The sequence below is a fragment of the uncultured Escherichia sp. genome (genome assembly GCF_948475835.1).
Classification (GTDB): domain Bacteria; phylum Pseudomonadota; class Gammaproteobacteria; order Enterobacterales; family Enterobacteriaceae; genus ECMA0423.
Map to the genome: position 1 here is coordinate 1 of NZ_CAOLGM010000016.1, position 49606 is coordinate 49606.

Annotated in this window: 46 protein-coding genes and 1 other RNA gene; 22 read left to right on the forward strand and 25 right to left on the reverse strand. The window is 52.1% G+C overall.

Annotation, left to right across the window (positions count from 1 at the left end; genetic code table 11):
* From ygfK to ghxQ, 7 genes are all read left to right on the forward strand, one after another.
* The coding region (gene ygfK / locus QZF50_RS05280) for a putative selenate reductase subunit YgfK (protein WP_290388831.1) at nucleotides 1-1633 on the forward strand (1633 nt) is incomplete at its 5' end.
* Nucleotides 1634-1635: 2 nt separating this feature from the next.
* The gene (gene ssnA / locus QZF50_RS05285; protein WP_000906280.1) at nucleotides 1636-2964 is read left to right on the forward strand and encodes a putative aminohydrolase SsnA; all 1329 of its coding nucleotides are present in this window, start codon (nucleotides 1636-1638) and stop codon (nucleotides 2962-2964) included.
* Nucleotides 2965-3014: 50 nt separating this feature from the next.
* On the forward strand, nucleotides 3015-3794 hold the full coding sequence (ygfM, locus tag QZF50_RS05290) for a molybdopterin-dependent oxidoreductase FAD-binding subunit (RefSeq protein ID WP_290376099.1): 780 nt from the start codon (nucleotides 3015-3017) through the stop codon (nucleotides 3792-3794).
* A complete protein-coding gene (locus tag QZF50_RS05295) occupies nucleotides 3791-6661 on the forward strand; it encodes a molybdopterin-dependent oxidoreductase Mo/Fe-S-binding subunit (protein WP_000583628.1) in 2871 nt (956 codons plus the stop codon). The genes ygfM and QZF50_RS05295 overlap by 4 nt, the downstream gene beginning before the upstream one ends.
* A gap of 164 nt (nucleotides 6662-6825) precedes the next feature.
* Entirely contained in the window at nucleotides 6826-8226 is a 1401-nt protein-coding gene (gene xanQ / locus QZF50_RS05300; protein ID WP_061892529.1) for a xanthine/proton symporter XanQ, read from the forward strand.
* A gap of 17 nt (nucleotides 8227-8243) precedes the next feature.
* A complete protein-coding gene (gene guaD, locus QZF50_RS05305; RefSeq protein ID WP_001295158.1) occupies nucleotides 8244-9560 on the forward strand; it encodes a guanine deaminase in 1317 nt (438 codons plus the stop codon).
* Nucleotides 9561-9595: 35 nt separating this feature from the next.
* Complete coding sequence (gene ghxQ / locus QZF50_RS05310; RefSeq protein WP_000012163.1) at nucleotides 9596-10963, forward strand: guanine/hypoxanthine transporter GhxQ; 1368 nt, start codon at nucleotides 9596-9598, stop codon at nucleotides 10961-10963.
* 35 nt (nucleotides 10964-10998) lie between these two features.
* Here the strand turns inward: ghxQ and QZF50_RS05315 are convergent, their stop codons facing one another.
* Both QZF50_RS05315 and ygfT read right to left on the reverse strand, forming a co-directional pair.
* Nucleotides 10999-11487, reverse strand: a complete 489-nt coding sequence (locus tag QZF50_RS05315; RefSeq protein WP_000838428.1) for a 4Fe-4S dicluster domain-containing protein — start codon at nucleotides 11485-11487, stop codon at nucleotides 10999-11001.
* Entirely contained in the window at nucleotides 11487-13406 is a 1920-nt protein-coding gene (gene ygfT, locus QZF50_RS05320) for a formate-dependent uric acid utilization protein YgfT (protein ID WP_290388832.1), read from the reverse strand. The genes QZF50_RS05315 and ygfT overlap by 1 nt, the downstream gene beginning before the upstream one ends.
* Before the next feature lie 435 nt (nucleotides 13407-13841).
* Here ygfT and uacT point away from each other — a divergent pair, with 435 nt between their 5' ends.
* Both uacT and yqfG read left to right on the forward strand, forming a co-directional pair.
* Nucleotides 13842-15290, forward strand: coding sequence for a urate/proton symporter UacT (uacT, locus tag QZF50_RS05325; protein WP_001295374.1), 1449 nt, complete (start codon nucleotides 13842-13844; stop codon nucleotides 15288-15290).
* A gap of 1 nt (nucleotide 15291) precedes the next feature.
* Entirely contained in the window at nucleotides 15292-15417 is a 126-nt protein-coding gene (yqfG, locus tag QZF50_RS05330; RefSeq protein ID WP_001050745.1) for a protein YqfG, read from the forward strand.
* Here yqfG and QZF50_RS05335 read toward each other — a convergent pair.
* Entirely contained in the window at nucleotides 15414-15485 is a 72-nt protein-coding gene (locus tag QZF50_RS05335) for a protein YqfH (RefSeq protein WP_120795390.1), read from the reverse strand. The genes yqfG and QZF50_RS05335 overlap by 4 nt on opposite strands.
* 54 nt (nucleotides 15486-15539) lie before the next feature.
* Between QZF50_RS05335 and idi the strand changes: the two genes are divergently transcribed.
* A complete protein-coding gene (gene idi, locus QZF50_RS05340) occupies nucleotides 15540-16088 on the forward strand; it encodes an isopentenyl-diphosphate Delta-isomerase (RefSeq protein WP_001192803.1) in 549 nt (182 codons plus the stop codon).
* A gap of 42 nt (nucleotides 16089-16130) precedes the next feature.
* On the opposite strand, the gene lysS is transcribed toward idi, so the two are convergent.
* The 5 genes from lysS to xerD all read right to left on the reverse strand — a co-directional run bounded on the left by lysS (nucleotide 16131) and on the right by xerD (nucleotide 22217).
* Nucleotides 16131-17648 (reverse strand): lysine--tRNA ligase, encoded by a 1518-nt coding sequence (gene lysS, locus QZF50_RS05345; protein WP_000003068.1) that lies wholly within the window; start codon nucleotides 17646-17648, stop codon nucleotides 16131-16133.
* Nucleotides 17649-17657: 9 nt separating this feature from the next.
* A protein-coding gene (gene prfB, locus QZF50_RS05350) for a peptide chain release factor 2 (RefSeq protein ID WP_001701073.1) occupies nucleotides 17658-18756 on the reverse strand; the annotation gives its coding sequence in 2 pieces (ribosomal slippage) (nucleotides 17658-18680 and nucleotides 18682-18756; 1098 coding nt in all).
* 90 nt (nucleotides 18757-18846) lie between these two features.
* The gene (recJ, locus tag QZF50_RS05355) at nucleotides 18847-20580 is read right to left on the reverse strand and encodes a single-stranded-DNA-specific exonuclease RecJ (protein ID WP_000813210.1); all 1734 of its coding nucleotides are present in this window, start codon (nucleotides 20578-20580) and stop codon (nucleotides 18847-18849) included.
* Nucleotides 20581-20585: 5 nt separating this feature from the next.
* Nucleotides 20586-21296 carry a bifunctional protein-disulfide isomerase/oxidoreductase DsbC gene (gene dsbC / locus QZF50_RS05360; RefSeq protein WP_000715214.1) on the reverse strand — a complete coding sequence of 237 codons (711 nt, stop codon included), beginning with the start codon at nucleotides 21294-21296 and terminating at the stop codon, nucleotides 20586-20588.
* A gap of 24 nt (nucleotides 21297-21320) precedes the next feature.
* Entirely contained in the window at nucleotides 21321-22217 is an 897-nt protein-coding gene (gene xerD / locus QZF50_RS05365) for a site-specific tyrosine recombinase XerD (protein ID WP_000806638.1), read from the reverse strand.
* Nucleotides 22218-22328: 111 nt separating this feature from the next.
* On the opposite strand from xerD, the gene fldB reads away from it, so the two are divergent.
* Nucleotides 22329-22850 carry a flavodoxin FldB gene (gene fldB, locus QZF50_RS05370; RefSeq protein ID WP_001055874.1) on the forward strand — a complete coding sequence of 174 codons (522 nt, stop codon included), beginning with the start codon at nucleotides 22329-22331 and terminating at the stop codon, nucleotides 22848-22850.
* 39 nt (nucleotides 22851-22889) lie between these two features.
* On the opposite strand, the gene QZF50_RS05375 is transcribed toward fldB, so the two are convergent.
* Entirely contained in the window at nucleotides 22890-23297 is a 408-nt protein-coding gene (locus tag QZF50_RS05375) for a protein YgfX (RefSeq protein ID WP_000244772.1), read from the reverse strand.
* Nucleotides 23278-23544 carry an FAD assembly factor SdhE gene (gene sdhE, locus QZF50_RS05380; RefSeq protein WP_000354046.1) on the reverse strand — a complete coding sequence of 89 codons (267 nt, stop codon included), beginning with the start codon at nucleotides 23542-23544 and terminating at the stop codon, nucleotides 23278-23280. The genes QZF50_RS05375 and sdhE overlap by 20 nt, the downstream gene beginning before the upstream one ends.
* A 242-nt stretch (nucleotides 23545-23786) precedes the next feature.
* Here sdhE and ygfZ point away from each other — a divergent pair, with 242 nt between their 5' ends.
* On the forward strand, nucleotides 23787-24767 hold the full coding sequence (gene ygfZ, locus QZF50_RS05385) for a tRNA-modifying protein YgfZ (RefSeq protein WP_001472148.1): 981 nt from the start codon (nucleotides 23787-23789) through the stop codon (nucleotides 24765-24767).
* Between the two features lie 76 nt (nucleotides 24768-24843).
* On the opposite strand, the gene QZF50_RS05390 is transcribed toward ygfZ, so the two are convergent.
* Complete coding sequence (locus tag QZF50_RS05390) at nucleotides 24844-25503, reverse strand: hemolysin III family protein (RefSeq protein ID WP_000250274.1); 660 nt, start codon at nucleotides 25501-25503, stop codon at nucleotides 24844-24846.
* A 163-nt stretch (nucleotides 25504-25666) separates the two neighbouring features.
* Complete coding sequence (yqfB, locus tag QZF50_RS05395; RefSeq protein WP_001182944.1) at nucleotides 25667-25978, reverse strand: N(4)-acetylcytidine aminohydrolase; 312 nt, start codon at nucleotides 25976-25978, stop codon at nucleotides 25667-25669.
* 44 nt (nucleotides 25979-26022) lie between these two features.
* On the opposite strand from yqfB, the gene bglA reads away from it, so the two are divergent.
* Nucleotides 26023-27456: a 6-phospho-beta-glucosidase BglA gene (gene bglA, locus QZF50_RS05400; protein WP_001307385.1), complete on the forward strand. Its 1434-nt coding sequence runs from the start codon at nucleotides 26023-26025 to the stop codon at nucleotides 27454-27456.
* A gap of 56 nt (nucleotides 27457-27512) precedes the next feature.
* Here the strand turns inward: bglA and QZF50_RS05405 are convergent, their stop codons facing one another.
* From QZF50_RS05405 to gcvT, 4 genes are all read right to left on the reverse strand, one after another.
* Entirely contained in the window at nucleotides 27513-28256 is a 744-nt protein-coding gene (locus QZF50_RS05405; RefSeq protein WP_000951964.1) for an SDR family oxidoreductase, read from the reverse strand.
* A 265-nt stretch (nucleotides 28257-28521) separates the two neighbouring features.
* On the reverse strand, nucleotides 28522-31395 hold the full coding sequence (gcvP, locus tag QZF50_RS05410; RefSeq protein WP_000195055.1) for an aminomethyl-transferring glycine dehydrogenase: 2874 nt from the start codon (nucleotides 31393-31395) through the stop codon (nucleotides 28522-28524).
* Between the two features lie 118 nt (nucleotides 31396-31513).
* Nucleotides 31514-31903 (reverse strand): glycine cleavage system protein GcvH, encoded by a 390-nt coding sequence (gene gcvH, locus QZF50_RS05415; protein ID WP_255401721.1) that lies wholly within the window; start codon nucleotides 31901-31903, stop codon nucleotides 31514-31516.
* Between the two features lie 23 nt (nucleotides 31904-31926).
* Complete coding sequence (gene gcvT, locus QZF50_RS05420; protein ID WP_000068701.1) at nucleotides 31927-33021, reverse strand: glycine cleavage system aminomethyltransferase GcvT; 1095 nt, start codon at nucleotides 33019-33021, stop codon at nucleotides 31927-31929.
* Nucleotides 33022-33310: 289 nt separating this feature from the next.
* Between gcvT and QZF50_RS05425 the strand changes: the two genes are divergently transcribed.
* Complete coding sequence (locus QZF50_RS05425) at nucleotides 33311-33394, forward strand: hypothetical protein (protein ID WP_122056850.1); 84 nt, start codon at nucleotides 33311-33313, stop codon at nucleotides 33392-33394.
* Between the two features lie 73 nt (nucleotides 33395-33467).
* Here the strand turns inward: QZF50_RS05425 and ubiI are convergent, their stop codons facing one another.
* From ubiI to ygfB, 4 genes are read right to left on the reverse strand one after another with little or no spacing between them, the layout of a single operon-like run.
* On the reverse strand, nucleotides 33468-34670 hold the full coding sequence (gene ubiI, locus QZF50_RS05430) for an FAD-dependent 2-octaprenylphenol hydroxylase (RefSeq protein WP_001472150.1): 1203 nt from the start codon (nucleotides 34668-34670) through the stop codon (nucleotides 33468-33470).
* 22 nt (nucleotides 34671-34692) lie between these two features.
* Nucleotides 34693-35871, reverse strand: coding sequence for a 2-octaprenyl-6-methoxyphenyl hydroxylase (ubiH, locus tag QZF50_RS05435; protein ID WP_001472151.1), 1179 nt, complete (start codon nucleotides 35869-35871; stop codon nucleotides 34693-34695).
* Complete coding sequence (pepP, locus tag QZF50_RS05440; protein WP_001472152.1) at nucleotides 35868-37193, reverse strand: Xaa-Pro aminopeptidase; 1326 nt, start codon at nucleotides 37191-37193, stop codon at nucleotides 35868-35870. Before pepP ends, ubiH begins: the two co-directional genes overlap by 4 nt.
* 25 nt (nucleotides 37194-37218) lie before the next feature.
* Complete coding sequence (ygfB, locus tag QZF50_RS05445) at nucleotides 37219-37797, reverse strand: UPF0149 family protein YgfB (RefSeq protein ID WP_001295378.1); 579 nt, start codon at nucleotides 37795-37797, stop codon at nucleotides 37219-37221.
* A 167-nt stretch (nucleotides 37798-37964) separates the two neighbouring features.
* On the opposite strand from ygfB, the gene zapA reads away from it, so the two are divergent.
* The 3 genes from zapA to QZF50_RS05460 all read left to right on the forward strand — a co-directional run bounded on the left by zapA (nucleotide 37965) and on the right by QZF50_RS05460 (nucleotide 39142).
* Nucleotides 37965-38294 (forward strand): cell division protein ZapA, encoded by a 330-nt coding sequence (zapA, locus tag QZF50_RS05450; protein ID WP_001276008.1) that lies wholly within the window; start codon nucleotides 37965-37967, stop codon nucleotides 38292-38294.
* 41 nt (nucleotides 38295-38335) lie between these two features.
* A non-coding RNA gene (ssrS, locus tag QZF50_RS05455) (6S RNA) lies at nucleotides 38336-38519 on the forward strand.
* A gap of 20 nt (nucleotides 38520-38539) precedes the next feature.
* Nucleotides 38540-39142: a 5-formyltetrahydrofolate cyclo-ligase gene (locus QZF50_RS05460; RefSeq protein WP_000192748.1), complete on the forward strand. Its 603-nt coding sequence runs from the start codon at nucleotides 38540-38542 to the stop codon at nucleotides 39140-39142.
* A 100-nt stretch (nucleotides 39143-39242) separates the two neighbouring features.
* Here the strand turns inward: QZF50_RS05460 and QZF50_RS05465 are convergent, their stop codons facing one another.
* The 4 genes from QZF50_RS05465 to QZF50_RS05480 all read right to left on the reverse strand — a co-directional run bounded on the left by QZF50_RS05465 (nucleotide 39243) and on the right by QZF50_RS05480 (nucleotide 41964).
* Nucleotides 39243-39302, reverse strand: coding sequence for a type I toxin-antitoxin system Ibs family toxin (locus QZF50_RS05465; protein ID WP_106121087.1), 60 nt, complete (start codon nucleotides 39300-39302; stop codon nucleotides 39243-39245).
* A 228-nt stretch (nucleotides 39303-39530) separates the two neighbouring features.
* A complete protein-coding gene (gene serA, locus QZF50_RS05470; RefSeq protein ID WP_061892530.1) occupies nucleotides 39531-40763 on the reverse strand; it encodes a phosphoglycerate dehydrogenase in 1233 nt (410 codons plus the stop codon).
* 255 nt (nucleotides 40764-41018) lie between these two features.
* Entirely contained in the window at nucleotides 41019-41678 is a 660-nt protein-coding gene (rpiA, locus tag QZF50_RS05475) for a ribose-5-phosphate isomerase RpiA (protein ID WP_000189743.1), read from the reverse strand.
* A 55-nt stretch (nucleotides 41679-41733) separates the two neighbouring features.
* Nucleotides 41734-41964, reverse strand: a complete 231-nt coding sequence (locus tag QZF50_RS05480; protein ID WP_001307386.1) for a hypothetical protein — start codon at nucleotides 41962-41964, stop codon at nucleotides 41734-41736.
* 141 nt (nucleotides 41965-42105) lie between these two features.
* On the opposite strand from QZF50_RS05480, the gene argP reads away from it, so the two are divergent.
* The 5 genes from argP (at nucleotide 42106) to scpC (ending at nucleotide 48633) form a co-directional block, all read left to right on the forward strand.
* On the forward strand, nucleotides 42106-42999 hold the full coding sequence (argP, locus tag QZF50_RS05485; RefSeq protein WP_000828351.1) for a DNA-binding transcriptional regulator ArgP: 894 nt from the start codon (nucleotides 42106-42108) through the stop codon (nucleotides 42997-42999).
* A 203-nt stretch (nucleotides 43000-43202) separates the two neighbouring features.
* Nucleotides 43203-45347: a methylmalonyl-CoA mutase gene (gene scpA / locus QZF50_RS05490; protein ID WP_000073249.1), complete on the forward strand. Its 2145-nt coding sequence runs from the start codon at nucleotides 43203-43205 to the stop codon at nucleotides 45345-45347.
* Nucleotides 45340-46335, forward strand: a complete 996-nt coding sequence (meaB, locus tag QZF50_RS05495; RefSeq protein WP_001661787.1) for a methylmalonyl Co-A mutase-associated GTPase MeaB — start codon at nucleotides 45340-45342, stop codon at nucleotides 46333-46335. Before scpA ends, meaB begins: the two co-directional genes overlap by 8 nt.
* Nucleotides 46336-46345: 10 nt before the next feature.
* A complete protein-coding gene (gene scpB, locus QZF50_RS05500) occupies nucleotides 46346-47131 on the forward strand; it encodes a methylmalonyl-CoA decarboxylase (RefSeq protein WP_000122080.1) in 786 nt (261 codons plus the stop codon).
* Nucleotides 47132-47154: 23 nt separating this feature from the next.
* On the forward strand, nucleotides 47155-48633 hold the full coding sequence (gene scpC, locus QZF50_RS05505; protein WP_001472155.1) for a propionyl-CoA:succinate CoA transferase: 1479 nt from the start codon (nucleotides 47155-47157) through the stop codon (nucleotides 48631-48633).
* Here the strand turns inward: scpC and QZF50_RS05510 are convergent.
* Nucleotides 48630-49526: a LysR family transcriptional regulator gene (locus QZF50_RS05510; RefSeq protein WP_000350807.1), complete on the reverse strand. Its 897-nt coding sequence runs from the start codon at nucleotides 49524-49526 to the stop codon at nucleotides 48630-48632. The two genes, scpC and QZF50_RS05510, sit on opposite strands and share 4 nt — an antisense overlap.
* Nucleotides 49527-49606 lie beyond the last annotated feature (80 nt).

Here is a 49606-nt window from a genome sequence, read left to right on the forward strand (position 1 = left end):
CTACCAACACAACGCTCTGCCCGCCATTACCGGTCATATTTGCGATCACCAGTGCCAATACAACTGTACCCGCCTGGATTACGACAGTGCGCTGAATATCCGCGAACTGAAAAAAGTCGCGCTGGAAAAAGGTTGGGATGAATATAAGCAACGCTGGCACAAACCCGCCGGTTCTGGTTCACGCCATCCGGTTGCCGTGATTGGTGCAGGTCCGGCGGGTCTGGCAGCAGGTTACTTCCTTGCCAGAGCGGGCCATCCGGTTACGCTGTTTGAACGCGAAGCCAATGCTGGCGGCGTGGTGAAAAATATCATTCCTCAGTTCCGTATTCCTGCAGAGTTAATTCAGCACGATATCGATTTTGTTGCCGCTCACGGCGTGAAATTTGAGTATGGCTGCTCACCCGATTTGACCGTTGAACAGTTAAAAAATCAGGGCTTCCACTATGTTCTGATTGCCACCGGCACTGATAAAAATAGCGGTGTGAAACTGGCGGGCGACAACCAAAATGTCTGGAAATCACTCCCCTTCCTGCGTGAATACAACAAGGGTACAGCGCTCAAGCTGGGCAAACATGTGGTCGTTGTCGGGGCGGGTAACACCGCAATGGACTGCGCTCGTGCGGCGTTACGCGTTCCAGGCGTAGAAAAAGCAACGATCGTTTACCGTCGTTCACTGCAAGAGATGCCCGCATGGCGCGAAGAGTATGAAGAAGCGTTGCACGACGGCGTGGAGTTCCGTTTCCTGAATAATCCGGAATGTTTCGATGCTGATGGCACCTTAACCTTGCGCGTTATGTCGCTTGGCGAACCCGATGAGAAAGGTCGTCGCCGTCCGGTTGAAACCAACGAAACAGTAACACTGCATGTAGACAGCCTGATCACCGCCATCGGTGAACAGCAGGATACTGAAGCCCTGAATGCGATGGGCGTACCGCTGGACAAAAACGGCTGGCCAGACGTCGACCATAATGGCGAAACTCGTCTGACTGACGTCTTTATGATCGGCGACGTACAGCGCGGACCATCCTCCATTGTCGCTGCTGTCGGAACCGCGCGTCGGGCGACCGATGCCATCCTTAGTCGGGAAAATATCCGTTCCCACCAGAACAATAAATACTGGAACAACGTCAATCCGGCGGAAATCTATCAACGTAAAGGCGATATCTCTATCACGCTGGTGAACAGTGACGATCGTGATGCGTTTGTCGCGCAGGAAGCCGCTCGCTGCCTCGAATGTAACTACGTTTGCAGCAAGTGTGTGGATGTCTGCCCGAACCGCGCCAACGTCTCCATTGCGGTCCCAGGCTTCCAGAACCGTTTCCAGACGCTGCACCTCGACGCTTACTGTAACGAATGCGGCAACTGCGCTCAGTTCTGTCCGTGGAACGGTAAACCGTACAAAGACAAAATCACCGTCTTCAGCCTGTCGCAAGACTTTGATAACAGCAGCAACCCAGGCTTCCTGGTGGAAGATTGTCGGGTACGCGTACGTCTGAATAACCAAAGCTGGGTGCTGAACATCGACAGCGAAGGCCAGTTCGACAACGTACCACCGGAGCTGAACGATATGTGCCGCATCATCAGCCATGTCCACCAGCATCATCATTATCTGCTGGGCCGCGTGGAGGTGTAATCATGTTGATTCTGAAGAATGTCACCGCAGTACAGTTACACCCGGCGAAAGTGCAGGAAGGCGTTGATATCGCCATCGAAAATGATGTGATTGTCGCTATCGGCGATGCCCTGACGCAACGCTACCCCGATGCCAGCTACAAAGAGATGCATGGTCGGATTGTGATGCCGGGAATTGTCTGCTCGCACAACCATTTTTACTCGGGGCTTTCCCGCGGAATTATGGCAAACATCGCCCCCTGCCCGGATTTCATCTCAACGCTGAAAAATCTCTGGTGGCGGCTCGATCGCGCCCTTGATGAAGAGTCGCTCTATTACAGCGGGCTGATTTGTTCCCTGGAAGCGATTAAGAGCGGATGTACATCGGTTATCGATCACCATGCCTCTCCGGCGTATATCGGCGGGTCGCTCTCCACATTGCGCGACGCATTTTTAAAAGTTGGCCTGCGCGCGATGACCTGTTTTGAAACTACTGACCGTAACAACGGCATCAAAGAGTTGCAGGAAGGTGTAGAAGAAAACATCCGCTTCGCCCGTCAGATTGATGAGGCGAAGAAAGCAGCAACCGAGCCGTATCTGGTGGAAGCACATATCGGTGCTCACGCGCCGTTTACCGTGCCAGATGCCGGTCTGGAGATGCTACGTGAAGCCGTGAAAGCCACAGGCCGTGGTTTGCATATTCACGCTGCGGAAGACCTTTACGACGTTTCCTACAGTCACCACTGGTACGGCAAAGACCTGCTGGCACGACTGGCGCAATTCGATCTCATCGATAGCAAAACGCTGGTCGCTCATGGGCTTTACTTGTCGAAAGATGACATCACCCTACTCAATCAGCGCGATGCGTTCCTGGTGCATAACGCCCGTTCAAACATGAACAACCATGTCGGCTACAACCATCACCTTAGCGACATCCGCAATCTGGCGTTGGGAACGGACGGCATTGGTTCGGACATGTTTGAAGAGATGAAATTTGCCTTCTTTAAACATCGCGATGCGGGTGGTCCGCTGTGGCCTGACAGTTTTGCCAAAGCCCTGACTAATGGCAACGAACTGATGAGCCGCAACTTTGGCGCGAAATTTGGGCTTCTGGAAGCCGGTTACAAAGCTGATTTAACCATTTGCGATTACAACTCGCCGACGCCGCTGCTGGCAGACAATATCGCCGGGCATATCGCTTTCGGTATGGGCTCAGGCAGCGTTCACAGCGTAATGGTCAATGGTGTGATGGTCTATGAAGACCGTCAGTTTAACTTCGATTGCGATTCCATTTATGCACAAGCCAGAAAAGCCGCTGCCAGTATGTGGCGTCGGATGGATGCGCTGGCATAAATGACAGATGCCCTCTTCCCGCAGGGAAGAGGGTTAAATAAGGAAAGAAGATGATTGAACAATTTTTCAGGCCCGACTCTGTCGAACAGGCGCTGGAACTGAAGCGCCGCTACCAGGATGAAGCCGTCTGGTTCGCCGGGGGCAGCAAACTCAATGCTACACCAACCCGTACCGATAAAAAGATTGCCATTTCCTTACAGGATCTGGAACTGGACTGGGTTGACTGGGATAACGGTGCACTGCGGATTGGCGCAATGTCTCGCTTGCAGCCACTGCGTGATGCGCGATTTATTCCTGCAGCGCTGCGTGAAGCCCTCGGTTTTGTTTACTCACGCCATGTTCGTAATCAGTCGACCATTGGTGGTGAAATCGCCGCCCGCCAGGAAGAGTCGGTGCTGCTTCCCGTCCTGTTGGCACTGGATGCTGAACTGGTTTTTGGCAACGGCGAAACGCTGTCAATCGAGGACTACCTGACCTGCCCATGCGATCGCCTGCTAACCGAAATTATCATTAAAGATCCGTATCGCACCTGTGCGACCCGCAAAATTAGCCGTTCTCAGGCAGGTTTAACCGTCGTGACGGCAGCCGTTGCAATGACAGACCACGACGGTATGCGAATTGCGCTGGATGGCGTCGCCAGTAAAGCACTGCGTCTGCATGATGTCGAAAAACAAAATCTGGAAGGCAATGCACTTGAACAGGCTGTCGCCAACGCCATTTTCCCGCAGGAAGATTTGCGGGGCAGCGTGGCCTATAAACGCTATATCTCGGGAGTTCTGGTAGCCGACCTGTATGCCGACTGCCAACAGGCTGAGGAGGAAGCCGTATGATCATCCACTTTACTTTAAATGGCGCGCCTCAGGAGCTAACCGTTAACCCAGGCGAAAACGTGCAAAAGCTGTTGTTTAACATGGGAATGCACTCTGTACGCAACAGTGATGATGGCTTCGGGTTTGCTGGTTCTGACGCAATAATCTTTAACGGTAATATCGTTAACGCGTCCTTGCTTATTGCCGCACAGTTAGAGAAGGCAGATATTCGTACCGCAGAATCTCTGGGCAAATGGAACGAGTTAAGTCTGGTTCAACAGGCAATGGTTGATGTTGGCGTGGTGCAGTCTGGTTATAACGATCCAGCTGCAGCTCTGATTATCACCGATCTTCTCGATCGCATCGCCGCACCTACCCGCGAAGAGATCGACGACGCGCTTTCTGGTTTGTTCAGCCGCGATGCTGGCTGGCAGCAATACTATCAGGTCATTGAACTGGCGGTTGCACGTAAAAATAATCCGCAGGCCACCATTGATATCGCTCCGACTTTCCGTGACGACCTAGAAGTCATTGGTAAGCATTATCCTAAAACTGATGCCGCGAAAATGGTGCAGGCGAAACCCTGCTATGTTGAAGACCGCGTAACGGCTGACGCCTGCGTCATTAAAATGTTACGTAGCCCACACGCTCACGCACTGATTACTCATCTGGATGTCAGCAAAGCTGAAGCCTTACCGGGCGTCGTTCACGTTATTACTCACCTGAATTGCCCGGATATCTACTATACCCCGGGTGGTCAGAGCGCACCGGAACCGTCACCGCTTGACCGCCGTATGTTCGGCAAGAAAATGCGTCACGTCGGCGATCGTGTTGCTGCGGTCGTCGCAGAAAGTGAAGAAATTGCGCTCGAAGCACTGAAGCTCATCGACGTTGAATATGAAGTGCTTAAGCCGGTAATGTCGATCGACGAAGCAATGGCGGAAGATGCGCCTGTCGTGCACGATGAACCGGTGGTGTATGTTGCTGGTGTGCCAGATACTCTGGAAGACGATAACAGCCATGCAGCCCAGCGCGGCGAGCATATGATCATCAACTTCCCGATCGGTTCTCGCCCTCGCAAAAATATCGCCGCCAGTATTCATGGTCATATTGGCGATATGGACAAAGGCTTTGCCGATGCCGATGTGATCATTGAGCGAACCTATAACTCAACGCAGGCACAGCAGTGCCCGACTGAAACACATATCTGCTTTACCCGGATGGACGGCGATCGTCTGGTTATCCACGCCTCCACCCAGGTACCATGGCACTTACGCCGCCAGGTCGCGCGCCTCGTGGGCATGAAACAGCATAAAGTTCATGTCATTAAAGAGCGAGTTGGCGGCGGTTTTGGTTCCAAACAGGACATCCTGCTGGAAGAAGTGTGCGCCTGGGCAACCTGCGTGACCGGGCGTCCGGTACTGTTCCGCTACACCCGTGAAGAAGAGTTTATTGCTAACACCTCTCGTCACGTCGCGAAAGTCACCGTCAAACTGGGAGCGAAAAAAGATGGTCGCCTGACGGCAGTGAAGATGGATTTCCGCGCCAACACTGGCCCTTACGGCAACCACTCACTCACCGTACCGTGTAACGGACCGGCGCTGTCGCTGCCGTTATATCCGTGCGATAACGTCGATTTCCAGGTCACCACCTACTACAGCAACATTTGCCCAAATGGTGCTTATCAGGGTTATGGCGCACCGAAAGGTAACTTCGCTATCACCATGGCATTAGCGGAACTGGCTGAACAGTTACAGATCGACCAACTGGAAATTATCGAACGTAACCGGGTACACGAAGGGCAAGAGCTGAAAATTCTCGGTGCAATCGGTGAAGGTAAAGCGCCGACCTCCGTTCCTTCCGCCGCCAGCTGTGCACTGGAAGAGATCCTGCGTCAGGGTCGCGAGATGATCCAATGGTCGTCACCGAAACCGCAAAATGGTGACTGGCACATCGGTCGCGGCGTCGCCATTATCATGCAGAAATCGGGTATCCCGGATATCGATCAGGCTAACTGCATGATCAAACTGGAATCGGACGGCACCTTTATCGTTCATTCTGGCGGTGCGGATATTGGTACTGGTCTGGATACTGTAGTGACGAAACTGGCAGCAGAAGTGCTGCACTGCCCACCGCAGGACGTGCATGTTATCTCCGGTGATACCGATCATGCGTTGTTTGATAAAGGCGCATATGCCTCGTCCGGTACTTGCTTCTCAGGTAACGCGGCGCGTTTGGCAGCGGAAAATCTGCGGGAGAAAATTCTGTTCCACGGCGCGCAAATGTTGGGTGAGGCAGTGGCAGATGTTCAACTGGCAACGCCGGGCGTCGTGCGCGGCAAGAAAGGCGAAGTCAGCTTCGGGGATATTGCTCATAAAGGCGAAACCGGCACCGGCTTTGGTTCACTGGTGGGAACTGGCAGTTATATCACGCCTGATTTCGCCTTCCCGTATGGCGCAAACTTCGCTGAAGTTGCCGTCAACACGCGTACGGGTGAAATCCGCCTGGATAAATTCTACGCCTTGCTGGACTGCGGTACACCGGTCAACCCGGAATTAGCATTGGGACAAATCTACGGTGCTACCCTGCGAGCTATCGGCCACAGTATGAGCGAAGAGATCATTTATGACGCCGAAGGTCACCCGTTAACGCGTGATTTACGCAGTTACGGCGCACCGAAAATTGGTGACATTCCGCGTGATTTCCGCGCTGTGCTGGTGCCGAGCGACGATAAAGTCGGCCCGTTCGGGGCGAAATCGATCTCGGAAATCGGTGTAAATGGCGCAGCTCCGGCGATTGCTACCGCAATTCACGATGCATGCGGCATCTGGTTACGCGAATGGCATTTCACACCGGAGAAAATACTCACTGCGCTGGAAAAAATATAAATAATAAATGGCCGCTTCGGCGGCCTGTTTCTCTGTTTGGACGATGACTAAATAGTGACTGCGAAAATGAGATAAGCCGTTCTCAAGGCGTCCTGCGCCCCAAATTCGTGGGAATTTATTTTACTAATTCAGATGATCAAATTTACTTTAAAAGGAGTGAAGGGATGTCTGATATAAACAATGCAGGTTCTGACCTTATATTTGAACTGGAGGATCGCCCTCCCTTTCATCAGGCTCTCGTTGGTGCCATTACCCATCTGTTGGCAATTTTCGTTCCGATGGTAACCCCCGCGTTAATCGTGGGGGCGGCCTTACAGCTTTCCGCTGAAACAACTGCCTATCTTGTTTCTATGGCGATGATCGCCTCTGGTATTGGTACCTGGTTACAAGTAAACCGCTACGGCATCGTCGGTTCTGGCCTACTCTCAATTCAGTCAGTCAATTTTTCATTTGTTACGGTCATGATTGCGCTGGGCAGCAGCATGAAAAGCGACGGTTTTCACGAAGAGTTAATCATGTCGTCGCTTCTCGGCGTCTCCTTCGTTGGCGCATTTCTGGTTGTCGGATCTTCATTTATCTTGCCCTATTTACGTCGGGTTATTACGCCTACCGTCAGCGGTATTGTGGTACTGATGATCGGCTTAAGCCTGATTAAAGTCGGCATTATCGATTTTGGTGGAGGATTTGCAGTCAAAAGCAGCGGTACGTTCGGCAATTACGAACATCTCGGCGTTGGTTTATTGGTTTTAATTGTGGTGATCGGCTTTAACTGCTGTCGCAGTCCGTTGCTACGCATGGGAGGGATCGCCATTGGGCTATGTGTCGGCTATATCGCATCGTTATGCCTGGGCATGGTGGATTTCAGCAGTATGCGCAATTTGCCGTTAATCACCATCCCGCATCCGTTCAAATACGGCTTTAGTTTTAGCTTCCATCAGTTCCTGGTGGTTGGCACGATTTATCTGCTTAGCGTGCTGGAAGCAGTCGGCGATATCACCGCCACGGCAATGGTTTCCCGCCGACCCATTCAGGGAGAAGAGTATCAGTCCCGACTGAAAGGCGGCGTGCTGGCAGACGGTCTGGTTTCTGTTATCGCCTCCGCTGTCGGGTCATTACCCTTAACCACGTTTGCGCAAAATAATGGGGTTATTCAGATGACTGGCGTCGCTTCACGTTATGTCGGGCGAACCATCGCGGTAATGCTGGTTATCCTCGGTTTGTTTCCGATGATTGGCGGCTTCTTCACGACCATTCCCTCGGCAGTTCTGGGAGGCGCAATGACGTTGATGTTTTCCATGATTGCCATCGCTGGGATTCGCATAATCATCACCAACGGTTTAAAGCGCCGAGAAACACTTATTGTCGCCACTTCTTTAGGTTTAGGACTTGGCGTCTCCTACGATCCCGAAATTTTTAAAATATTGCCAGCCTCTATTTATGTACTAGTTGAAAACCCTATTTGTGCTGGCGGGTTAACTGCGATTTTATTAAATATTATCCTCCCTGGTGGCTACCGACAGGAAAACGTTCTGCCTGGTATTACCTCAGCGGAAGAGATGGATTAACAGTAAAGGAGTCAATGATGTCAGGAGAACACACGTTGAAAGCGGTACGAGGCAGTTTTATTGATGTCACCCGTACGGTCGATAACCCGGAAGAGATTGCCTCTGCGCTGCGGTTTATTGAGGATGGTTTATTACTCATTAAACAGGGAAAAGTGGAATGGTTTGGCGAATGGGAAGACGGAAAGCATCAAATTCCTGACACTATTCGCGTGCGCGACTATCGCGGCAAACTGATAGTACCGGGCTTTGTCGATACACATATCCATTATCCGCAAAGTGAAATGGTGGGGGCCTATGGTGAACAATTGCTGGAGTGGTTGAATAAACACACCTTCCCTACTGAACGTCGTTATGAGGATTTAGAGTACGCCCGCGAAATGTCGGCATTCTTCATCAAGCAGCTTTTACGTAACGGAACCACCACGGCGCTGGTGTTTGGCACTGTTCATCCGCAATCTGTTGATGCGCTGTTTGAAGCCGCCAGTCATATCAATATGCGTATGATTGCCGGTAAGGTGATGATGGACCGCAACGCACCGGATTATCTGCTCGACACTGCCGAAAGCAGCTATCACCAAAGCAAAGAACTGATTGAACGCTGGCACAAAAATGGTCGTCTGCTATATGCGATTACGCCACGCTTCGCCCCGACCTCATCTCCTGAACAGATGGCGATGGCGCAACGCCTGAAAGAAGAATATCCGGATACGTGGGTACATACCCATCTCTGTGAAAACAAAGATGAAATTGCCTGGGTGAAATCGCTTTATCCTGACCATGATGGTTATCTGGATGTTTACCATCAGTACGGCCTGACCGGTAAAAACTGTGTCTTTGCTCACTGCGTCCATCTCGAAGAAAAAGAGTGGGATCGTCTCAGCGAAACCAAATCCAGCATTGCTTTCTGTCCGACCTCCAACCTTTACCTCGGCAGCGGCTTATTCAACTTGAAAAAAGCATGGCAGAAGAAAGTTAAAGTGGGCATGGGAACGGATATCGGTGCCGGAACCACTTTCAACATGCTGCAAACGCTGAACGAAGCCTACAAAGTATTGCAATTACAAGGCTATCGCCTCTCGGCATATGAAGCGTTTTACCTGGCCACGCTCGGCGGAGCGAAATCTCTGGGCCTTGACGATTTGATTGGCAACTTTTTACCTGGCAAAGAGGCTGATTTCGTGGTGATGGAACCCACCGCCACTCCGCTACAGCAGCTGCGCTATGACAACTCTGTTTCTTTAGTCGACAAATTGTTCGTGATGATGACGTTGGGCGATGACCGTTCGATCTACCGCACCTACGTTGATGGTCGTCTGGTGTACGAACGCAACTAATAATAAAACTTTAACATCCTCGTGAGGACATCATTATGTCTGGAGACATCCTACAAACACCGGACGCACCAAAGCCACAGGGCGCGCTGGATAATTATTTTAAAATTACCGCTCGTGGCAGTACCGTTCGTCAGGAAGTACTGGCTGGCTTAACGACCTTTCTGGCCATGGTTTATTCCGTTATCGTCGTTCCGGGAATGCTGGGCAAAGCAGGTTTTCCTCCCGCAGCTGTGTTTGTTGCCACCTGTCTGGTCGCGGGCTTCGGCTCGTTGCTGATGGGGTTGTGGGCCAATTTGCCAATGGCGATTGGTTGTGCGATTTCCTTGACGGCATTTACCGCATTCAGTCTGGTACTCGGGCAACAAATTAGCGTTCCTGTCGCACTGGGCGCGGTCTTTCTGATGGGCGTCATCTTCACCGCTATTTCCGTAACCGGTGTGCGTACCTGGATCTTACGTAATTTACCGATGGGTATCGCTCACGGTACAGGTATCGGTATCGGCCTGTTTCTGCTGCTGATTGCTGCTAACGGTGTGGGTATGGTTATCAAAAACCCGATTGAAGGCTTGCCAGTGGCGCTCGGTGCGTTTACCTCCTTCCCGGTGATGATGAGCTTGCTGGGGCTGGCGGTCATCTTCGGTCTGGAGAAGTGCCGCGTACCCGGCGGGATCTTGTTGGTGATTATCGCAATTTCGATTATCGGCTTAATCTTTGACCCAGCGGTGAAATACCACGGTCTGGTGGCGATGCCAAGTCTGACTGGCGAAGATGGTAAGTCTCTGATTTTCAGCCTCGATATTATGGGCGCACTCCAGCCAACCGTACTTCCGAGTGTACTGGCATTGGTGATGACCGCAGTGTTCGACGCCACTGGCACCATCCGTGCCGTCGCCGGTCAGGCGAATTTGTTGGATAAAGACAACCAGATCATCAACGGCGGCAAAGCCCTGACCAGTGACTCAGTAAGTTCAATATTCTCCGGTCTGGTGGGCGCAGCGCCCGCAGCGGTTTATATCGAATCAGCGGCAGGAACCGCCGCCGGGGGTAAAACAGGGTTGACCGCAACCGTAGTGGGGGCGTTATTCCTGCTGATTCTGTTCTTATCACCGCTGTCATTTTTGATCCCTGGTTACGCCACTGCACCCGCTCTGATGTACGTGGGTTTGCTGATGTTAAGTAACGTCTCGAAGCTGGATTTCAATGATTTTATTGACGCTATGGCTGGCCTGGTGTGTGCCGTGTTCATCGTTCTGACTTGTAATATCGTTACCGGTATTATGCTGGGCTTTGTGACACTGGTCGTAGGCCGCGTCTTTGCACGCGAATGGCAAAAGCTGAATATTGGTACGGTGATCATTACTGCCGCACTGGTCGCATTTTACGCGGGTGGTTGGGCAATCTAATAGATTCTCCGCGCCTTTCAGCGCGGAGATTTCTTTCACAGAGGATTCTCACCGCTGGCAACAATACGCTGCTGGCGGACTCGCCTGAGTTCTCTTTCAGTAAGCAACTGCAGCGCCTGTGTTGGGCAAGATTCAACGCAGGCTGGCCCCTCTTCCCGCTGTTCACAGAGATCGCATTTCACGATTTGTTGCCGGGTATCCCCCGGCAAAGACTGAATGGTGATCATTCCAAACGGGCACGCACTGACGCAACTCTGACAGCCAATACAACGGGCAGAATTGGTCTGCACCACCTGCTCGCCCATCGTCAGCGCCCCCACGGGGCAAGCGCCAACACAAGGGGCGTTTTCACACTGATGGCACATCACCGGCGCACTGATGCTGTCCAGTCGCTGTACCTTCAGCCGGGGTAAAAAGACATCGGCATTCAACTCCTGTTCTGAAGGGTGAGCGACCACACAGGCTACTTCACAAGTACGGCAGCCAATACAGTCAGCCGGATTAACGATAATTAACGATTTCATCACGATGCCTTCGTATCAAACAGAGTTAACATATCGCGCGCCGCCTGCCTTCCTGCGGCCATTGCAGTGACAACCAGATCCGCGCCATGAACTGCATCACCACCAGCAAAGACTTTTTTCAGATGCGTCTGGGTAGGTAAATACCCGACGTCACCGGTTTGAATCAGGCCCCATTTATCGAGTTTAATTCCGCTGCCCTGCAACCACGGCATGGCATGCGCCTGGAAACCAAAGGCCATAATCAGAACATCGGCGGGCAATTCAAACTCTGAACCCGCTACCGGACGAGGACGACGGCGACCATCCGGCCCCGGCTCACCCATGGCGGTACGAATCAGGCCCACCGCAGTTAAACGCCCATCTTCGTCACAAGCGATATATTGCGGTTGAACATTGAACTGAAACTCGACACCTTCCTCGCGCGCATTAACCACCTCTTTGCGCGAGCCCGGCATACTGACTTCATCACGACGATACGCGCAGGTCACGCTGGCAGCATTGAGGCGAATGGAAGTCCGCAAACAATCCATTGTCGTATCGCCACCGCCCAATACCACGACTCGCTTACCTTCCACGTCCGTCAGCGGATACTCTTCAGACTCCGGCAATCCCATGAGCTGGCGGGTATGGGCAGTCAGGAACGGTAGAGCCTGAATGACACCGGGTGCATCTTCATGCGGCAGATCTGCTCGCATCATCCCGTAAGTCCCCACGCCGATGAAAACTGCATCATATTCAGAAGTTAAATCGCTAAAGGTAATATCGCGGCCAATTTCACAGTTAAGATGAAAGTCGATTCCCATTGCGGTGAATATCTCTCGCCGCTGGCTTAATACCGTTTTATCGAGTTTGAAATGAGGAATGCCAAAAGTCAGCATACCGCCAATTTCTGGATGGCGATCAAAGACATCAACCTGAACTCCCGCGCGCGCCAGAATATCAGCACACCCTAACCCTGCTGGCCCAGCGCCAATCACCGCCACTTTTTCGCTACGGGGAACAACTTTGCTGACCTCGGGACGACAGCCCATCGCCAGCGCGGTATCGGTGATGTAGCGTTCCAGATTACCGATAGAGACTGCGCCAGAGTGATCTTTCAAAGTACATGCGCCTTCACAAAGACGGTCCTGTGGGCATACCCTGCCGCAGATTTCTGGTAAGGAACTGGTCTGGTGGCAAAGTTCTGCCGCTTCAATAATCTTTCCTTCCTGTACCAGACGGATGTAATCCGGAATAGCGTTATGCAGCGGGCAATGCCAGTTGCAGTTAGCTTTTTCGGCACAATAAACACAGCGGTCACTCTCATAAGTCGCTTGTTGTGGATCCAGCCCGCAATATATTTCGCCAAAGTGGGTTTTCCGTTCACTCGCTGAAATTTTATCTGCGCCTTTACGCGAGTTAACGGGGAGCAACGCTGCACTGCGAGATGGCTGAGCGTCTGATGACGCTTTTCCTGCTGCCGTTTTGCGCTGGCGGGCCACCTTTATCTGCTGTAACCCTTTATCGTCCATCAGTCGTAACGCCTGTGTTGGGCAGACTTCAATACAGGCTTGCGTGCCGGAACTGCGCTGGTTACAAAGGTCGCATTTCTGCGCAATCGTATCGACCATCTCAACGACGCCAAAGGGGCAAGCGATTGCGCATCTTTTACAGCCAATACATTTTTGCTCGTCCAGTTGTACGCTATCGGACTGGAAAGTCAGAGCATTAACCGGACAAGCCGTAACGCAAGGGGCATTGTTGCAGTGATGGCAGGCCACCGGATTCGCAGCCTGGCCTTTCCCTACAACGTGGATACGCGGTCGAAAGTCACTGTGACTCAGCGGCCAGTTTTCTTGATTGTGTGCCACCGCACAGGCAATTTCACAAGCATGACAGCCTATACATTCCGCAGCTTCAGCAGCGATAAACTTATTCATTTGCATCCCTTTCATTTAATGAGTTATGTCTTCTCAAATTTCGCGATGCAATAAACGGGCATATATTAGGTAGCATGACCGTTTTAATTATAATTTTGCGACTGAGTTCAAATTATTGCCCCTCAATCTATGCCGCTTTCATTATTTCAACATTGCCGACCAAAAGAGCGCTATCCAGATAAAAACGATTAAATGCGAGAGTGCGACATGCCAGAATGATTAATGAAATATCAATATGAGAAAATTACAGATAATTGCATTGTCAGGTTCTCTTCTCATTTTCGTGGTTTAACCACGATTATGTGATTGCCTCCGCAATTCCTGTCTCTAACTCCCCTTCCTCGCAAAAACTGGCACTCCACGAGCATGTGTTTAGACAGTTTCATTAACGTAAACGGTTGCTTTTTACTCTGGCGGGCGAAAGGAGAAACACTGATGAGCGCCATAGATTCCCAACTTCCCTCATCTTCTGGGCAAGACCGCCCAACTGATGAGGTTGACCGCATATTATCACCAGGAAAGCTGATCATACTCGGTCTGCAACACGTCCTTGTCATGTACGCAGGTGCAGTCGCTGTTCCTCTTATGATTGGTGACCGACTGGGCCTCTCAAAAGAAGCTATTGCGATGCTCATTAGCTCGGATCTCTTTTGCTGCGGGATCGTCACATTATTGCAATGTATCGGTATCGGCCGCTTTATGGGGATCCGCCTGCCGGTGATTATGTCGGTGACCTTTGCTGCTGTAACACCAATGATAGCCATTGGGATGAACCCGGATATCGGCCTGCTGGGGATATTTGGTGCCACTATCGCCGCGGGTTTTATCACCACATTATTAGCACCACTTATCGGTCGCTTGATGCCTTTATTCCCGCCACTGGTTACCGGTGTGGTTATTACTTCTATCGGGCTTAGCATCATTCAGGTGGGTATTGACTGGGCCGCCGGAGGTAAAGGGAATCCGCAATATGGTAATCCCGTTTATTTAGGTATCTCCTTTGCTGTCTTAATTTTTATCTTGCTCATTACTCGCTATGCGAAAGGATTTATGTCCAACGTCGCCGTATTACTGGGGATTGTATTTGGCTTTTTACTTTCGTGGATGATGAATGAAGTCAATTTATCCGGGCTACATGATGCTTCATGGTTTGCGATTGTCACGCCGATGTCATTTGGTATGCCGATTTTCGATCCCGTTTCCATTCTGACCATGACTGCCGTGTTAATCATCGTGTTTATCGAGTCGATGGGGATGTTCCTGGCACTGGGTGAAATAGTCGGTCGTAAACTCTCTTCACACGATATTATTCGCGGGCTGCGTGTCGATGGCGTAGGGACAATGATAGGCGGAACGTTTAACAGCTTCCCCCACACGTCATTTTCACAAAACGTTGGCCTGGTTAGCGTGACGCGCGTTCATAGCCGCTGGGTGTGTATTTCTTCGGGAATTATATTAATCCTGTTTGGCATGGTGCCAAAAATGGCGGTGCTGGTCGCCTCCATTCCGCAATTTGTGCTGGGCGGTGCTGGGCTGGTGATGTTCGGCATGGTACTGGCGACAGGGATTCGAATTCTGTCGCGCTGTAACTACACCACCAACCGTTACAACCTCTATATTGTGGCGATCAGTCTCGGCGTTGGCATGACTCCGACGCTCTCTCACGATTTCTTTTCTAAGTTACCGGCCGTACTGCAACCGCTGCTACATAGCGGCATTATGCTCGCAACCCTTAGCGCCGTTGTGCTGAACGTCTTCTTTAATGGCTATCAGCATCATGCTGACCTGGTGAAGGAATCCGTCTCTGATAAAGATTTAAAAGTCAGGACAGTACGTATGTGGCTTCTGATGCGCAAGCTGAAGAAAAATGAGCATGGAGAATAATATGAATCTTTTAATGCGCGCTATATTCAGTCTGCTGTTGCTTTTTACTCTCTCTATTCCTGTCATTTCTGACTGTGTTGCAATGGCCATTGAAAGTCGCTTCAAATATATGATGCTACTTTTTTAAATGGTTTTTACCTGTCGGCATCCGCTCAAAACGGGCGGTTGTCGATAAACGCTCACTTGGTTAATCATTTCACTCTTCAATTATCTATAATGATGAGTGATCAGAATTACATGTGAGAAATTATGCAAACGGAACACGTCATTTTATTGAATGCACAGGGAGTTCCCACTGGTACGCTGGAAAAGTATGCCGCACACACGGCAGACACCCTCTTACATCTCGCGTTCTCCAGTTGGCTGTTTAATGCCAAGGGGCAATTATTAGTTACCCGCCGCGCACTGAGCAAAAAAGCGTGGCCTGGCGTGTGGACTAACTCGGTTTGTGGGCACCCACAACTGGGAGAAAGCAGCGAAGACGCGGTGATCCGCCGTTGCCGTTATGAGCTTGGCGTGGAAATTACGCCTCCTGAATCTATCTATCCTGACTTTCGCTACCGCGCCACCGATCCGAGTGGCATTGTGGAAAATGAAGTGTGTCCGGTATTTGCCGCACGCACCACCAGTGCGTTACAGATCAACGATGATGAAGTGATGGATTATCAATGGTGTGATTTAGCTGATGTATTACACGGTATTGATGCCACGCCGTGGGCGTTCAGTCCGTGGATGGTGATGCAGGCAGCCAATAGTGAAGCAAGAAAATTGTTGTCTACTTTCGCGCAGCACAATTAAAAAACCCCGACATTTGCCGGGGTTGTGAGCATAACGTAATGCTTATTTTACCGGACGCATCGCCGGGAACAGAATAACGTCGCGGATGGTATGGCTGTTGGTGAACAGCATTACCATACGGTCGATGCCAATCCCCAGACCTGCTGTCGGCGGTAAGCCATGTTCCAGTGCGGTAACGTAATCTTCATCGTAGAACATCGCTTCGTCGTCACCTGCGTCTTTCGCGGCAACCTGATCCAGGAAGCGTTGCGCCTGATCTTCCGCGTCATTCAGCTCGCTAAAGCCGTTACCGATTTCACGACCACCGATGAAGAACTCAAAGCGGTCTGTGATTTCCGGGTTAATGTCGTTACGACGCGCCAGCGGAGAAACTTCTGCCGGATATTCAGTAATGAAGGTCGGCTGAATCAGATGTGCTTCTGCCACTTCTTCGAAGATCTCGGTAACGATACGGCCCAGACCCCAGCTCTTCTCAACGTGGATACCGATAGATTCAGCAATCGCTTTCGCAGAGTCGAAGTTATCCAGATCCGCCATGTCGGTTTCCGGGCGATATTTCTTGATCGCTTCACGCATGGTCAGTTTTTCGAACGGTTTACCGAAGTCCAGCGTCACGTCGCCGTAGGTCACTTCCGTCTTACCGAGAATATCCTGTGCCAGAGTACGGAACAGCGATTCGGTCAGCTCGATCAGATCTTTGTAATCTGCGTAAGCCATGTAGAGTTCCATCATGGTGAACTCTGGGTTATGACGTACGGAGATACCTTCGTTACGGAAGTTACGGTTGATTTCGAATACACGCTCGAAGCCACCGACCACCAGACGCTTGAGGTACAGTTCCGGCGCGATACGCAGGTACATGTCGAGATCCAGCGCGTTATGGTGGGTGATAAACGGACGCGCAGCGGCACCGCCAGGGATCACCTGCATCATCGGCGTTTCAACTTCCATAAAGCCGCGGTTCACCATGAACTGGCGAATACCAGAGAGGATCTGCGAGCGTACTTTAAAGGTGTTACGGGATTCATCGTTAGAGATGAGATCCAGATAACGCTGACGATAGCGCGCTTCCTGATCCTGCAAGCCGTGGAATTTATCCGGCAGCGGACGCAGTGCTTTGGTCAGCAGACGCAGCTCGGTACAGTGGATAGACAGTTCGCCGGTTTTGGTTTTGAACAGTTTACCTTTCGCGCCGAGGATGTCGCCGAGGTCCCATTTTTTGAACTGCTCGTTGTAAACGCCTTCCGGCAGATCGTCACGGGCAACGTACAGCTGAATGCGGCCACCCACATCCTGCAGGGTAACGAAAGACGCTTTACCCATAATACGGCGGGTCATCATGCGGCCAGCAACGGCGACTTCGATGTTCAGCGCTTCCAGTTCTTCGTTCTCTTTACCGTCGAATTCTGCGTGCAATTGGTCAGAGGTATGATCGCGACGGAAATCGTTCGGGAAGGCAATCCCCTGCTCGCGCAGGTTCGCCAGCTTCTCACGACGCGTTTTCAGTTCATTGTTAAGATCGACTACCGCGTCAGCGCCCTGTGCGTGTTGTTCAGACATGTTGGTTCCTCATAACCCTGCTTTCAAACTTGCTTCGATAAATTGATCCAGGCTGCCGTCCAGCACGGCCTGCGTGTTGCGGGTTTCTACCCCGGTACGCAGATCTTTAATGCGGGAGTCATCAAGGACATAAGAACGAATCTGGCTGCCCCAGCCGATGTCGGATTTGTTATCTTCCATCGCCTGTTTCTCGGCATTTTTCTTCTGCATCTCCAGTTCATAAAGCTTCGCTTTCATCTGCTTCATGGCCTGGTCTTTGTTCTTGTGCTGGGAACGGTCGTTCTGGCATTGGGTCACGATCCCGGTTGGGATGTGGGTAATACGCACCGCAGATTCGGTACGGTTAACGTGCTGACCGCCCGCGCCGGACGCGCGATAAACGTCAATGCGCAGATCCGCCGGGTTGATTTCGATATCAATATCATCATCAACTTCCGGGTAAACAAACGCAGAGCTGAACGATGTGTGGCGACGACCGCCGGAGTCAAACGGGCTTTTACGCACCAGGCGGTGAACGCCAGTTTCTGTACGCAGCCAGCCGTAAGCGTAATCGCCGGAGATTTTGATCGTCACGGATTTAATACCCGCCACTTCACCTTCCGACTCTTCGATGATTTCAGTTTTGAAACCACGCGATTCTGCCCAGCGCAGATACATACGCTCAAGCATGCTCGCCCAGTCCTGTGCTTCCGTACCGCCAGACCCCGCCTGAATATCGAGGTAGCAGTCGGCGCTGTCATATTCGCCAGAGAACATACGGCGGAACTCAAGCTGCGCCAGTTTTTCTTCCAGGGCGTCGAGTTCAGCAACGGCTTCGTTAAAGGTTTCTTCGTCGTCAGCTTCTACAGCCAGTTCCAGCAGACCAGAAACATCTTCCAGCCCCTGTTTCATTTGGTCGAGGGTGTCGACAACGGCTTCGAGGGAGGAACGCTCTTTACCCAGCGCCTGTGCGCGTTCGGGTTCGTTCCAGACATCCGGCTGTTCCAGCTCGGCGTTTACTTCTTCCAGACGCTCTTTCTTGGCGTCGTAGTCAAAGATACCCCCTAAGAACGTCGGAGCGTTCCGTGAGGTCCTGAATGCGATTATTTACCGGATTAATTTCAAACATGGTCTGATTTCTTTTATTGAGCTAGTCAAAATGCGGTGATAAGAGCGGGATTGTACCCAATCCACGCTCTTTTTTATAGAGAAGATGACGCTAAATTGGCCAGATATTGTCGATGATAATTTGCAGGCTGCGGTTGCCGCGAAACTCGTTGATATCGAGCTTGTAAGCCAGTTGCACTTCGCGCACGCCGTTATCCGGCCAGAGGGCGGTATCGACATTAAAAGCAATACCATCCAGCAGCGGACCGCCGCCGACCGGTTCGACCATGACTTTCAAATGACGTTCGCCCACCAGCCGCTGTTGCAGCAGACGGAAATGACCATCAAACAGCGGCTCCGGGAACATCTGCCCCCACGGGCCAGCATCGCGCAGCAGCTGCGCCACTTCCATGGTCATTTCGGCCGGGCTTAACGGGCCGTCTGACACCACTTCGCCTTGCAATAGCGAAGGGTCCAGCCACTCGGTAACCAGCTCGCCAAACCGTTGTTGAAAGAGTTCGAATTTATCCTCTTCCAGCGACAAACCCGCCGCCATCGCATGACCGCCAAACTTCAGCATCATACCGGGGTAGAGTGTGTCTAATCGCTCCAGCGCATCACGCATATGCAGCCCCTGAATGGAGCGACCGGAACCTTTCAGCGTACCATCACCTGCTGGCGCAAAGGCGATAACCGGACGGTGAAAACGCTCTTTGATGCGCGAAGCCAGAATACCGACAACGCCCTGATGCCATTCGGGGTGATACATTGCCAGCCCGCCGGGTAGCGTGTCGCGACTTCGCTCCAGTTTCTCGCACAGGGTCAAGGCTTCAATCTGCATTCCTTGTTCGATCTCTTTTCGCGTCTGATTTAGCGCATCGAGTTCATTTGCCAGCACGCGCGCTTCGCCGATGTTGTCGCACAGCAACAGCGCCACACCGACGGACATATCGTCCAGTCGCCCGGCAGCATTGAGACGTGGCCCCAGCGCAAAACCTAAATCGCTGGCGGCGAGTTTTTGCGCATCGCGATTTGCCACTTCCAGCAGCGCTTTAATCCCCGGACGGCACTTTCCGGCACGGATGCGACTCATCCCCTGCCAGGTCAGAATGCGATTATTAGCGTCCAGCGGCACGACGTCCGCTACTGTCCCCAGCGCTACCAGATCCAGCAGTTCTGCCAGGTTAGGAATTGCGATGCCGCGCTCATCAAACCAGCCCTGATCGCGCAAAAAGGTGCGCAGCGCCAGCATCAGATAAAACGCCACACCCACGCCTGCCAGTGATTTCGACGGGAAATTACAGTCGCGCAAGTTAGGGTTAATGATCGCTTCCGCTGCGGGTAATGTTTCGCCCGGCAAATGGTGATCGGTAACAATAACCGGAATGCCCAACGAGCGAGCGTGTTCAACGCCCGCATGGGAGGAAATACCGTTATCCACCGTGACAATTAACTGCGCGCCACGGGCATGGGCCTGATCGACTACTTCCGGGCTTAAGCCGTAACCGTCTTCGAAACGGTTTGGTACCAGATAGTCGATATTGCTGCAACCAAGCGAGCGCATCGCCAGCACGCTTAGAGCCGTGCTGGTCGCGCCGTCGGCGTCAAAATCGCCGACCACAATAATCCGCGTTCCTTCGCGAAAAGCGTTGTAAAGGATCTCAACGGCCTTTTCGACGCCGCTCAGTTGCTGCCAGGGCAACATACCTTTAACACTGCGTTCCAGTTCTTGCGCACTGCGCACGCCCCGGCTGGCGTATAAACGGCGCAGCAAGGGAGGCAATTCAGCGGGCAAGTCTGCCGTTTCATCGACTTCACGGCGACGAAGTTGTATCTGTTGTTTCACGCGAATTATTTACCGCTGGTCATTTTTTGGTGTTCGTCGAGGAATTCTTTCATCTCTTTCGGCGGCTGGTAACCCGGAACAAGTGTGCCATTGCTCAGCACAACTGCCGGAGTACCGCTAACGCCAAGCTGGACGCCAAGTGCGTAATGGTCGGCAATATCCACGTCGCAGCTGGCTGGTGCGACGCTTTTACCTGCCATCACATCATCAAACGCTTTGTTTTTATCTTTCGCACACCAGATAGCTTTCATTTCTTTCTCTGCATCGCTGTCCAGCCCCTGGCGCGGGAAAGCAAGATAACGCACGGTGATCCCCAGCGCGTTATAGTCTGCCATTTGCTCATGCAGTTTGTGGCAGTAACCACAGGTAATATCAGTAAACACGGTGATGACGTGTTTTTCCTGCGGCGCTTTATAAACGATCATCTCTTTTTCAAGCGCATTCAACTGCTTTAACAGCATCTTATTGGTGACATTGACCGGAGCCGTGCCGCTAACGTCATACATTGGCCCCTGAATGATATGTTTACCATCATCGGTGATGTACAACACGCCGCTGTTAGTCAGAACTGTCTTCATGCCAGCTACGGGCGCGGGCTGAATATCGCTGCTTTTGATGCCCATTTTGGCTAACGTTTGTTGAATTGCCGCGTCATCAGCCTGAGCAAAACCTGAAAACGCCGCTAACAAAGTAAACAACATAAAACCTTTCTTCATAAATCTTCCCGTTCTTTTCAGACATCACGCCCGCGGGTGATGCTGTTGATGAAGTTGCCGCAGACGCTCGGTAGCGACATGCGTATAAATTTGCGTGGTGGAGAGGTCGCTGTGGCCCAGTAGCATCTGCACCACGCGTAAATCCGCACCATGATTTAATAAATGGGTGGCAAAAGCGTGACGCAATACATGCGGTGACAGCTTTTCGCTGTCGATACCCGCCAGCACAGCATAATGTTTAATGCGGTGCCAGAAGGTCTGTCGCGTCATCTGCTGCGCACGCTGGCTGGGAAACAACACGTCAATTGACACACCATTCAGCAGCCACGGACGCCCATGTTCCAGATAGGTTTCCAGCCAGTAAACCGCCTCTTCACCTAACGGTACCAGGCGCTCTTTGTTGCCTTTACCAATGACCCGCACTACGCCCTGACGCAGGCTGATATCACTCATTGTCAGTCCGACCAGTTCAGAGACACGCAGCCCGGTAGCATACAACACTTCAAGCATGGCTTTATCGCGTAGCTCCAGTGGCTGATCAATTAATGGTGCCTGTAATAAACGTTCGACCTGCGCTTCGCTTAAATCTTTTGGCAAACGCTGGGGCAATTTCGGTGAAGCGAGATGCGCACTGGGATCGTCTTCACGAAACTTTTCGCGATAAAGATACTGGAACAATCGGCGCACTGCACTCAGCAAACGCGCTGAGCTGGTGGCTTTATACCCGCCCTCCAGCCGTTCTGCCAGTAATGCCTGCAAATCGTCACTTTGCGCCGTCGCCAGCGTCAACCCGCGGTGATGCAACCACTCCACCATCATTGACAGATCGCGACGGTAAGCGTTCAACGTATTTTCAGCCAGATTTTTTTCCAGCCACAGAGCATCAAGAAACTGCTCGATGCGTGCCAGATCCTGTTTCACTTGCGCCCCTTATGGTCACTCATTTGATCCATTATGCCTTATTGTGCCGTGACTAAAGCGATTCTGATACACTAGCTGCAAAAGCCACAGCAGAATCGAGAAGCTTACGTTATGAATATGGGTCTTTTTTACGGTTCCAGCACCTGTTACACCGAAATGGCGGCAGAAAAAATCCGCGATATTATCGGCCCAGAACTGGTGACCTTACATAACCTCAAGGACGACTCCCCGAAATTAATGGAGCAGTACGATGTGCTCATTCTGGGTATCCCGACCTGGGATTTTGGTGAAATCCAGGAAGACTGGGAAGCCGTCTGGGATCAGCTCGACGACCTGAACCTTGAAGGTAAAATTGTTGCGCTGTATGGGCTTGGCGATCAACTGGGATACGGCGAGTGGTTCCTCGATGCGCTCGGTATGCTGCATGACAAACTCTCGACCAAAGGCGTGAAGTTCGTCGGCTACTGGCCAACGGAAGGATATGAATTTACCAGCCCGAAACCGGTGATTGCTGACGGGCAACTGTTCGTGGGTCTGGCGCTGGATGAAACTAACCAGTATGACCTTAGCGACGAGCGTATTCAGAGCTGGTGCGAGCAAATCCTCAACGAAATGGCAGAGCATTACGCCTGATCTCACTGACGGCTTAGCGCATATGCTTTGCCGTCATCTTTATCTTTGCGTCTCTTGTTGCAACAAAATCCGCCGTAAATCCCGCCATTCGGCTTCGTCCATGCTGTCGGCTGCCAGCCATAAATGTTGCCGTTTACCGCCATCAGAACGTAAACGCAGCATCATGCCGCTCTTAATCATCCACGGTGCTTTGACGATGCACCACTCCTGCCCTTGCCAACGCAAACGCCCGTCCATCAACAAGCGAATTTCCCCCTGGCGAGCATTAATACGCCGCTGGCTGCGAACGCAATCAAACACCACCAGCGAAAGTAACACCATCCATAACGGGGTGTAACTGAGTGGCCAGGGCATGAGTAAAATAACAGCGGCAACCAGCCCATGAATCAGCAAGGAAAGCCACTGTGCGCGCCAGGAGACGCGCAAATCAGATTGCCACAGGACCACGTTCCCGGTTCCGTGTCTGGATGAGTCGGACCATCATTTCCAGTTCTGCATCGGCCGGTTTACCGTGATTCATCAGCCAGTTAAACAGGTCCGGATCGTCACATTCCAGCAGACGAATAAAGATGCGTTTTTCGTCATCGCTTAAGCTGTCGTACTCATGTTCGAAAAACGGCATGATTGAAATATCGAGTTCGCGCATACCACGGCGGCATGCCCAATGAATGCGGGCTTTGTTGTTAATGTCCATCTTCTTCCTGTCTCACGAAAATCCAGTACCCGGCTATTGTAACGTGTTTTTCGCCTTCTTTTACGGGAATATCAGTAAACACCATCGCGATCGCGAAATTAATTCACAACAATTCAATGGCTTCATTTTTTTGGAAGTCGCCTCGCAGAAGGCACAGATCGCGTAGTGAAAGCACTTGCATTGCCTCATAGCTCTTTTACCATTAGTCATTAATACGCCGTTAAGCAACTCAGGACTCTATTATGGCTTTTACACCTTTTCCTCCCCGTCAGCCTACGGCTTCTGCCCGTTTACCGCTGACGCTGATGACGCTTGATGACTGGGCGCTTGCCACCATTACTGGCGCGGACAGCGAAAAATATATGCAGGGTCAGGTGACAGCAGATGTCAGCCAGATGGCAGAAGATCAGCACCTGCTCGCCGCCCATTGCGACGCCAAAGGCAAAATGTGGAGCAATTTACGTCTGTTCCGCGACGGCGATGGCTTTGCGTGGATTGAACGGCGCAGCGTGCGTGAACCGCAGCTGACTGAACTGAAAAAATATGCGGTATTCTCTAAAGTGACCATCGCGCCAGACGACGAGCGTGTGCTGCTTGGTGTTGCCGGTTTTCAGGCGCGCGCCGCACTGGCCAATCTCTTTAGTGAACTGCCTTCGAAAGAAAAACAGGTCGTCAGAGAAGGTGCGACTACTCTGCTATGGTTTGAACATCCGGCAGAACGTTTTCTGATCGTAACCGATGAAGCTACCGCCAATACGCTGACCGATAAACTGCGCGGTGAAGCAGAACTGAACAATAGCCAACAGTGGCTGGCATTAAACATTGAAGCGGGTTTCCCGGTGATTGACGCCGCCAACAGCGGGCAGTTTATTCCGCAGGCGACCAACCTCCAGGCGCTGGGCGGCATCAGTTTTAAGAAAGGCTGCTATACCGGGCAAGAGATGGTGGCGCGGGCCAAATTCCGCGGTGCCAACAAACGTGCGCTCTGGTTACTGGCAGGTAGCGCCAGCCGACTGCCAGAAGCAGGTGAAGACTTAGAGCTGAAAATGGGCGAAAACTGGCGTCGTACCGGTACGGTGCTGGGTGCGGTCAAACTGGAAGATGGTCAGGTCGTGGTGCAGGTGGTGATGAATAACGATATGGAACCGGACAGCATCTTCCGCGTGCGCGACGATGCAAATACACTGCATATCGAGCCGCTGCCGTATTCGCTCGAAGAGTAAATTTCTATATCGCTTCGGGCATCTATTGCCTGAAGCGACACTGATGTGTCTTTTCATGCAGACAAAGGCACAGCAATTACGCCTGCCCAATATACAAATAGATCGCCAGAAAGTGGCACACACTACCGCCGAGTACAAAGCCGTGCCAGATGGCATGATTGTACGGAATGCGTTTGCAGACATAGAAAATCACCCCGAGCGAATAAACCACGCCGCCTACCGCCAGTAAGGTAACGCTGCCTGCCGCGAGCTTAACTGCCATTTCATAAATTACCACCAGCGACAACCAGCCCATCGCCAGATAAGTCACCAGAGATAAAATTTTAAATCGGTGCGCGATGGTCAGTTTGAACAGAATCCCCAGCAATGCCAGGCTCCAGATAACAATCATCAATCCGCGCGCTAACGGAGAATCTAACCCCACCAGCAAAAACGGTGTATAGGTTCCGGCAATCAACAGGTAAATGGCGCAATGGTCAAATTTCTTCAGCCACATTTTTGCCCGTTGATGGGGTATGGCGTGATAGAGCGTCGAAGCGAGGAACAGCAGGATCATACTGCCGCCATAGAGGCTGTAACTGGTTATCGCTGTGGCGCTGGCATTGAGATCCACCGCCTGAACCAGTAGCAACACCAGCCCAACGATACCAAACACCAACCCAATGCCGTGACTGACGCTGTTGGCAATTTCCTCTGCCAGCGAATATCCCTGCTTAATGAGGGGCTTCTGAACCATAACTTACTCCGGAGAAACGTACACGCACATGTATACCTCTCCAGCGTAACTGAGAATAGTTCCAGTGAACACCTGTTAGCTAAAATAAATTCTGATTTTGGACTAATCTCCGAAAAATCATGAAATTAAATGCGAAATTTCAACTAACAGGCGTGAGTTCAATTTAAAGGCATTTAAATTCAATCACATAAAACTGTGTCTGGCCGGGATAGATGTCGGCAATGACCTTTTTCAGTTCAGGCAGGGTCATATTTTCCTGCTCTGCATGTTTTTCCGTCAGCGTCTCCAGCGTTATGGTTGAGGTTGCGGTGACTTCGATGGTGCAAAAATAGCCATCATCTTCAAAGCGCCCAACGCGCAGCACATCGCCCGTTTTAAAGTGCGATTCAGATTCGTCGCGGATGGTGATGGTTTTACGTCCAGCCAGAATGTCATCCTGGAAACGTTGAAAAAAAGTGATGTCGTTTGGCTGCATGGTACTATTTCCTGTAAGAATTGATTCATCTGGAGCCTATGATAGTGAAAAAACTCACCTTACCGAAAGATTTCTTATGGGGTGGCGCCGTTGCCGCTCATCAGGTCGAAGGCGGCTGGAACAAAGGCGGCAAAGGGCCGAGTATTTGTGACGTACTGACCGGTGGCGCACACGGCGTGCCGCGCGAAATCACCAAAGAAGTCTTGCCAGGCAAATACTATCCAAACCATGAAGCCGTTGATTTTTATGGTCACTACAAGGAAGACATCAAGCTATTTGCCGAAATGGGCTTCAAATGTTTTCGGACTTCCATCGCCTGGACGCGTATTTTTCCAAAAGGTGATGAAGCTCAGCCAAACGAAGAAGGGCTGAAGTTCTACGATGATATGTTCGATGAACTGCTGAAATACAACATCGAACCGGTGATCACCCTCTCCCACTTTGAAATGCCGCTGCATCTGGTGCAGCAATACGGTAGCTGGACCAACCGTAAAGTGGTTGATTTCTTTGTCCGTTTCGCGGAAGTGGTGTTTGAACGCTATAAGCATAAAGTCAAATACTGGATGACCTTCAACGAAATTAACAACCAGCGTAACTGGCGTGCACCGCTGTTCGGTTACTGCTGCTCCGGCGTGGTTTATACCGAGCATGACAACCCGGAAGAGACGATGTACCAGGTGCTGCATCACCAGTTTGTCGCCAGCGCCCTGGCGGTGAAAGCTGCGCGTCGCATTAACCCGGAGATGAAAGTCGGCTGTATGCTGGCGATGGTGCCGCTCTATCCCTACTGCTGTAACCCGGACGATGTGATGTTCGCTCAGGAGTCGATGCGCGAACGCTACGTCTTTACCGATGTGCAGCTACGCGGCTATTACCCGTCCTATGTGTTGAACGAGTGGGAGCGTCGCGGATTTAACATCAAAATGGAAGACGGCGATCTCGATGTACTGCGTGAAGGCACCTGCGATTATCTTGGTTTCAGCTATTACATGACCAACGCAGTGAAGGCCGAAGGCGGCACCGGCGATGCGATCTCTGGTTTCGAAGGCAGCGTACCGAACCCGTATGTTAAAGCGTCTGACTGGGGCTGGCAGATTGATCCAGTAGGTCTGCGCTATGCCCTTTGCGAACTGTATGAGCGTTATCAGAGGCCGCTGTTTATTGTCGAAAACGGTTTTGGCGCTTACGACAAAGTGGAAGAAGATGGCAGCATCAACGACGACTACCGCATTGACTACCTGCGCGCCCATATCGAAGAGATGAAAAAAGCGGTGACTTACGATGGCGTGGATCTGATGGGCTACACACCGTGGGGCTGCATCGACTGCGTATCGTTCACCACCGGGCAGTACAGCAAACGCTACGGCTTTATCTATGTGAATAAACATGACGACGGTGCTGGCGATATGTCGCGTTCACGTAAGAAGAGCTTTAACTGGTACCAAGAGGTGATTGCCAGCAACGGCGAGAAGCTTTAAGTCGATGAAGTACCGGATGCAATACTTGTTGCATCCGGTCAGACAACTTCCCTGTTTTATTTCCCGCCCGCCAAATCGATAAAACTTCCCGTGACGTAAGAGGCTTTATCACTTAGTAGCCAGACAATGGCCTGCGCGACCTCTTCTGCCTGTCCACCACGCTGCATGGGGATGTTCGACTTAACGCGATCGACGCGTCCAGGCTCGCCGCCGCTGGCGTGCATTTCGGTATAAATAAACCCTGGCCGCACGCAGTTAACGCGGATCCCCTGCGCGGCGACTTCCAGCGATAGTCCGGTGGTTAACGTATCAATCGCCCCTTTCGATGCCGCGTAATCAACATATTCCCCTGGCGAACCCAACCGTGAGGCCACCGAAGAGACATTGACGATAGCGCCGCCACTGCCACCATTTTTAAGCGCCATGCGTTTTACCGCCTCGCGGCAGCAGAGAAAATATCCCGTCACGTTGGTGGAAAGTACTCGGTTGATTCGCTCTGCGGTAAGGTTTTCAACGGTGCACTGGGTAAACAAGATCCCGGCGTTATTGACCAGCGCTGCTAGCGGTTCATCGTGCTGATCGATTGCTGTAAACATCGCAACGACCTGGTTTTCGTCGCTGATATCCGCCTGGAGCACGAATGCTTTGCCACCGGCTTGCGTTATTAAGTTCATCACTTCCTGCGCCGCGTGGAGGTTTTGCTGATAATTAACCGCCACCGTATACCCTTCTTGCGCCAACAGTAATGCAGTTGCCCGCCCGATGCCGCGACTGCCACCGGTCACAAGTGCTATAGCCATTTGTTTTTCCGAGAAAAATTAATTCGTTGACGTATCTTTGAGATTGCTAACAAACTGGCTCAATCTTCAATGTTGGCACGCTTTTCCCCTCGCCCTTTCAGGGAGAGGGCCGGGGTGAGGGTAAATATTCGCGCCAGTGCCGGCCTGTTCCCCTCACCCTAACCCTCTCCCCAAAGGGGTGAGGGGACTGTCTGAGCGCTTTTGTACTTTGTCATCTGACTAAAAAGGCGCCGAAGCGCCTTTAGAAGATAGTCGAATCAGTGAATTACTGGTATTCGCTAATCGGTACGCAGGAGCAGAACAGGTTACGGTCGCCGTAAACATCATCCAGACGTTTCACCGTCGGCCAGTATTTGTCTGCCACACCTGCCGGGAATACTGCAACTTCACGGCTGTACGGATGCGCCCACTCGGCGACCAGTTCGTTCTGAATGTGCGGCGCGTTCACCAGCGGGTTATCTTCCAGCGGCCAGACACCGGCTTTAACCTGGTCGATTTCTGCGCGGATAGCCAGCATCGCGTCGATAAAGCGATCCAGTTCCACTTTGCTTTCAGATTCAGTCGGTTCAACCATCAGCGTACCCGCCACCGGGAACGACATGGTCGGCGCGTGGAAACCGTAGTCGATCAGGCGCTTGGCAATATCCAGCTCGCTGATGCCGGTTTCTTCTTTCAGCGGGCGAATATCGAGAATACATTCGTGCGCCACGCGACCGTCGCGACCGGTATACAGCACCGGGAAGGCATCCTGCAGGCGGCTGGCAATATAGTTGGCGTTGAGGATTGCCACCTGGCTTGCTTTTTTCAGCCCTTCTGTGCCCATCATGCGGATGTACATCCAGCTGATTGGCAGGATAGAGGCGCTACCGAACGGTGCCGCAGAAACTGCGCCCTGACGGGTTAACATGCCTTCGATTTGCACCACGCTATGACCCGGTACAAACGGTGCCAGATGCGCTTTCACACCGATCGGTCCCATACCCGGACCACCACCGCCGTGCGGAATGCAGAAAGTTTTATGCAGGTTGAGGTGCGAAACGTCCGCGCCAATAAAGCCCGGCGAGGTGATGCCAACCTGGGCGTTCATGTTCGCGCCATCAAGGTAAACCTGACCGCCGAACTGATGCACGACTTCACACACTTCACGGATCGTTTCTTCATACACGCCGTGGGTAGAAGGATAAGTCACCATGATACAGGAGAGGTTATCGCCCGCCTGTTCCGCTTTCGCGCGCAGATCAGTCAGATCGATGTTGCCGTTTTTATCACACGCCACAACCACCACCTGCATTCCTGCCATATGTGCAGAAGCGGGGTTAGTTCCGTGCGCAGAAGCCGGGATCAGGCAGATATCGCGATGCCCTTCGTTGCGGCTTTCATGATAATGACGAATCGCCAGCAGGCCCGCGTATTCGCCCTGTGCGCCGGAGTTCGGCTGCATACAAACGGCGTCGTAACCGGTCAGTTTCACCAGCCAGTCAGCCAGCTGCGCAATCATCTGCTGATAACCTTCAGCCTGTTCCGGCGGACAAAACGGGTGCAGTTCGGCAAATTCCGGCCAGGTGATTGGGATCATCTCGGCGGCGGCGTTCAGTTTCATGGTGCAGGAACCCAGCGGGATCATCGCCTGATTCAGCGCCAGATCTTTACGCTCCAGCGAGTGCATATAGCGCATCATTTCGGTTTCGCTGTGGTAGCGATTAAACACCGGATGGGTGAGGATTTCGTCGTCGCGCAGCATCGCAGGCTGGATAGAGCGGCTGTCGTGAGCCACGTCTTTGTCCAGCGTGTCGATCTCCAGCCCGTGGTTATCGCCCAGCAGCACGCTGAAAAGCTGCATTACGTTTTCACGCGTGGTGGTTTCATCAAGGGTGATCCCAACCGCGTTCAGGATATCGCTACGCAGGTTGATTTCAGCCGCTTCGGCACGCGCCAGTACGCCCGCCTTGTCGGCCACTTCCACACACAGAGTGTCGAAATAGTGCGCATGGCGCAGCTTCAGACCTTTTTGTTGCAGGCCTGCCGCCAGGATATCGGTCAAACGGTGAATGCGGTTAGCGATACGTTTCAGGCCAACCGGGCCGTGATAAACGGCATACAGGCTGGCGATGTTTGCCAGCAGTACCTGGGAAGTACAAATGTTGGAGTTCGCTTTCTCACGGCGGATATGTTGCTCGCGAGTCTGCATCGCCATGCGCAGCGCGGTATTGCCAGCTGCATCTTTCGATACACCGATAATACGGCCCGGCATTGAGCGTTTGTATTCATCTTTCGCCGCAAAGAATGCCGCGTGTGGGCCACCGTAGCCCATCGGCACGCCGAAGCGTTGCGCCGAACCAAAAACAATATCCGCGCCCTGTTTACCCGGCGCAGTTAACAGCACCAGCGCCATAATATCGGCGGCAACGCTGACCACAATTTTGCGTGATTTCAGTTCGCTAATAAGCGCAGTGTAGTCGTGAATTTCACCGGTAGTGCCTACCTGCTGTAACAGCACGCCGAAGACGTCCTGATGGTCGAGCACTTTTTGCGCGTCATCGACAATCACTTCAAAACCAAAGGTTTCGGCACGAGTACGGACCACATCCAGCGTTTGCGGATGCACATCGGAAGCCACGAAGAAGCGGTTGGCATTTTTCAGTTTGCTGACGCGTTTCGCCATCGCCATTGCTTCGGCGGCAGCGGTGGCCTCGTCCAGAAGAGAAGCAGAGGCCATATCCAGTCCAGTCAAATCCAGCGTTACCTGCTGGAAGTTGAGCAGTGCTTCAAGGCGGCCCTGGGAGACTTCAGGTTGATACGGAGTGTACGCGGTATACCAGCCCGGATTTTCCAGCATGTTACGCAGGATAACCGGCGGTAGCTGCACGGCGGTGTAACCCATGCCGATGTAAGACGTGAAGCGTTTATTGCGACTGGCAATAGCCTTGAGTTCTGCCAGTGCGGCGTATTCGGTCGCCGGTGCGCCAACCTGCGGCGGGGTCGCAAGCTGAATATCTTTCGGCACAATCTGGCCGGTCAGCGCGTTTAACGATTGTGCACCAACGGCATTCAGCATTTCTTGCTGTTGCGCGGCGTCCGGTCCGATATGGCGTTCAATAAAAGCGCCGCTGTTTTCAAGCTGGCTTAACGTCTGTGTCATGAGCGATGGTTCCTGAAACGTGCAGTGAATTGTGAACCTCTCTCCTTACGAAGAGAGTGAGGGTGAGGCATAAATTTTCCTCACCCTGATCCTCTCCCGCAGAAGAGGAATAAAGCCGTTACTCGTCTTCTAACAATGCTTCGTATGCGCTCGCATCCAGCAGTGATTCCAGTTCGCTTTCATCGCTGGCTTTGATTTTAAAGATCCAGCCACCTGCATACGGTTCGCTGTTCACCAGTTCCGGGGAATCGCTCAGTGCGTCGTTTACCGCCACGATTTCACCGCTTACTGGCGCATAAATGTCTGACGCCGCTTTTACTGATTCGGCAACCGCGCAGTCATCGCCCGCGCTAACCGTTGCGCCCACTTCCGGCAGGTCAACAAACACCATATCGCCTAACAGCTCCTGAGCATGTTCGGTAATACCAACGGTGTAAGTGCCGTCGGCTTCTTTACGCAGCCATTCGTGTTCTTTGCTGTATTTCAGTTCTGCTGGTACGTTGCTCATCAATCAATCTCCAAAAAAGTAAATCACGCGACGGCTTTGCCGTTACGCACAAAAACAGGTTTTGTCACTTTAACCGGCATTTCACGGTTGCGAATTTGCACAATCGCCGTTTCGCCAATACCTTCCGGCACGCGCGCCAGCGCAATGCTGTAACCCAGCGTCGGGGAGAAAGTACCGCTGGTGATAATGCCTTCATGCTGGTTGCCCTGCGCATCGGTAAAGCGTACCGGCAGTTCATTACGCAGCACGCCTTTTTCGGTCATCACCAGACCAACCAGTTTTTCTGTACCATGCTCACGCTGCACTTCCAGGGCTTCACGACCGATAAAGTCACGATCTGCCGGTTCCCAGGCGATAGTCCAGCCCATGTTGGCGGCTAAAGGAGAAATAGTTTCGTCCATCTCCTGACCATAAAGATTCATGCCCGCTTCCAGACGCAGCGTGTCACGCGCGCCCAAGCCACATGGCTTAACACCCGCTTCCACCAGCGCACGCCAGAAATCGGCCGCTTTTTCATTGGGCAGCGCAATTTCATAGCCCGCTTCACCGGTATAACCAGTGGTGGCAATAAACAGATCGCCCGCCTGCACGCCAAAGAACGGTTTCATCCCTTCCACCGCCTGACGCTGGGCGTCATTAAACAGTGTGGCAGCTTTTGCCTGCGCATTCGGCCCTTGCACGGCAATCATGGAAAGGTCATCACGAACGGTAATTTCGATGCCGAAAGGTTCAGCGTGTTGGGTAATCCAGGAGAGGTCTTTTTCGCGGGTGGCGGAGTTAACAACGAGGCGGAAGAAATCTTCAGTAAAGTAGTAGACGATGAGGTCATCTATCACACCGCCAGAGGCATTCAACATCCCCGAGTAAAGGGCTTTGCCGCTTTTGGTGAGCTTCGCCACATCGTTCGCCAGCAGATAACGCAGAAACTCCCGGGTGCGGCTGCCGCGAAGATCGACGATGGTCATATGTGACACATCAAACATTCCGGCATCGGTACGTACCGCATGATGTTCGTCGATTTGCGAACCGTAATGCAGCGGCATCATCCAGCCGTGGAAATCCACCATGCGAGCGCCGCAAAGCGTGTGTTGTTCGTACAAAGGAGTCTGTTGTGCCATCTTGTCCTCATTGAATAAGCGGGGCTGACAACTTTTCATGGTGAAATTATCACCACGAAACCCAGCATCGGAGCCACTCCCGGTCCCCAACGCAATCGTTCTCTTTTGCCTGAACTTACCACCGAAACAGACTGTTAACCATAAGGTAAAATTGATCATCACATTAGCTTATGGTTAAAAAACGCCAAAATCGCGACAGAATAAAAAACCAAAAAACACACCAGTTTCTATATAAAGATGATGCCATTAGAAAGCTAATTTGAATAAGGCAATATTAAGAGCTAAAAAAATGTCAAAAAACACTAAATCAAAAAATAATGACATTAGAAAATATAATGCGAAAACGGAGGTGAAATTAGTTTATTTCAAATGAGGAAAATCTCCCGGCGAAAAAACCGGGAGATGAAAGTGTGATGGGTATCAAATAAACAGCAGAAGAGAAATTTTTAACGCAGCCATTCAGGCAAATCGTTTAATCCCATTGCCTGGCGGATAAGTTGTGGTTTAACGCCAGGAAGCGTGTCGGCCAGTTTCAAACCAATATCACGCAGCAGTTTTTTCGCCGGATTGGTACCGGAAAACAGATCGCGGAATCCCTGCATACCAGCCAGCATCAGCGCCGCACTGTGCTTGCGGCTACGCTCATACCGGCGCAGATAAATGTACTGCCCGATGTCTTTACCCTGACGATGCAACCGTTTCAGTTCAGCAATCAGCTCTGCAGCATCCATAAAGCCGAGATTAACGCCCTGCCCCGCCAGCGGGTGAATGGTATGCGCGGCATCGCCCACCAGCGCCAGACGGTGTGCGGCAAATTGGCGGGCATAACGCCCCGTCAGCGGGAACACCTGACGCTCGCTCTCAACCTTGCATAAGCCCAGGCGATTATCAAAAGCGATATTTAACGCGCGATTAAATTCGTCTTCACTTGCCTGCTGCATCCGCTGCGCTTCCTCTGGCGACAGTGACCAGACAATCGAGCAAAGATGCGGATCGCTAAGCGGTAAAAAGGCCAGAATGCCTTCGCCATGGAAAACCTGCCGCGCCACCGCATCATGCGGTTCTTCCGTGCGAATGGTCGCCACCAGCGCGTGATGCTGATAATCCCAGAAAGTCAGCGGAATATCGGCTTTGTTGCGCAACCAGGAATTAGCGCCATCCGCGCCAATCACCAGACGCGCCGTTAACATACTGCCATCTTTCAGCGTCAGGAAGGTTTCATTTTCTCCCCAGGCGACCTGCTGTAATTCTGCGGGGGCCAACAGAGTGATATCTGACGACTGCTGCGCTTTGTTCCACAGCGCGTAGTGAATCACTGAGTTTTCAACGATATGCCCAAGATGGCTATAGCCCATGCTTTGATCGTCAAACGAAATGTGACCAAAACTGTCTTTGTCCCACACTTCCATACCGTGATAGCAACTGGCCCTACGAGAGAGAATGTCTTGCCAGACGCCAAGACGGGTGAGTAATTTTTCGCTGGCGGCATTGATAGCCGAAACGCGCAGTTGTGGTGGTGCATCCACCGCCAGAGGTTCCGGTACGCGCTGCTCCAGTACGGCAACGCGTAAGCCGCTCCCCTGTAAGCCGCAGGCAACCGCCAGCCCCACCATGCCGCCGCCAACAATGGCTACATCAACACTTTGCATTGTTTATTCCTTAAAACCGCCTTCAACGCGCCACCCAACCGAGGGTGCGCTGCGCCAGCACATCGCGTGCCGGGGTGAATAATTCCATCGTCATCAGCCCGATGTTGCGCCCGACAACCAGCGGCGTCCAGCGGTTGGCAAAAAGATGTACAAGGCTGTCCGTGACGCCAATGGTTGCTTCGCGATCGCTCTGTCGACGCTGCTGATAACGGCACAAGACGCCGTAATCACCGATGTCTTCTCCGCACTCCTGCGCCTGAGTCAGGGTTTCCGCAAGGCTCATGACATCTCGCATACCGAGGTTAAACCCTTGCCCGGCAATCGGGTGCAGAGTTTGCGCCGCATTGCCCACCAGCACGGTACGATGGGTAATAGCTCTGGCGGCGCGGGTTAACGCCAGCGGATAAGCACTGCGTTTACCGGCGTGGGTAATTTCTCCAAGTCGCCAGCCAAAGGCCGACTGGAGTTCACGGCAAAACTTCTCGTCACTCCACGACAGCAGCTCTTCGCGCCGTTCCAGTGGATGACACCAGACCAGCGAACAGCGTCCGTCAGACATCGGCAACATCGCCAGCGGGCCATGTTGCGTGAAGCGTTCAAAAGCGCGGCCTTCGTGCGCAACAGAAGTAGCAACGTTGGCAATCACTGCCAGTTGTTCGTAAGGCTCCTGCTGCCAGTCAACGCCGCACGCGGTGGCTAACGCTGAATGGGTGCCATCAGCGGCTACCAGCACGCGGCCCGTCAGCGTCTCGCCACTCTCCAGCGTCACTTCAACGTGACTCTGAGTACGGGCAACGTTAGCCACGCGATCAGGGCAATGCAGCGTTACGCCAGGTGCTTTACGCAGCAATGCAAACAGCCGTTGCCCGACATTGTGCAATTCGACAACCTGTCCCAGCGCCGCCAGTTGGTAATCTTCTGCGGCGAGGGTGACGAATCCGGCGTGACCACGATCGCTGACATGCACGGTGGTGATGGCAGTTGCGCAATCCGCCAGAGATTGCCAAACGCCGATGCGCGCCAGTTGCTGACAGGTACCCGCCGCCAGCGCTATCGCTCGTCCATCAAAGCCCGGATGAGCATGTGACTCTGGCGCAGTCGCTTCAATCAAATGTACCGGCAGCGCCCCGTGACTTAACCGGGAAATAGCCAGTGCCAGCGTCGCGCCCGCCATGCCGCCACCGACGATGATTACGCTCATTGCTTTCTCGCAGCAGCCATCAACGCTTCGATTTCTTCCGGCTTTTTCACCACGCTGGCGGTGAGGTTTTCGTTGCCGGTTTCGGTAATCACAATGTCGTCTTCAATACGAATGCCGATACCGCGATATTGTTCTGGCACATCCGCATCCGGCGCGATATACAGACCAGGCTCTACGGTCAGTACCATCCCCGGTTCCAGAATGCGCGAGCGATCCTGACCATAAACGCCAACGTCATGGACATCCAGTCCTAACCAGTGGCTAAGACCATGCATAAAGAAAGGACGATGGGCGTTTTGGGTTATCAGTTCATCGACTTCACCCTTGAGGATCCCGAGTTTTACCAGGCCGCTAATCATTATGCGCACCACTTCACCGGTAACTTCCAGAATGGAGGTTCCCGGACGATACAGGCGCAGGCTGGTTTCAAGTGACTCCAGCACAATGCCGTAGATTTCACGCTGGGCCTGGGTGAATTTGCCGTTGACCGGGAAGGTGCGGGTAATATCGCCCGCGTAACCTTTGTATTCACAGCCCGCGTCAATCAACACCAGGTCGCCGTCGCGCATTTCACACTCGTTTTCGGTGTAGTGCAGAATGCAGCCGTTTTCACCACTGCCGACAATGGTGTTGTAGGACGGATAACGCGCACCGTGGCGGTTAAATTCGTGGTGAATTTCGCCTTCCAGATGGTACTCGAACATTCCCGGACGACATTTTTCCATCGCCCGGGTATGCGCCAGGGCGGTAATTTCACCCGCGCGGCGAAGTACGGCAATCTCTTCTGGGGATTTGAACAGGCGCATTTCATGAACAATGGGACGCCAGTCGATCATCGTTGCCGGGGCGGTGAGATTCTGTCGCGAGCCTTTACGCAGCTTTTCCAGCGCGCTGTTCACGATTTCATCAGCATAGGTATATTCGCCCTGAGCGTGATAAACCACATCCAGACCATTAAGCAGTTGATAAAGTTGCTGATTGATTTCGCTGAATGCCAGTGCACGATCAACGCCCAGTTTCTCTGGCGCGGCATCCTGGCCTAAGCGACGGCCAAACCAGATCTCCGCCGTCAGGTCGCGAACGCGGTTAAACAGAACGCTGTGGTTATGAGTGTCATCGCTTTTAATCAGCACCAGCACCGCTTCCGGTTCGTTAAAGCCGGTGAAGTACCAGAAGTCACTGTTCTGACGATAGGGGTATTCGCTGTCGGCGCTACGTGTTACTTCTGGTGCAGCAAAAATCAGCGCGGCGCTGCCGGGTTGCATTTGCTCCACCAGGGCCTGACGGCGACGCTGAAACTCTTGCCGGGATATCTCACTCATAACACTCTCCTTACGTTTTTTGTTTTTAGTGTAGAGTCGGTTTTTGTACTTCTGGCGCGGTCGGTTGCGGATGAGTAAAGGTGTCGTGGCATAACAGCGCGGCAACACGAACGTATTCGATGATCTCTTCAAGCGACATTTCAAGCTCTTCCTGATCTTCGTCTTCGTCGTAACCCAGTTGCGCAATGTTACGCAGATCGTCGATAGCTTCACCGGTTTCGCCGGTCACTTTATCCAGCTTCGGTTGCGTAACGCCAAGACCAAGCAGGAAGTGATTGACCCAACCTGCCAATGCATCAGCCCGATCGAAAACGCTGACATCATCGCCATCAGGCAGATAAAGCTGAAAAAGGAAGCCGTCATCCTGCAGGGCATCGCTGGTGGCAGAGTGCATTTTACGCAGTGCCTGTGCCAGCTCATGACCGAAAGCCATGCCTTCGTTCGTCAGGTCGTGAAGTAGCGGTAGCCATGAGCTGTCATCGTTACCGCCACATATCATCCCACTGATTAAACCATGCATCTCAGCAGGGGTCAGACCCGTCCCTTGTTGGTTCAGATACTGGTTCATTTCGTTGTAACCAGGCATTTCGTTCTGTATAGACATAAGCATTCGTCGTCAAAGGGAGGAATATTCATGATATGCTACCACTTTGGGCCCTGGTGGACCAGAAAAGGGCTTGTCTCTTCTCATCAGGGTAGCTATAGTGTCGCCCCTTCGCAGACCATGGGTCTAAAGACGAAGGCAGCGCAGTCAATCAGCAGGAAGGTGGCATGTCTGCACAACCCGTCGATATCCAAATTTTTGGCCGTTCACTGCGTGTGAACTGCCCGCCTGACCAAAGGGATGCGTTGAATCAGGCAGCGGACGATCTGAACCAACGGTTGCAAGATCTGAAAGAACGCACTAGAGTCACAAATACTGAACAGTTGGTCTTCATTGCCGCATTGAATATCAGCTATGAGTTAGCGCAAGAAAAAGCGAAGACTCGTGACTACGCGGCAAGTATGGAACAGCGTATTCGGATGCTGCAGCAGACCATAGAACAAGCGTTACTTGAACAAGGTCGCATCACCGAAAAAACTAACCAAAACTTTGAATGACACTTTTCGGTTTACTGTGGTAGAGTAACCGTGAAGACAAAATTTCTCTGAGATGTTCGCAAGCGGGCCAGTCCCCTGAGCCGATATTTCATACCACAAGAATGTGGCGCTCCGCGGTTGGTGAGCATGCTCGGTCCGTCCGAGAAGCCTTAAAACTGCGACGACACATTCACCTTGAACCAAGGGTTCAAGGGTTACAGCCTGCGGCGGCATCTCGGAGATTCCCTTCTTATCTGGCACCAGCCATGACGCAACTACCAGAACTCCCACTGACATTATCCCGACAAGAAATCCGCAAAATGATTCGGCAACGTCGTCGTGCGTTAACGCCGGAACAACAGCAGGAAATGGGTCAACAAGCCGCTACCCGGATGATGACTTATCCCCCGGTGGTGATGGCGCATACGGTCGCTGTATTCCTCTCTTTTGATGGTGAACTCGACACCCAGCCGCTAATAGAACAACTCTGGCGCGCCGGTAAGCGCGTATATCTTCCAGTTTTGCATCCCTTTAGTGCCGGTAATTTGCTGTTCCTGAATTACCATCCGCAAAGCGAACTGGTGATGAACAGGTTGAAGATCCATGAGCCAAAACTGGATGTGCGTGACGTGCTACCCCTTTCCCGATTAGACGTGCTGATCACACCGCTGGTCGCCTTTGATGAGTACGGTCAGCGCCTGGGAATGGGCGGTGGTTTTTATGATCGGACCTTACAAAACTGGCAGCACTATAAAACGCAACCGGTGGGTTATGCGCATGATTGTCAGTTGGTGGAAAAACTCCCCGTTGAAGAGTGGGATATCCCTCTTCCTGCGGTGGTTACACCGTCGAAAGTCTGGGAGTGGTAAGGGCGATACACCTGCATCGCCCTGATTGACATCGTTGATTCTTTAACCTAATTTAGTGAGTAAGGGTAAGGGAGGATTGCTCCTCCCCTGTGACTGACTGTTAATAAGCTCCGAAACTTATCAGTAACAGTACAATCAGTATGATGGCAAGTCGCATCATAACCCTTCTCCTTCAAGCCCTCGCTTCGGTGAGGGCTTTACCGTTACAGCCCCATGCTGTCCCGCCATCGTAAATCCCCATTAAATAAACACAACGCATTGATCTGACTTTGATTTATTTTCTGGAGCAGACTCGCAAAGTAGAATGCGCAACGCGGCAACGGTGTGGAGAAGGGATAAAAAAACGGGCAAGTCAGTGACCTGCCCGTTAATTTTCAGAGAAGGGGAATTAGTACAGCAGACGGGCGCGAATGGTACCCGGAATAGCTTTCATTGCCTGCAGCGCTTTTTCGGCAACGTCTTCGTCAGCTTCAATATCAATAACTACATAACCCATCTGGGCGGAAGTTTGTAGATATTGCGCGGCGATGTTGACGCCCTGCTCGGCGAAGATTTTGTTCAGCGCAGTTAGCACGCCCGGACGGTTTTCGTGGATGTGCATCAGACGACGACCACCATGCAGTGGCAGCGAGACTTCCGGGAAGTTCACCGCAGAGAGCGTTGAGCCATTGTCAGAATACTTGATCAATTTACCCGCAACTTCCAGGCCGATATTCTCCTGCGCTTCCTGAGTCGAACCGCCAATGTGTGGCGTCAGAAGGACGTTGTCGAATTCACACAGCGGAGAGGTAAATGGATCGCTATTGGTCGCCGGTTCCGTCGGGAATACGTCGATTGCCGCCCCCGCCAGATGTTTGCTCGCCAGCGCATCACACAGCGCCGGAATATCCACCACAGTACCGCGCGAAGCATTAATCAGCAGCGAGCCGGGCTTCATTAGTGAAATTTCTTTCGCGCCCATCATATTTTTGGTGGACGGATTCTCTGGTACATGCAGACTCACCACATCGCTCATATTCAGCAGGTCAGAAAGATGCTGTACCTGAGTGGCGTTGCCCAGCGGCAGTTTATTTTCAATATCATAAAAGTAAACATACATTCCCAGCGATTCAGCCAGAATGCCCAATTGCGTACCAATATGACCGTAGCCGATGATACCCAGCTTTTTGCCGCGCGCTTCAAAAGAACCCGCCGCCAGTTTGTTCCACACGCCACGGTGCGCTTTAGCATTGGCTTCCGGCACGCCGCGCAATAGCAGCAGCAGTTCGCCAATCACCAGCTCCGCAACAGAGCGCGTATTTGAGAACGGTGCGTTAAATACCGGGATCCCGCGCTTTGCCGCCGCATCCATATCAACCTGGTTTGTTCCGATACAGAAACAGCCAATAGCGACCAGTTTTTCTGCGGCGTTGATCACGTCTTCAGTCAGATGGGTACGGGATCGCAGGCCGATGAAGTGGGCATCGCGGATGGATTCTTTTAATTGTTCATCATCCAGCGCGCCTTTGTGAAATTCGATGTTGGTGTAACCAGCTGCACGAAGGCTTTCCAGCGCCTTTTGGTGCACGCCTTCTACCAGCAGAAACTTAATCTTGTCTTTCTCCAGCGATACCTTTGCCATTTACCCAATCCTGTCTTTTGAAATGTTGTGTGCGGATTTGCGTCCGCCTTTCAACATATCAAAAAATAATATTGCGGCAATATGAACGTTTGCGTCGCGATGTTGAGGAAATATCACGCAAAGGTAATTCTTGGATGAATATGCTGGTTTAGAAGATTTATTTAGAGCAATCGACAATAGCCAGGTAAAAACGTGACACATGTCACCAAATTTAATGAAGAGAATTTTTTTAACGGGGGAGGTTCCCCCGTCAGATCATTTCACAATGGTTTTGACACCGTCAGGTGTGCCAATCAGCGCAACGTCCGCGCCACGGTTAGCAAACAAGCCAACAGTCACCACGCCAGGAATCGCATTTATGGCGTTTTCCATCGCTATCGGGTCAAGGATTTCCATGCCGTGGACGTCGAGGATCACGTTGCCATTATCGGTCACCACGCCCTGACGGTATTCCGGACGACCGCCCAGTTTCACCAGCTGGCGCGCCACTGCACTACGTGCCATCGGGATAACTTCTACTGGCAGCGGGAATTTACCCAGAATATCAACCTGCTTGGAAGCGTCTGCAATACAGATAAATTTTTCTGCAACCGAAGCAATGATTTTTTCACGGGTCAGCGCCGCGCCGCCGCCTTTGATCATTTGCATGTGGCCGTTGATTTCATCTGCGCCATCAACGTAGATGCCAAGGCTGTCGACTTCGTTGAGATCAAAAACGTGAATGCCGAGGCTTTTCAGTTTTTCAGTGGAAGCATCTGAACTGGAAACGGCCCCTTCAATCTGGCCTTTCATTGTACCGAGCGCGTCAATAAAGTGTGCGGCGGTGGAACCTGTACCTACACCAACAATGGTGCCGGGCTGAACATACTGAAGTGCCGCCCATCCTACTGCTTTTTTCAATTCATCCTGCGTCATGATCGTTTCGCCTGTGGTATGAAATTTCACACGCATTATATACAAAAAAAGCGATTCAGACCCCGTTGGCAAGCCGCGTGGTTAACTCATCCATAAAATATCGCGCAATGGCAGGCATCCCCTTTCGCCCCGCAAATAAGGCATGCAACAATCTGGGTATGCCGCTCCACGGTGCAAACAGGCGCACCAGTTCACCGTTCGCAAGCCCCTGTTTACAGGCAAATTGAGGCAATAACGCCACGCCATTCAACACAACCAGGGCGCGAACTCGCTGAGCGAAATGCATTAGCGCACATCCCTGATCTTTTAAGCTGCGCGTTTAACCACGAATACAAATGTTACCCGCCGACGGCTTCGGTATATGCAACCTGACACAAAATTGTGTCATAGTGCAGGAAAAAGCATTTACCAGGAGCAGACAACAGCAATGAAACGCCCGGACTACAGAACATTACAGGCACTGGATGCGGTGATACGTGAACGAGGATTTGAGCGCGCGGCACAAAAGCTGTGCATTACACAATCAGCCGTCTCACAGCGCATTAAGCAACTGGAAAATATGTTCGGGCAGCCGCTGTTGGTGCGTACCGTACCGCCGCGCCCGACGGAACAAGGGCAAAAACTGCTGGCACTGCTGCGCCAGGTGGAGTTGCTGGAAGAAGAGTGGCTGGGCGATGAACAAACAGGTTCGACTCCGCTGCTGCTTTCACTGGCGGTCAACGCCGACAGTCTGGCGACGTGGTTGCTTCCGGCACTGGCTCCTGTGTTGGCTGATTCGCCTATCCGCCTCAACTTGCAGGTAGAAGATGAAACCCGCACTCAGGAACGTCTGCGCCGCGGCGAAGTGGTCGGCGCGGTGAGTATTCAACATCAGGCGCTGCCGAGTTGTCTTGTCGATAAGCTCGGTGCGCTCGACTATCTGTTCGTCAGCTCAAAACCCTTTGCCGAAAAATATTTCCCTAACGGCGTAACGCGTTCGGCATTACTGAAAGCGCCAGTGGTCGCGTTTGACCATCTTGACGATATGCACCAGGCCTTTTTGCAGCAAAACTTCGATCTGCCTCCAGGCAGCGTACCCTGCCATATCGTTAATTCTTCAGAAGCGTTCGTACAACTTGCTCGCCAGGGCACCACCTGCTGTATGATCCCGCACCTGCAAATCGAGAAAGAGCTGGCCAGCGGTGAACTGATTGACTTAACGCCTGGGCTATTTCAACGACGGATGCTCTACTGGCACCGCTTTGCTCCTGAAAGCCGCATGATGCGTAAAGTCACTGATGCGTTACTCGATTATGGTCACAAAGTCCTTCGTCAGGATTAATCCATCAAATAATGCCTGATAGCACATATCAGGCATTTCCCTCACTTCTTTTTGTATTCCTTGAATCACATCACAAAATAGACAAATCTCAGGCGGCAAAAAACGACGTCTGAATGCATTTTTTTTGCTGGCGACAAACCCACGTAAAAAGCTCACCGTAGGCGCAAATACCCTCATTTTGATTGCGTTTTACGGAGCAAATAATGTCTAACGTGCAGGAGTGGCAACAGCTTGCCAACAAGGAATTGAGCCGTCGGGAGAAAACTGTCGACTCGCTGGTTCAGCAAACCGCGGAAGGGATCGCCATCAAGCCGCTGTATACCGAAGCCGATCTCGATAATCTGGAGGTGACAGGTACCCTTCCTGGTTTGCCGCCCTACGTTCGTGGCCCGCGTGCCACTATGTATACCGCCCAACCGTGGACCATCCGTCAGTATGCTGGTTTTTCAACAGCAAAAGAGTCCAACGCTTTTTATCGCCGTAACCTGGCCGCCGGGCAAAAAGGTCTTTCCGTTGCGTTTGACCTTGCCACCCACCGTGGCTACGACTCCGATAACCCACGCGTGGCGGGTGACGTCGGCAAAGCGGGCGTCGCTATCGACACCGTGGAAGATATGAAAGTCCTGTTCGACCAGATCCCGCTGGATAAAATGTCGGTTTCGATGACCATGAATGGCGCAGTGCTACCAGTACTGGCGTTTTATATCGTCGCCGCAGAAGAGCAAGGTGTTACACCTGATAAACTGACCGGCACCATTCAAAACGATATTCTCAAAGAGTACCTCTGCCGCAACACCTATATTTACCCGCCAAAACCGTCAATGCGCATTATCGCCGACATCATCGCCTGGTGTTCCGGCAACATGCCGCGATTTAATACCATCAGTATCAGCGGTTACCACATGGGTGAAGCGGGTGCCAACTGCGTGCAGCAGGTAGCATTTACGCTCGCTGATGGGATTGAGTACATCAAAGCAGCAATCTCTGCCGGACTGAAAATTGATGACTTCGCTCCTCGCCTGTCGTTCTTCTTCGGTATCGGCATGGATCTGTTTATGAACGTCGCCATGTTGCGTGCGGCACGTTATTTATGGAGCGAAGCGGTCAGTGGATTTGGCGCACAGGACCCGAAATCACTGGCGCTGCGTACCCACTGCCAGACCTCAGGCTGGAGCCTGACTGAACAGGATCCGTATAACAACGTTATCCGCACCACCATTGAAGCACTGGCTGCGACGCTGGGCGGTACTCAGTCACTGCATACCAACGCCTTTGACGAAGCGCTTGGTTTGCCTACCGATTTCTCAGCACGCATTGCCCGCAACACCCAGATCATCATCCAGGAAGAATCAGAACTCTGCCGCACCGTCGATCCACTGGCCGGATCCTATTACATTGAGTCGCTGACCGATCAAATCGTCAAACAAGCCAGAGCTATTATCCAACAGATCGACGAAGCCGGTGGCATGGCGAAAGCGATCGAAGCAGGTCTGCCAAAACGAATGATCGAAGAGGCCTCAGCGCGCGAACAGTCGCTGATCGACCAGGGCAAGCGTGTCATCGTTGGTGTCAACAAGTACAAACTGGATCACGAAGACGAAACCGATGTACTTGAGATCGACAACGTGATGGTGCGTAACGAGCAAATTGCTTCGCTGGAACGCATTCGCGCCACCCGTGATGATGCCGCCGTAACCGCCGCGTTGAACGCCCTGACTCACGCCGCACAGCATAACGAAAACCTGCTGGCTGCCGCTGTTAATGCCGCTCGCGTTCGCGCCACCCTGGGTGAAATTTCCGATGCGCTGGAAGTCGCTTTCGACCGTTATCTGGTGCCAAGCCAGTGTGTTACCGGCGTGATTGCGCAAAGCTATCATCAGTCTGAGAAATCGGCCTCCGAGTTCGATGCCATTGTTGCGCAAACGGAGCAGTTCCTTGCCGACAATGGTCGTCGCCCGCGCATTCTGATCGCTAAGATGGGCCAGGATGGACACGATCGCGGCGCGAAAGTGATCGCCAGCGCCTATTCCGATCTCGGTTTCGACGTAGATTTAAGCCCGATGTTCTCTACACCTGAAGAGATCGCCCGCCTGGCCGTAGAAAACGACGTTCACGTAGTGGGCGCATCCTCACTGGCTGCCGGTCATAAAACGCTGATCCCGGAACTGGTCGAAGCGCTGAAAAAATGGGGACGCGAAGATATCTGCGTAGTCGCCGGTGGCGTCATTCCACCGCAGGATTACGCCTTCCTGCAAGAGCGCGGCGTGGCGGCGATTTATGGTCCAGGTACACCTATGCTCGACAGCGTGCGCGGCGTACTGAATCTGATAAGCCAGCATCATGATTAATGAAGCCACGCTGGCAGAAAGTATTCGCCGCTTACGTCAGGGTGAGCGTGCCACACTCGCCCAGGCCATGACGCTGGTGGAAAGCCGTCCCCCGCGTCATCAGGCACTAAGTACGCAGCTGCTTGATGCCATTATGCCGTACTGCGGTAACGCCCTGCGACTGGGCGTTACCGGCACACCCGGCGCGGGGAAAAGTACCTTTCTTGAAGCCTTTGGCATGTTGTTGATTCGTGAGGGATTAAAGGTCGCGGTTATTGCGGTCGATCCCAGCAGCCCGGTCACTGGCGGTAGCATTCTCGGGGATAAAACCCGCATGAATGACCTGGCGCGTGCCGAAGCGGCGTTTATTCGCCCGGTACCATCCTCCGGTCATCTGGGCGGTGCCAGTCAGCGAGCGCGGGAATTAATGCTGTTATGCGAAGCGGCGGGTTATGACGTAGTGATTGTCGAAACGGTTGGCGTCGGGCAGTCGGAAACGGAAGTCGCCCGCATGGTGGACTGTTTTATCTCGTTGCAAATTGCCGGTGGCGGCGATGATCTGCAGGGCATTAAAAAAGGGCTGATGGAAGTGGCTGATCTGCTCGTTATCAACAAAGACGATGGCGATAACCATACCAATGTCGCCATTGCCCGGCATATGTACGAGAGTGCCCTGCATATTCTGCGACGTAAATACGACGAATGGCAGCCACGGGTTCTGACTTGTAGCGCACTGGAAAAACGTGGAATCGATGAGATCTGGCACGCCATCATCGACTTCAAAACCGCGCTAACTGCCAGTGGTCGTTTACAACAAGTGCGGCAACAACAATCGGTGGAATGGCTGCGTAAGCAGACCGAAGAAGAAGTACTGAATCACCTGTTCGCGAATGAAGATTTCGATCGCTATTACCGCCAGACGCTTTTAGCGGTCAAAAACAATACGCTCTCACCGCGCACCGGCCTGCGGCAGCTCAGTGAATTTATCCAGACGCAATATTTTGATTAAAGGAATTTTTATGTCTTATCAGTATGTTAACGTTGTCACTATCAACAAAGTGGCGGTCATTGAGTTTAACTATGGCCGCAAACTTAATGCCTTAAGTAAAGTCTTTATTGATGATCTTATGCAGGCGTTAAGCGATCTCAACCGGCCGGAAATTCGCTGTATCATTTTGCGCGCGCCGAGTGGATCCAAAGTCTTCTCCGCAGGTCACGATATTCACGAACTGCCGTCTGGCGGTCGCGATCCGCTCTCCTATGATGATCCATTGCGTCAAATCACCCGCATGATCCAAAAATTCCCGAAACCGATCATTTCGATGGTGGAAGGTAGTGTTTGGGGTGGCGCATTTGAAATGATCATGAGTTCCGATCTGATCATCGCCGCCAGTACCTCAACCTTCTCAATGACGCCTGTAAACCTCGGCGTCCCGTATAACCTGGTCGGCATTCACAACCTGACCCGCGACGCGGGCTTCCACATTGTCAAAGAGCTGATTTTTACCGCTTCGCCAATCACCGCCCAGCGCGCGCTGGCTGTCGGCATCCTCAACCATGTTGTGGAAGTGGAAGAACTGGAAGATTTCACCTTACAAATGGCGCACCACATCTCTGAGAAAGCGCCGTTAGCCATTGCCGTTATCAAAGAAGAGCTGCGTGTACTGGGCGAAGCACACACCATGAACTCCGATGAATTTGAACGTATTCAGGGGATGCGCCGCGCGGTTTATGACAGCGAAGATTACCAGGAAGGGATGAACGCTTTCCTCGAAAAACGTAAACCTAATTTCGTTGGTCATTAATCCCTGCGAACGAAGGAGTAAAAATGGAAACTCAGTGGACAAGGATGACCGCCGATGAAGCGGCAGAAATTATCCAGCATAACGACATGGTGGTATTTAGCGGCTTTACCCCAGCGGGTTCGCCGAAAGCCCTACCCACCGCGATTGCCCGCAGAGCTAACGAACAGCATGAGGCCAAAAAGCCGTATCAAATTCGCCTGCTGACGGGGGCGTCAATCAGCGCCGCCGCTGACGATGTACTTTCTGACGCCGATGCTGTTTCCTGGCGTGCGCCATATCAAACATCGTCCGGTTTACGTAAAAAGATCAATCAGGGCGCGGTGAGTTTCGTTGACCTGCATTTGAGCGAAGTGGCGCAAATGGTCAATTACGGTTTCTTCGGCGACATTGATGTTGCCGTCATTGAAGCATCGGCACTGGCACCGGATGGTCGAGTCTGGTTAACCAGCGGGATCGGTAATGCGCCGACCTGGCTGCTGCGAGCGAAGAAAGTGATCATTGAACTTAATCACTATCACGATCCGCGCGTTGCAGAACTGGCAGATATTGTGATTCCTGGCGCGCCACCGCGGCGCAATAGCGTGTCGATCTTCCATGCAATGGATCGCGTCGGTACCCGCTATGTGCAAATCGATCCGAAAAAGATTGTCGCCGTCGTGGAAACCAACTTGCCCGACGCCGGTAATATGCTGGATAAGCAAAATCCCATGTGCCAGCAGATTGCCGATAACGTGGTCACGTTCTTATTGCAGGAAATGGCGCATGGGCGTATTCCGCCGGAATTTCTGCCGCTGCAAAGTGGCGTGGGCAATATCAATAATGCGGTAATGGCGCGTCTGGGGGAAAACCCGGAAATTCCTCCGTTTATGATGTATTCGGAAGTGCTACAGGAATCGGTGGTGCATTTACTGGAAACCGGCAAAATCAGCGGGGCCAGCGCCTCCAGCCTGACAATCTCGGCCGATTCCCTGCGCAAGATTTACGACAATATGGATTACTTTGCCAGCCGCATTGTGTTGCGTCCGCAGGAGATTTCCAATAACCCGGAAATCATCCGTCGTCTGGGCGTCATCGCTCTGAACGTCGGCCTGGAGTTTGATATTTACGGGCATGCCAACTCTACGCACGTAGCCGGGGTCGATCTGATGAACGGCATCGGCGGCAGCGGTGATTTTGAACGCAACGCGTATCTGTCGATATTTATGGCCCCGTCGATTGCTAAAGAAGGCAAGATCTCAACCGTCGTGCCAATGTGCAGCCATGTTGATCACAGCGAACACAGCGTCAAAGTGATCATCACCGAACAAGGGATCGCCGATCTGCGCGGTCTTTCCCCGCTTCAACGCGCCCGCACTATCATTGATAATTGTGCACATCCTATGTATCGGGATTATCTGCATCGCTATCTGGAAAATGCGCCTGGCGGACATATTCACCACGATCTTAGCCACGTCTTCGACTTACACCGTAATTTAATTGCAACCGGCTCGATGCTGGGTTAATGACTCGTCCCGTCACGATCTTCAGCAATATGCTGAAGCATCGTGGCGGTATAACGATGATTTCTGATTGAATAAAGATATTCCTGCATATACATCGGCCTGTGCGGCGCATCAAAATATTTCAGCGTTGCCGGATTCACCAGTCGCCAGGCAAAATGCGGGATCACCGTCAGAAAATGTCCGCGCTCCACGGCGCTGATTTTGGCCATAAAACTGTAGGGACGATAAATAATGGTTGGATTGATCCCACAAGGTCGCATATTCGCATCAATCATTGCTTCGAAGTTAGCCCGGTTTTGAAAGCGCATTTGTAGCCAGGGCAGCTCCTGAAGCAGCTCTTGCTCTTGACGCTCTTCATAACGGCGAGAAACGAGAAAGCCCAATCGCAGCGGTGGTAATTCACTGATAGTCAGGTTTTCCAGTTCCTGAACTCGTGCAGATACATGCTGTGGGGAGATAATAAAATCTAACTGACGGTCAAAAAGATTATCGATAACGCCGTTTTCGCTGAACTCAACTGGCTGGGCGGTCACGCCTTCATACTTATCTCCGAGACTAATCAACTGATCGAAAATAATTGTCGGATAAGTATTATCTATGCCAATCACAATTTCTCGTGAACGACGCCCTGAGTTATGGATTTCATTATCAATCGCAGAAAGTCGTTGATAAACCGGGAACAGTTTTTGATACAGTTCCTGACCGGCTTTATTGAGGCTGATATTATTATCTTTGCGGGTAAATAGCGTATAGCCAATTTGTTCTTCCAGCGCGGCAATGCTTTTACCAAATGGCGAAGCCGTCATATGGATTTTTTCTGCCGCCCGGGCAATATTATTGGTTTGCGCTAATAAAATGAAATTGCGCATCTTTTTCGAAATAAAAATGTCCATCCCCCCTCCCCGCATCCTTGTCCGCTTAACCGTTTCAGTCAGCCTATCCTTGATGAAACCGCGAGCAAAGATAGGTGATT

Bases quoted from the DNA above. Each gene is read 5' to 3' on its own strand.
- yqfG (WP_001050745.1), top strand. From the start codon at position 15,292: ATGAATCTTTTAATGCGCGCTATATTCAGTCTGCTGTTGCTTTTTACT.
- lysS (WP_000003068.1), bottom strand. From the start codon at position 17,648: ATGTCTGAACAACACGCACAGGGCGCTGACGCGGTAGTCGATCTTAAC.
- ygfT (WP_290388832.1), bottom strand. From the start codon at position 13,406: ATGAATAAGTTTATCGCTGCTGAAGCTGCGGAATGTATAGGCTGTCAT.
- ssnA (WP_000906280.1), top strand. From the start codon at position 1,636: ATGTTGATTCTGAAGAATGTCACCGCAGTACAGTTACACCCGGCGAAA.
- ygfM (WP_290376099.1), top strand. From the start codon at position 3,015: ATGATTGAACAATTTTTCAGGCCCGACTCTGTCGAACAGGCGCTGGAA.
- xanQ (WP_061892529.1), top strand. From the start codon at position 6,826: ATGTCTGATATAAACAATGCAGGTTCTGACCTTATATTTGAACTGGAG.
- idi (WP_001192803.1), top strand. From the start codon at position 15,540: ATGCAAACGGAACACGTCATTTTATTGAATGCACAGGGAGTTCCCACT.
- yqfB (WP_001182944.1), bottom strand. From the start codon at position 25,978: ATGCAGCCAAACGACATCACTTTTTTTCAACGTTTCCAGGATGACATT.
- scpA (WP_000073249.1), top strand. From the start codon at position 43,203: ATGTCTAACGTGCAGGAGTGGCAACAGCTTGCCAACAAGGAATTGAGC.
- serA (WP_061892530.1), bottom strand. From the start codon at position 40,763: ATGGCAAAGGTATCGCTGGAGAAAGACAAGATTAAGTTTCTGCTGGTA.
- QZF50_RS05480 (WP_001307386.1), bottom strand. From the start codon at position 41,964: ATGCATTTCGCTCAGCGAGTTCGCGCCCTGGTTGTGTTGAATGGCGTG.
- zapA (WP_001276008.1), top strand. From the start codon at position 37,965: ATGTCTGCACAACCCGTCGATATCCAAATTTTTGGCCGTTCACTGCGT.
- guaD (WP_001295158.1), top strand. From the start codon at position 8,244: ATGTCAGGAGAACACACGTTGAAAGCGGTACGAGGCAGTTTTATTGAT.
- ghxQ (WP_000012163.1), top strand. From the start codon at position 9,596: ATGTCTGGAGACATCCTACAAACACCGGACGCACCAAAGCCACAGGGC.
- meaB (WP_001661787.1), top strand. From the start codon at position 45,340: ATGATTAATGAAGCCACGCTGGCAGAAAGTATTCGCCGCTTACGTCAG.
- rpiA (WP_000189743.1), bottom strand. From the start codon at position 41,678: ATGACGCAGGATGAATTGAAAAAAGCAGTAGGATGGGCGGCACTTCAG.
- scpB (WP_000122080.1), top strand. From the start codon at position 46,346: ATGTCTTATCAGTATGTTAACGTTGTCACTATCAACAAAGTGGCGGTC.
- gcvT (WP_000068701.1), bottom strand. From the start codon at position 33,021: ATGGCACAACAGACTCCTTTGTACGAACAACACACGCTTTGCGGCGCT.
- QZF50_RS05390 (WP_000250274.1), bottom strand. From the start codon at position 25,503: ATGGTTCAGAAGCCCCTCATTAAGCAGGGATATTCGCTGGCAGAGGAA.
- ygfZ (WP_001472148.1), top strand. From the start codon at position 23,787: ATGGCTTTTACACCTTTTCCTCCCCGTCAGCCTACGGCTTCTGCCCGT.
- QZF50_RS05510 (WP_000350807.1), bottom strand. From the start codon at position 49,526: ATGGACATTTTTATTTCGAAAAAGATGCGCAATTTCATTTTATTAGCG.
- uacT (WP_001295374.1), top strand. From the start codon at position 13,842: ATGAGCGCCATAGATTCCCAACTTCCCTCATCTTCTGGGCAAGACCGC.
- gcvP (WP_000195055.1), bottom strand. From the start codon at position 31,395: ATGACACAGACGTTAAGCCAGCTTGAAAACAGCGGCGCTTTTATTGAA.
- sdhE (WP_000354046.1), bottom strand. From the start codon at position 23,544: ATGGACATTAACAACAAAGCCCGCATTCATTGGGCATGCCGCCGTGGT.
- ubiH (WP_001472151.1), bottom strand. From the start codon at position 35,871: ATGAGCGTAATCATCGTCGGTGGCGGCATGGCGGGCGCGACGCTGGCA.
- QZF50_RS05405 (WP_000951964.1), bottom strand. From the start codon at position 28,256: ATGGCTATAGCACTTGTGACCGGTGGCAGTCGCGGCATCGGGCGGGCA.
- QZF50_RS05425 (WP_122056850.1), top strand. From the start codon at position 33,311: ATGTCAAAAAACACTAAATCAAAAAATAATGACATTAGAAAATATAAT.
- QZF50_RS05460 (WP_000192748.1), top strand. From the start codon at position 38,540: ATGACGCAACTACCAGAACTCCCACTGACATTATCCCGACAAGAAATC.
- pepP (WP_001472152.1), bottom strand. From the start codon at position 37,193: ATGAGTGAGATATCCCGGCAAGAGTTTCAGCGTCGCCGTCAGGCCCTG.
- QZF50_RS05315 (WP_000838428.1), bottom strand. From the start codon at position 11,487: ATGAAATCGTTAATTATCGTTAATCCGGCTGACTGTATTGGCTGCCGT.
- ygfB (WP_001295378.1), bottom strand. From the start codon at position 37,797: ATGTCTATACAGAACGAAATGCCTGGTTACAACGAAATGAACCAGTAT.
- fldB (WP_001055874.1), top strand. From the start codon at position 22,329: ATGAATATGGGTCTTTTTTACGGTTCCAGCACCTGTTACACCGAAATG.
- gcvH (WP_255401721.1), bottom strand. From the start codon at position 31,903: ATGAGCAACGTACCAGCAGAACTGAAATACAGCAAAGAACACGAATGG.
- QZF50_RS05295 (WP_000583628.1), top strand. From the start codon at position 3,791: ATGATCATCCACTTTACTTTAAATGGCGCGCCTCAGGAGCTAACCGTT.
- dsbC (WP_000715214.1), bottom strand. From the start codon at position 21,296: ATGAAGAAAGGTTTTATGTTGTTTACTTTGTTAGCGGCGTTTTCAGGT.
- ubiI (WP_001472150.1), bottom strand. From the start codon at position 34,670: ATGCAAAGTGTTGATGTAGCCATTGTTGGCGGCGGCATGGTGGGGCTG.
- scpC (WP_001472155.1), top strand. From the start codon at position 47,155: ATGGAAACTCAGTGGACAAGGATGACCGCCGATGAAGCGGCAGAAATT.
- argP (WP_000828351.1), top strand. From the start codon at position 42,106: ATGAAACGCCCGGACTACAGAACATTACAGGCACTGGATGCGGTGATA.